The organism is Burkholderia sp. Bp9004 (assembly GCF_003858025.1).
Lineage (GTDB): Bacteria > Pseudomonadota > Gammaproteobacteria > Burkholderiales > Burkholderiaceae > Burkholderia > Burkholderia diffusa.
Genome location: NZ_QTQD01000046.1, coordinates 1 through 41,988, shown reverse-complemented (window position 1 = coordinate 41,988; position 41,988 = coordinate 1). Strand labels below are relative to the sequence as shown.

Annotated in this window: 40 protein-coding genes and 2 pseudogenes; 29 read left to right on the top strand and 13 right to left on the bottom strand. The window is 60.2% G+C overall.

Features of this window, described 5'->3' with window-relative positions; genetic code table 11:
- The 7 genes from DIE08_RS32850 to DIE08_RS32820 all read left to right on the top strand — a co-directional run.
- Positions 1–105: 4Fe-4S dicluster domain-containing protein (locus DIE08_RS32850; RefSeq protein ID WP_141667388.1), on the top strand; the 105-nt coding region annotated here is incomplete at its 5' end.
- 263 nt (positions 106–368) lie between these two features.
- Complete coding sequence (locus DIE08_RS32845) at positions 369–554, top strand: hypothetical protein (protein WP_124905935.1); 186 nt, start codon at positions 369–371, stop codon at positions 552–554.
- Positions 555–802: 248 nt separating this feature from the next.
- The gene (locus DIE08_RS32840) at positions 803–1,669 is read left to right on the top strand and encodes a branched-chain amino acid ABC transporter permease (RefSeq protein ID WP_124905933.1); all 867 of its coding nucleotides are present in this window, start codon (positions 803–805) and stop codon (positions 1,667–1,669) included.
- Positions 1,670–1,678: 9 nt separating this feature from the next.
- Positions 1,679–2,671, top strand: a complete 993-nt coding sequence (locus DIE08_RS32835; protein ID WP_170296449.1) for a branched-chain amino acid ABC transporter permease — start codon at positions 1,679–1,681, stop codon at positions 2,669–2,671.
- A complete protein-coding gene (locus DIE08_RS32830) occupies positions 2,668–3,435 on the top strand; it encodes an ABC transporter ATP-binding protein (RefSeq protein ID WP_124905929.1) in 768 nt (255 codons plus the stop codon). The genes DIE08_RS32835 and DIE08_RS32830 overlap by 4 nt, the downstream gene beginning before the upstream one ends.
- Before the next feature lie 2 nt (positions 3,436–3,437).
- Positions 3,438–4,130, top strand: a complete 693-nt coding sequence (locus DIE08_RS32825) for an ABC transporter ATP-binding protein (protein WP_124905927.1) — start codon at positions 3,438–3,440, stop codon at positions 4,128–4,130.
- Between the two features lie 31 nt (positions 4,131–4,161).
- The gene (locus tag DIE08_RS32820) at positions 4,162–5,184 is read left to right on the top strand and encodes an amidohydrolase (protein WP_239007394.1); all 1,023 of its coding nucleotides are present in this window, start codon (positions 4,162–4,164) and stop codon (positions 5,182–5,184) included.
- A 130-nt stretch (positions 5,185–5,314) separates the two neighbouring features.
- Here the strand turns inward: DIE08_RS32820 and DIE08_RS32815 are convergent, their stop codons facing one another.
- Both DIE08_RS32815 and DIE08_RS32810 read right to left on the bottom strand, forming a co-directional pair.
- Complete coding sequence (locus DIE08_RS32815; protein ID WP_124905923.1) at positions 5,315–6,079, bottom strand: SDR family NAD(P)-dependent oxidoreductase; 765 nt, start codon at positions 6,077–6,079, stop codon at positions 5,315–5,317.
- Positions 6,080–6,262: 183 nt separating this feature from the next.
- Entirely contained in the window at positions 6,263–7,462 is a 1,200-nt protein-coding gene (locus DIE08_RS32810) for an ABC transporter substrate-binding protein (protein WP_124905921.1), read from the bottom strand.
- A gap of 449 nt (positions 7,463–7,911) precedes the next feature.
- On the opposite strand from DIE08_RS32810, the gene DIE08_RS32805 reads away from it, so the two are divergent.
- The 8 genes from DIE08_RS32805 (at position 7,912) to DIE08_RS32770 (ending at position 20,058) form a co-directional block, all read left to right on the top strand.
- Positions 7,912–9,738, top strand: a complete 1,827-nt coding sequence (locus tag DIE08_RS32805) for an NAD(P)-dependent oxidoreductase (RefSeq protein ID WP_124905919.1) — start codon at positions 7,912–7,914, stop codon at positions 9,736–9,738.
- Positions 9,739–9,943: 205 nt separating this feature from the next.
- Entirely contained in the window at positions 9,944–11,131 is a 1,188-nt protein-coding gene (locus tag DIE08_RS32800) for an iron-containing alcohol dehydrogenase family protein (protein ID WP_170296450.1), read from the top strand.
- A 31-nt stretch (positions 11,132–11,162) separates the two neighbouring features.
- Complete coding sequence (locus tag DIE08_RS32795; protein WP_124905915.1) at positions 11,163–12,143, top strand: tripartite tricarboxylate transporter substrate binding protein; 981 nt, start codon at positions 11,163–11,165, stop codon at positions 12,141–12,143.
- A 98-nt stretch (positions 12,144–12,241) separates the two neighbouring features.
- Complete coding sequence (locus DIE08_RS32790) at positions 12,242–13,222, top strand: tripartite tricarboxylate transporter substrate binding protein (protein WP_124905913.1); 981 nt, start codon at positions 12,242–12,244, stop codon at positions 13,220–13,222.
- Between the two features lie 31 nt (positions 13,223–13,253).
- The gene (locus tag DIE08_RS32785; RefSeq protein ID WP_124905911.1) at positions 13,254–14,648 is read left to right on the top strand and encodes an MmgE/PrpD family protein; all 1,395 of its coding nucleotides are present in this window, start codon (positions 13,254–13,256) and stop codon (positions 14,646–14,648) included.
- Positions 14,649–14,934: 286 nt separating this feature from the next.
- A complete protein-coding gene (locus DIE08_RS32780) occupies positions 14,935–16,653 on the top strand; it encodes a sigma-54-dependent Fis family transcriptional regulator (RefSeq protein WP_124905909.1) in 1,719 nt (572 codons plus the stop codon).
- 797 nt (positions 16,654–17,450) lie between these two features.
- Positions 17,451–18,869 (top strand): aldehyde dehydrogenase family protein, encoded by a 1,419-nt coding sequence (locus DIE08_RS32775; protein ID WP_124905939.1) that lies wholly within the window; start codon positions 17,451–17,453, stop codon positions 18,867–18,869.
- A gap of 94 nt (positions 18,870–18,963) precedes the next feature.
- Complete coding sequence (locus DIE08_RS32770) at positions 18,964–20,058, top strand: alpha/beta hydrolase (RefSeq protein ID WP_244108031.1); 1,095 nt, start codon at positions 18,964–18,966, stop codon at positions 20,056–20,058.
- Positions 20,059–20,288: 230 nt separating this feature from the next.
- Here the strand turns inward: DIE08_RS32770 and DIE08_RS32765 are convergent, their stop codons facing one another.
- The 6 genes from DIE08_RS32765 to DIE08_RS32740 all read right to left on the bottom strand — a co-directional run bounded on the left by DIE08_RS32765 (position 20,289) and on the right by DIE08_RS32740 (position 24,316).
- Complete coding sequence (locus DIE08_RS32765; protein ID WP_124905907.1) at positions 20,289–20,993, bottom strand: YafY family protein; 705 nt, start codon at positions 20,991–20,993, stop codon at positions 20,289–20,291.
- 2 nt (positions 20,994–20,995) lie between these two features.
- Entirely contained in the window at positions 20,996–21,928 is a 933-nt protein-coding gene (locus tag DIE08_RS32760; RefSeq protein WP_124905905.1) for an NAD(P)-dependent alcohol dehydrogenase, read from the bottom strand.
- A 19-nt stretch (positions 21,929–21,947) separates the two neighbouring features.
- Positions 21,948–22,316 carry an antibiotic biosynthesis monooxygenase gene (locus DIE08_RS32755; RefSeq protein ID WP_124905903.1) on the bottom strand — a complete coding sequence of 123 codons (369 nt, stop codon included), beginning with the start codon at positions 22,314–22,316 and terminating at the stop codon, positions 21,948–21,950.
- Between the two features lie 165 nt (positions 22,317–22,481).
- Positions 22,482–22,892, bottom strand: a complete 411-nt coding sequence (locus tag DIE08_RS32750) for a DUF1330 domain-containing protein (RefSeq protein ID WP_124905901.1) — start codon at positions 22,890–22,892, stop codon at positions 22,482–22,484.
- A 25-nt stretch (positions 22,893–22,917) separates the two neighbouring features.
- Positions 22,918–23,340, bottom strand: coding sequence for a putative quinol monooxygenase (locus DIE08_RS32745; protein ID WP_124905899.1), 423 nt, complete (start codon positions 23,338–23,340; stop codon positions 22,918–22,920).
- Positions 23,341–23,410: 70 nt separating this feature from the next.
- Positions 23,411–24,316: a LysR family transcriptional regulator gene (locus DIE08_RS32740; RefSeq protein ID WP_124905897.1), complete on the bottom strand. Its 906-nt coding sequence runs from the start codon at positions 24,314–24,316 to the stop codon at positions 23,411–23,413.
- Between the two features lie 182 nt (positions 24,317–24,498).
- Here DIE08_RS32740 and DIE08_RS32735 point away from each other — a divergent pair, with 182 nt between their 5' ends.
- The 6 genes from DIE08_RS32735 to DIE08_RS32710 all read left to right on the top strand — a co-directional run bounded on the left by DIE08_RS32735 (position 24,499) and on the right by DIE08_RS32710 (position 29,605).
- Entirely contained in the window at positions 24,499–25,065 is a 567-nt protein-coding gene (locus DIE08_RS32735) for a flavodoxin family protein (RefSeq protein ID WP_124905895.1), read from the top strand.
- Between the two features lie 31 nt (positions 25,066–25,096).
- Positions 25,097–25,396 carry a superoxide dismutase gene (locus tag DIE08_RS32730; RefSeq protein WP_124905893.1) on the top strand — a complete coding sequence of 100 codons (300 nt, stop codon included), beginning with the start codon at positions 25,097–25,099 and terminating at the stop codon, positions 25,394–25,396.
- Between the two features lie 103 nt (positions 25,397–25,499).
- The gene (locus DIE08_RS32725; protein WP_124905891.1) at positions 25,500–26,564 is read left to right on the top strand and encodes an NAD(P)-dependent alcohol dehydrogenase; all 1,065 of its coding nucleotides are present in this window, start codon (positions 25,500–25,502) and stop codon (positions 26,562–26,564) included.
- Positions 26,561–27,259, top strand: a complete 699-nt coding sequence (locus DIE08_RS32720) for a type 1 glutamine amidotransferase domain-containing protein (protein WP_124905889.1) — start codon at positions 26,561–26,563, stop codon at positions 27,257–27,259. The genes DIE08_RS32725 and DIE08_RS32720 overlap by 4 nt, the downstream gene beginning before the upstream one ends.
- Before the next feature lie 220 nt (positions 27,260–27,479).
- Positions 27,480–28,463 (top strand): aldo/keto reductase, encoded by a 984-nt coding sequence (locus DIE08_RS32715; RefSeq protein ID WP_124905887.1) that lies wholly within the window; start codon positions 27,480–27,482, stop codon positions 28,461–28,463.
- Between the two features lie 149 nt (positions 28,464–28,612).
- Positions 28,613–29,605: an amidohydrolase family protein gene (locus DIE08_RS32710; RefSeq protein ID WP_124905885.1), complete on the top strand. Its 993-nt coding sequence runs from the start codon at positions 28,613–28,615 to the stop codon at positions 29,603–29,605.
- Between the two features lie 23 nt (positions 29,606–29,628).
- Here the strand turns inward: DIE08_RS32710 and DIE08_RS32705 are convergent, their stop codons facing one another.
- The 3 genes from DIE08_RS32705 to DIE08_RS32695 form a co-directional block, all read right to left on the bottom strand.
- Positions 29,629–30,396 carry a glucose 1-dehydrogenase gene (locus tag DIE08_RS32705; RefSeq protein WP_124905883.1) on the bottom strand — a complete coding sequence of 256 codons (768 nt, stop codon included), beginning with the start codon at positions 30,394–30,396 and terminating at the stop codon, positions 29,629–29,631.
- A 47-nt stretch (positions 30,397–30,443) separates the two neighbouring features.
- Positions 30,444–31,469 (bottom strand): aldo/keto reductase, encoded by a 1,026-nt coding sequence (locus DIE08_RS32700; protein ID WP_124905881.1) that lies wholly within the window; start codon positions 31,467–31,469, stop codon positions 30,444–30,446.
- A gap of 122 nt (positions 31,470–31,591) precedes the next feature.
- Complete coding sequence (locus tag DIE08_RS32695) at positions 31,592–32,803, bottom strand: arabinose transporter (RefSeq protein WP_124905879.1); 1,212 nt, start codon at positions 32,801–32,803, stop codon at positions 31,592–31,594.
- Between the two features lie 361 nt (positions 32,804–33,164).
- Here DIE08_RS32695 and DIE08_RS32690 point away from each other — a divergent pair, with 361 nt between their 5' ends.
- The 6 genes and pseudogenes from DIE08_RS32690 to DIE08_RS32665 all read left to right on the top strand — a co-directional run.
- Positions 33,165–34,151, top strand: coding sequence for an aldo/keto reductase (locus tag DIE08_RS32690; RefSeq protein WP_124905877.1), 987 nt, complete (start codon positions 33,165–33,167; stop codon positions 34,149–34,151).
- Positions 34,152–34,224: 73 nt separating this feature from the next.
- Positions 34,225–34,887, top strand: coding sequence for an aldehyde dehydrogenase iron-sulfur subunit PaoA (paoA, locus tag DIE08_RS32685; protein ID WP_124905875.1), 663 nt, complete (start codon positions 34,225–34,227; stop codon positions 34,885–34,887).
- Complete coding sequence (locus tag DIE08_RS32680) at positions 34,884–35,834, top strand: xanthine dehydrogenase family protein subunit M (RefSeq protein ID WP_124905873.1); 951 nt, start codon at positions 34,884–34,886, stop codon at positions 35,832–35,834. The genes paoA and DIE08_RS32680 overlap by 4 nt, the downstream gene beginning before the upstream one ends.
- Before the next feature lie 3 nt (positions 35,835–35,837).
- Positions 35,838–38,048: an aldehyde oxidoreductase molybdenum-binding subunit PaoC gene (paoC, locus tag DIE08_RS32675; protein WP_124905871.1), complete on the top strand. Its 2,211-nt coding sequence runs from the start codon at positions 35,838–35,840 to the stop codon at positions 38,046–38,048.
- 187 nt (positions 38,049–38,235) lie between these two features.
- Positions 38,236–38,910 (top strand): carboxymuconolactone decarboxylase family protein, encoded by a 675-nt coding sequence (locus DIE08_RS32670; RefSeq protein ID WP_124905869.1) that lies wholly within the window; start codon positions 38,236–38,238, stop codon positions 38,908–38,910.
- Between the two features lie 82 nt (positions 38,911–38,992).
- Positions 38,993–39,320: pseudogene (locus DIE08_RS32665) on the top strand (IS3 family transposase); the annotation flags it as partial.
- A gap of 118 nt (positions 39,321–39,438) precedes the next feature.
- On the opposite strand, the gene DIE08_RS32660 reads toward DIE08_RS32665, so the two are convergent.
- Together DIE08_RS32660 and DIE08_RS32655 are read right to left on the bottom strand one after the other, a co-directional pair.
- Positions 39,439–39,915 carry a DUF6640 family protein gene (locus DIE08_RS32660; protein WP_124905865.1) on the bottom strand — a complete coding sequence of 159 codons (477 nt, stop codon included), beginning with the start codon at positions 39,913–39,915 and terminating at the stop codon, positions 39,439–39,441.
- A gap of 150 nt (positions 39,916–40,065) precedes the next feature.
- Positions 40,066–41,169, bottom strand: coding sequence for an alkene reductase (locus tag DIE08_RS32655; protein WP_124905863.1), 1,104 nt, complete (start codon positions 41,167–41,169; stop codon positions 40,066–40,068).
- Between the two features lie 95 nt (positions 41,170–41,264).
- On the opposite strand from DIE08_RS32655, the gene DIE08_RS32650 reads away from it, so the two are divergent.
- Positions 41,265–41,648: a helix-turn-helix domain-containing protein gene (locus DIE08_RS32650; protein ID WP_124905861.1), complete on the top strand. Its 384-nt coding sequence runs from the start codon at positions 41,265–41,267 to the stop codon at positions 41,646–41,648.
- 149 nt (positions 41,649–41,797) lie between these two features.
- Positions 41,798–41,914: pseudogene (locus DIE08_RS32645) on the top strand (IS3 family transposase); the annotation flags it as partial.
- Between the last annotated feature and the right edge of the window lie 74 nt (positions 41,915–41,988).

The window sequence follows — 41,988 nt, the reverse complement described above, 5'->3', positions numbered from 1 at the left end:
CAGAACTGCGTGCACTGCAAGACGTGCGACATCAAGGACCCGACGCAGAACATCGTGTGGGTCACGCCGGAAGGCGGTGGCGGGCCGAATTACCCGAACATGTAGCGCACCAACGAAACGAGAGCGGCCGTGACGCGAAATCGGCGATCCATGCCAGTTCGATACGGCTTCCGATGTGGAAGACACAGGCTGCTTCCGAGGGTATTCCCGATGGCCGGAGCCTTGTCTGGCGGGAGTCGCCGGAATGGACACCTGTCTTTTTCAAGGACACAGCTGCCGCGTTGTGTGCACTCGTCCCTTTCGCATCTCCGTCGACTTCGATGATCAATGAAGTCGCGTCTTGCCAGGTGCCTTCCGATCGGAGCCGCATGGACAAGGGGCTCCGGTTCTTTCGCTTCAAGATCACGTTCGCCCGGCGTTGGAGCCGTGCGGGTCGCCTGGAACACCGGCCCGATGCTGGCATGGGCATTGCATTATCCGTGCTACTTGACGTGCCGCCGGAGGGCTGCGGATTCAAGCACAGGGCCGATGCCACCGAGGTCGCGGACGGTTAGTCGTTCGCGCAGACAGCCGGCGGCATTCGAGGTCGAGCGATAGCAGTAAAAAAACAGGAGACAATCGATGCACCACCTTCCATTTTTCGAAACCGCACACCGCGACGCGCGGCGCGGGACAGATGACGTTCCCCATGCGCGGCAATCGGTGATCCGCCTTTCGATTGACTGAACGCCGTCCCGAACGTTGACGGCCGTTCGTTCGGCGCGTCCTCTATCCCAACGATCGAAAGAGAGGTATCAAAGTCATGGAAGGCTTGATTTCGGCTGGCGTCATCGGCCTGAGCCTGGGCACCCAGTATGCGTTGATCAGCATCGGGTTCACGCTCATATTCGGCATCATGGGCGTGGTGAACTTCGCTCATGGCGGTTTCTACATCCTCGGTGGTTACATCGCCTATTCGCTGTCCCAGTCCCTGGGCGTTCCGTTTGCGGCAGCGGTGCTGATCGCTGCGTTGGCCACGGGCGTGATCGGCTATCTGGTGGAGGTCGTGGTTGTGGAGAGGAATGTCTCCGACCATTTGGCGACGATGCTGATGACATTGGGCATCTATCAGATCATCACGACCGGCATGACGGCCGCCTATGGGGCCGAGCCGATGAATTTCCCGTTCCCGGTGACCGGCTCGCTGCGCGGTCCGGGTTTCTATATCCCTTACGCAAACCTGATCGTCTTCGGCGTGTGCGCGCTCGCGATCGGCAGCGTCTATTACCTCGTCTTCAGGACCCGATATGGTATCGCGCTGCGTGCGATGGCGGACGACAGTCCGGTTGCGCGCGCGCAGGGGATCCGGCCCGCACGCATGTTCCCGCTGGCGTTTGCCATTGCAACGGCACTGGCCGGGCTCACCGGCGCACTCGTCACGCCGATTCTTGCGTTGGAGCCTTCCAGCGGAGATGCCGTGCTCGGCAGGGCGTTCATCGTCGTCGTCATGGGCGGACTGGGCAGTGTCGGCGGTGCCACGATCTCCGCATTCGTCGTCGGCCTCGTGGAGGCTTACGCGAGTGTCTATCTTGGTGGTTCCCAAGGCGCGCTCGTGCTGTTCGTGATCGTAATGCTGATCCTCTTGGTTCGCCCGCAGGGGCTGTTCGGTACCGTTACACGCAAGGCCTGAATTATGAAAATGACCCATCGTCGCCGTGACTTCATGCTCGACATATCGGGCGTGATCGTACTGCTACTGCTTCTCATCGTACCCTTTGCGTCAACGGACCCGTTCATGTATTCGCTGGCCGGTCAGTCCGCCATCGGCGTGTGTGCCGCGCTGGGCATCTACATCATGCTGCGGCTTGGACTCCTGTCGTTCTCCGCGCCGTCTTTCATGGCGCTCGGTGGCTATGCCGCCGCCATCGCGGCGAATGCCGGTACGACGAACCTCGTTCTGCTCATGCTGATCAGCGCGATCGTGCCGGCGCTCGTGGCGCTGCCGCTCGGGGCGTTGGTGCTCCGACTCAAAGGCGTGTACTTCATTTTCATTACGTTCGTCTTCAACGAAATACTTCAGATCGTCATCTTCCAAACGCCGACATTGACGGGCGGCGCGAACGGGATCACGGGTGTCCCGCCCGCATTGCTGTTCGGGATGGGGGCCACGTCGCCGGCGACGGTCGTCGTCGTCACAGTTGCCATTTGCATCGTCTCCGCGTTGTTTACGCTTGGCATGACGCACGTTCTCCGGCCCGAGTTCTCGTCGATCGAGGAGAACGAGACGCTCGCGGAGAGCCTTGGCGTTGCGCCGTGGAAATATCGCACCATCGGCTTCATTACCTCGGCCGCCGTGTCCGGACTGGCGGGTTTCGCACTCGTCAACATGCTCTCGACCGCCCATCCGAGCTCGTTCACCACTTGGTCCGTGAACAGCTACATCGCGTATGTCTTCGTCGGGGGCCGCGGATCGTTGCTGGGTGTCGTGGTGGGTAGCCTGCTGCTCATCACGATGAACGATGTTTTCAGCAGCTACGCTCAATTGTCGTCCGGATTGTTCGGGCTGCTGCTCGTCATCGTGATGATGATTGCGCCCGGCGGCATCGTGGGAACGCTGACGACCGTGTTTGACAAGATGAGGGTGCGCCATCGCGGCGTGCTGCAACCGCGTATCGAGGATCGTCGAGCATGAGTTCGCCTATTGATATTTCAAAACAAAGCAACCGAGCGCCAGTACCGGCGACATTGCAAGTCGAAGCGATCACCAAGCGATTCGGCGGCCTGCGCGTATTCGAAGGCATTTCATTCGAAGTGTCGGCGGGCGACGTGCTTGGCGTGATCGGCCCGAACGGCGCAGGCAAGACTACGCTGATCAATGTCATGAGCGGAATGCTGCCGCCGACGTCGGGGCGCATTTTGCTGGGTGGGCAGGTCATCTCCGGGATGCGGTTCTACAACGTGGCACGTCTTGGCGTCGCGCGCAGCTTCCAGCAGACCAACACGTTCAAGAGCGCGACGGTCGAAGAGAATCTGTTTCGTGCCCAGCGCTTCAGCACCTCCCATTCGAATGCGGATCTCGGCATCGAAGGTTTGCTGGACGAGTTCGGTCTTGCACAGCACCTTTACGACCCGAGCGACAAGTTGCCGTACGGACTCCAGAAAATGCTGGGCCTGGTGATGGTGCTCGCTTCGAGACCCCGATTTTTGCTTCTGGACGAGCCGGCCGCAGGGCTGGAGGCCCGGGAGCGGCCGCAGGTGGACCGCTTCATCGAGCATGCGCGCAGCGTGCTGGGCTGCGGCGTCCTGATCGTGGAGCACGACATGGATATGGTCAAGCGACTGTGCCCGCGCATTGTCGTGCTCGAGGCGGGGCGGCTTCTCGCCGAGGGAGCACCGGGCGATGTGCTTTCCCGCCGTGATGTAATCGAGGCCTATCTGGGCGTGAGTGAGGATTGAAAATGCTGAGCATCGAGAAGCTGGTCGTTCGTTATGGCGGCATCGTGGCCCTCCGGGAAGTGTCGATCGACGTGAACGAGGGCGAAACGGTCCTGTTGGTCGGCGCGAATGGCGCGGGCAAGTCGAGCCTGATCAATGCCGTAGTCGGTCTGGTTCCCGCGGTATCCGGTCAGATCCGTTTTGCAGGGAAGGACCTGGTTGGTGTCTCGTGCCCCGGTCGCGCCCGTCTCGGCATCGGCTATTCGCCGGAGGGGCGCCGGATATTCCGCTCGCTGAGCGTGAGGGAAAACGTCCTGGCGGGCACGCTCGGTATTTCGAAGATGCAGGCGCAAGCGAACCTCGAGTGGATGGAGCGGACTTTTCCGTTGCTCGCCGAGCGCGCAGACCAACCGGCCAACCAACTGAGCGGCGGGCAGCAGCAGGTCGTCGCGCTGGCCCGAGCGGCAAGCACGCTGCCCAAACTGCTGCTTCTGGACGAACCGTTCCTCGGACTGGCACCCGTATGGATCGAGCGCATCAGCGAGTCGATTCGGGAGCTGCAGCGTCGCGGCACCACGATTCTGATGACCGAACAAATGGCACGTCCCGCGCTCAAGCTTGTCGACCGCGCGTACGTAATGCGTGGCGGCGAGGTGCGGCGCAGCGGCACGGTCGACGAGATTCGGGATGTCGCGCTCGCGGAGGAATATCTTTGAATTCGAATTCACATCAAGACAAGGTGATGCAATGACGAACATGTTTCCGTACCCGCAACTGAAGGCCGGTCGCGATGAGCCTATCATCGATCCCGACCTGCCGATCATCGATTCAGCTCACCATCTCTTTGACAGACCGGCATTGCGCTACATGTTCGAGGATTACCTGGCGGACGTGAACGCGGGACATCGGATCGTCGCGTCCATCTATGTGGAAACGCTTGCCTTCGCACGCAAGGATGGCCCGGAAGTGCTGCGGCCGCTCGGCGAGGTCGAGTTCGCGAACGGGGTTGCGGCGATGAGCGCCAGCGGCGCCTATGGCGATTGCCGCGTCTGCGCGGCGATCGTGGGGAACGCGGACCTGCGATTCGGGTCGGCAGTGGCCGAATTGCTCGAACGGTCGCTTGAAGCCGCGCCGGAGCGATTCCGGGGCGTTCGGCAGATCACGATCGAGGATCCGAGCGATGCGCCTTTTCGCTATGTCACGAACCGGCCGGCGCCTGGAATCATGAAATCCCCGGGATTTCGCGCCGGCTTCCAGGAGGTGGCAGCACGCGGCCTGACGTTCGATGCGGCAGTGTTCCATCATCAGATGGCCGACGTTTGCGAGCTTGCCGATATGTTTCCCGATACGATCATCGTCCTCAATCACTTGGGCCAGGCGATGAGCATGGACATGGACGCCGACGGCCGTGCCGGCGTGTTCGCGCAGTGGCGATCGGCCGTACGCGAGGTGGCACGCCGCCAAAACGTGCTGTGCAAGATCGGCGGCCTGGGATTGCCGTTTTGGGGGTTCGGTTTCGAGAAACGCGCGGAGCCGGTCGGCTATCTGGAACTCGCCGATGCGTGGAGGCCCTATGTCGAGACCGTCATCGATGCTTTCGGCGTCGAGCGCTGCATGATGGAAAGCAATTATCCGCCCGATGGTCGATCCTGCGGATTCGTGCCGATGTGGAACGCGCTGAAGCATATCGTCCGGGGCGCATCGCCTCGAGAAAAGGCGGCGCTTTTTCACGATACCGCGGCCCGCGTTTACCGCGTCGACCTTTCCTGAACCGGGCGTCGTGCGCCGGGGGGGCGCGAGCAATTTGCTCGACGCGCCGCATGTCCCCGGCGAGAAGATCGGCGAGAAGATCCACAGTTCAGCCTGCCGTCCGCGCATCGTGGACGGCAGGCGCGATATCTCAGTGAGATGGAATGCCCGCCGTGGAGCCGCCGTCCACGGGCATGACGATACCCGTGACGAAGCTGGCGTCATCCGACAGCAGAAACGCGATGGCGGCGGCAACCTCTTCAGGCTCTCCCTCGCGGCCGATCGGATGCGCCGCGCGAATGCGCTTTTCGTTTTCCGGATCCTCGAACATCACGGCTGTCATCGGGGTGCGAATCATCCCCGGCGCTACGGCGTTCACGCGGATACCGTAAGAGGCAAGTTCGAGTGCCATGGTATGCGTGATGCCCGAGACGCCGAACTTCGACGCGGAGTATGCGAGGCGGTTCGGTACGCCGCGTATTCCCGCCCCCGACGAAACGTTGACGATTGCGGCGGGTGTTTTCGCTTCCGTTGCGACGCGTGCAAATGCCTGGCAGACGTTGAATGTTCCATCGAGATTCACTGACAGGACTCGACGCCACGCGTCCGGATCAAAATCCAGCACATTGCCCACGCCGCGGATGCCGGCGGAGTTCACGAGCCCGTGAAGCGGGCCGAATCGTCGAGCGGCGTCGGCCACGATGGCGTTGACGTCGTCGCGATTCGATACGTCCATCGCGACGGCGTGGATACGGCTAGTCGGGCCGAATTCCGAGGCGACCTTGTCGACATCGCCCTTGCGTACGTCTGCTGCGACAACCAATGCGCCCTCGTCGAACAGACGTCGGACACACGCCGCGCCAATCCCGCTGCCGGCTCCTGTTACAAGGATCGTCTTTCCTTCAAAACGCTTCATGTCACCTTTTCCTTTTCATATCGAAGCCACCATGTGCGGTCGGGCAACGCGGTCGAGGCGCACGGATTCCGGATGTGGTCTCGTTGCTCCGCGATGCCGTGGCGACCGAGAGATTCGCCGAAAGTCGCGCGGAAGCGTGGACTCCCCATACGACCTTCGGCGATGAACCGCGCTATCCGAGGTTCACGGCGTCGCAGGTTCCGACGCAATGGCGATGCGTCGATCCTTTTGCCTTTTACCGTTCGCGATCACGCCCATCCCAATCGGGAAGGCGAGCTGCTGATTGACACCGTATTGCGCCTTGCCGCGCCAGCCGCCTTTGCCGAGGTAGCGGGATTCCGGCGTCGTCTCTCGCAACGCGGCCGCGATCTTTTCGCCATCTTGATCGGTTCCGGCTCGCGAGATCGCGCGCAGAAGATGCTCCGCGGCGAGTGCGGACGGATAGAACAGCGTGTTGTCCGGCACCTTCGACTTCGTCACGCGTTCGTAGTCGGCATTCAGACGCTGTATGCCGGGGTCGTCCAGCGGAGCGAGTTCGAGCCAGTAGAACGCCTTTTGGGCTGAAATGTCTCCCACGGTGTTCAGCACCACCTCCGCGCCGCTACCGAGGTCACCGAACGCACCCGTGTATCCAGCGCCAAGCATTTGCTTGACGAGGATGCCGGCTTCACCCGGCGGCATCGGTCCGAATTCCACCGACTCGGGGCTCATGCTCATCAGGCGGGCCACGATAGGCGCGAAGTTCGTGGTGCCGCGTTGATAGAATTCGAGCGTCGCCTTGGCACCGGCCTTTTCGTACTCCTGGACCAGTGCTTTGCCTGCATCGGTGCCGCCCTGATCGTTCGGTGCAACAACGATCACCTTGTTGAATTTGAACTCGTCCCTTGCGGCTTTCACGACATAGGCACCCCAGACTTGCGGCGTGAGTGATACCGCGAAGGCGAGCGGATATTGCGTGTTGATGACATCCTTCGCGTACGAGTGCGCGAAATTCACGATGCCGTACCGCTTCGCGATGGGCTTGAATCCCGCCAGCTCGACCGACGGAACCGGGCCCACAGCCGCATGAACGCCCTGGCTCGCGAAATAGTTGGCTGCGGCCGCTCCACCGGCAGCGGTCGCTTGCGAGTCGTAACTCGTCGGCACCACCTTGCACTTGCGGTTGCCGACTTGCAGGCCACCATTGGCATTGGTATAAGCGGCCTCGAACTCGACGGCCGCTTTCTCGGCGAGGCCCTGCGACGATCCACCGCCGCTCATCGGGCCGAGCACGCCGATCTTGACTTCGCACGATTGTGCTGCCGCCGGCGTGCAAACCGCCCAGGATGCGGCGAGCGTCGCTACGCAGGCCGCCGCTTTGGCAGTGTTCCAATGTTTCGCCATCAAAGTCTCCTTCTGGTAGTTATCAATGGGTGCAAGTCCGTAAAGGGCGCTACCTCATCCGAACACCCGAATCGCCCCGAAATACCTAGCGCTGGGCGCGAAAAAGATTGGCTTCGTGATTCGACCGAAAACGGATAGCCGTTTTTCGGCCCGGCGATAACCGATCTGGCAGTGATGAAGCAATTGCGATGCCAACGGGCGCCGGATGTGCTGCCGATCTGAGGAGAAGCGTCGCATGAAGGCACGCCCGGAGTCATTCGACCGTCGCTGATGCGGACAACTGTGTTTTCCGACGACATGCGCGAGCGATAGCTATGTTCCGGCGATCGCGCTATCGCCGTGGGGGCGTATGGGGTGGCGCCCAACAAAGCTGGTACGGAACCTGCAATCGATTCGCGGCTGAGCGGAATGAAACCGCGACGCGGCATATTTTGGAAAAGGGGCTGTATATGAAAGTCGGGTATATCGGTTTGGGCGCGATGGGGGCGCCGTTGGCGCAAAGACTCATCGGCACGTACGACCTGTGCGTCTGGGATATCAATACTGCCGCTGTAGCCGAGTTCGAGAAGCTCGGTGCGGGCGTAGCATCATCCGCAGCCGAGCTGGCGCATCGCTGCGACGTCCTGATGCTGTGTCTGCCGCGCACGGAGAACGTGCGGCAGGTGATCTTCGGCGCACAAGGGCTGGCGCAAGGGTTGACGCCGGGAAAGATCATCATCGATCAGACGAGCGGTGTGCCGGAGCAAACCCGGGACATCGCACGCCAGTTGGAGGCAAAGGGTGTCGCGATGATCGACGCGCCGGTGGCGGGCGGTCTGGCCGCCGCTCGCGCGGGCAAGGTGACCATCATGGTCTCCGGTCCCGACAGTGCCTATCAGACAGTATCGCCGATCCTGCATGCAATCAGTTCGAACGTCTTCCGATGCGGGGAACGGGTCGGCGACGGGCAGGCAATCAAGCTGGTCAACAACGTGATGAACGCGGCATGCCGCCTGGCGACGCTGGAAATCGTCGCGATGGGAAGAAAGTCGGGACTGCCGCTCGCGACCTTGACTGACTTGCTCAACAAGAGCACTGCACGGAACCGCATCACGGAGACCATGTTGCCGGCCATTGTCGAAGGCAGGGCCGCGACCAACTTCGCGCTTCCCCTGATGGTGAAGGACGTTCGTCAAGCGATCGAACTCGGCATGGATGCCGGCGCGCCGATGCCTGTGTCGAGCATCGCGCTCGGCTTGCTGCAGACCGGCGTCAATACGCTGGGGCAGGATGCCCGGCTCGAGGATGTCGTCAAGCTGATCGAGTCGATGGCGGGCACGCGGCTGCGTGATGATGCGATGTCGCTGCCGGCAGCGACGGCAGCGACGGCAGCGATGGCGGGGCGGGACGAGCTGACGGTCGGCTATGTCGGACTTGGCGCCATGGGCGCGGCGCTGGTGCGGCGCCTGATGAAGTTTCGAAAGGTGCAGGTGTTCGATGTGCGGCCCGATATCGTCCGCGATCTCGAAGCCGACGGCGCAGTCGCGGCGTCGGATTTGCCCTCGCTGGCACGCGACTGCGACGTCATCATGATTTGCGTGCCCGACTCGACAGTCGTCCGAGAGGTTCTGTTCGGAAAGGGGGGGTTGAGGGAAGGCCTCGCCGCAGGCAAGATCGTCATCGATCAGACGACGGGTGATCCGTCCGCCACGCGCCTCATGGCAGAGGAACTCAAGGCGCTGGGCGTGGCGCTAGTGGACGCACCCGTTTCAGGCGGTCCGAGCGGCGCGCACGCAGGTACCGTGGCGATCATGTGCAGCGGGGCGCAGGACATGTGCGCACGCGTTCGGCCGCTTCTCGAATCCATCAGCCCGAACGTGGTGTATTGCGGTGACACCGGATATGGGCATATCGCCAAACTGGTCAAGAACGCATTGGGTGCGTGCAATCGGCTGATCGCGTATGAAGCCGTGGCGATGGGTATCAAAAACGGCCTGAAACTCCGGGACATGGAGAAAGTGATCAACAGCGGTTCAGGGTGGAGCGCTACGTTCGAGCGTGTCGTTCCTGTCCTCGCGGCGGGCGGCCGGTCGGCAACCCTGCGTCTGGAACTCATGGTGAAGGACCTTCGGCTTGCATGTGAGACCGCCATGAATTGCGGTGCGCCGATGTTGATTGCGAATGCGGTCCGTAATGCGGTCGAGGCCGGAGCGAACGAGCTCGGGGGAGACGCCAATATCGACGAACTGGCCAGGCTGTTCGAAGCGCGGGCGGGGATCACGTTTGCCGCTGCATGAGCGGGCCATTCTGCACGCACCGGTGCGGCAGCGATGAAGGCGCGGCGAGCGGCACGTGTCGCCGCGGTGGACACGAATTGGGCAGGCCGTCGCCGGCGTGGACAGTTTGTCGGCGCCCGTAGACTGCGACGTTGCTGCGGCAAGCATGGCACGTCAATTGCAAGTTGATGGGCAACCTCGTTCCACGCGTTTGCGCATACAGACAATGAACCAGACCTCTCGATCGATCTCCTTTCAACACATTGCCCCGGAATTGCGACTGTACTGCGGTGAGGAAAGTCTCGCTGCCTTGGCGAGGGAGATGAAGCGCAGTGGGTGTCAGCGTGCAGTGATCGTCAGCGGTCGGTCAGTCGGCTCGTCCAATGCGATGCAGCAGTTGCGCGATGTGCTCGGCCCCTTGCTGGTCGGCGAATCTCCGACGGTTCGGCCGAATAGTCCCGTGCACGCCGTGGAAGAAGCGGCGCGTGCGCTGAGCGCACTGGACGCAGACGCCGTGATCGCGGTGGGCGGTGGGTCGGCCGCCGTCACGGCGCGTGCGGCAAGCATCCTGCTCGCGGAGAAGCGGCCTGCGCACGAGCTTTGCACCCGTAGGCTCCCGGACGGAGCGTTCGATAGTCCTCGGCTTGCCGCTCCCAAGCTCGCGCAATTCGTTGTGCCGACCACACCCAGTACGGCGTTCGTCAAGGCGGGAAGCGCCGTGCACGACGACGAGACGGGACAGCGGCTTGCCTTGTTCGATCCGAAGACGCGGGCCAAGGCAATCTTCCTTCACCCAGGGTTTCTTGGCACCGCACCGGCGGCGCTCGTCGAGGGTGCGACGCTCAACACGCTTTCCACTGCAGTCGAGGCGCTGGAGTCGCCGCGCTGCGACCTCGTGTCGGAGGCGATGTTGACGCAAGCGCTACGACTTGTCGCGCGCAACATCGACCGCATGTCGCCCGAAGATGTCGCGGCTCGGGAACGTTTGGCGATCGCCGCCGTTCTTTGCGGCCGGGGTACCGAGCAGTCGGGCGGCGGGCTTTCGTCGGTACTCGCACATGCAATCGGTCATCGAAGCGACGTGTCGAACGGGATCATCAACGCAATCGTGCTGCCGCACACGATGGGTTTCAATAGCTCGGCAACGCACTATACGGTCGGGCGTATTGCCGAAAGCCTATGGATTCCGCTGGCTACCGATTCGGCACAGATGTACGCGATGTCGGCCGTCGAGACCCTTGAGCGCCTGCTTGCGAAAGTGGACATTCCCCGGAGACTTCGCGACATCGGCGTGGCCCGGGAGGCTCTCGATCCGATCGCGGAAGCGGCGATGCAGGACTGGTTCATCAAGCGTAGCCCCCGTGAGGTGACGAACGTCGCCGATGTGCGGGGGATCCTCGACGCAGCGTGGTAGGCAATAACAATCTCGGAGACGGAGGCTTCTCGTGAAGCACGCTTCTTTTGACTGTCGATTCGCGGCGTGCGCCTTCGTGGTGGTCAGTGCAACCACCGCTTCGGCAACCGACGCGTTTCCGGTCAAGCCGGTGCATATCGTGGTGGCGATGGCGCCTGGAGGCATGGTCGATACGGTCACGCGTTTGCTGGCGCCAAAGCTGGGGCAGAGCCTGGGGCAGCCGGTGATTATCGAGAATCGCGGCGGCGCAGGCGGCTTGGTCGGCATTCGCTATGTGAAGGACGCGCCACCGGATGGATACACGCTGCTGGCCACTTCGGCGGATACGCTCGGCCTCCAGTCAGCAGTCAAGCGTGATCCGGGCTTCGTTCTCCGCAGGGACTTTGCGGGAGTGGGGCCGATGGTCGAATCGCCGCTTTTGCTCAACGTCGGCACCGGCCAGCCCTTCAAGACGTTCGGTGAACTGACCGCTTACGCGAAGGCGAACCCGGACAAGCTGACCTACGGATCCGGCGGCGTGGGCAGTGCGACTCACTTTGCGACGGCCGCATTTCTGCAGCGGACCGCTCTGAAGATGATGCACGTTCCGTTCAAAGGTAACGGGGAAGCGCTGCCTGAAGTAATGAGTGGACGCATCTCCGTCATCTTCGACGCGCCAGTCAGCAGTTCCCCCTATCTGAAGGCAGGGAAGCTGAGAGCGCTGGCGGTGACATCCCCGAAGCGCCTCGCTGCCCTTCCGGACGTGCCGACGGTCGCCGAGGCCGGTTATCCCGACTACAGCTACGTTGTGTATCAAGGGCTGATGGCGCCGGCCGGAACGCCGCCGGCCGTCGTTCAACGCCTGTCGGCGGCGTTGCAGGCGGCGCTGTCGGACAAGGTGCTGGCGGACCGCCTTCGAAGCTACGGGCTCGAGCCGGTGGCCATGTCGCCCACGGCGTTCACGAATCTTCTTTTGAAAAACGAAGCTGGGAAAGCAAGGCTAGCCGCATATGTAGGTATGCCGAAGCAGTAGCCGGCGGATCGGCAAGTAGGTGACGAACGCCGTCGACGTGCGAGGGATCCTCGACGCGGCGTAGCAGGAAATCAAGGACTTGGAGAAAGGATCCTCTTATGAAAAAAGCATTGTTTTGCCGCAGACTGGCGGCGGGCGCATTCGTCCTGTTCAGCGCGGCGGCCGCTTCGGCGTCCGACCCGTTTCCCACCAAGCCGGTGCATATTGTGGTCGCGACGGCGCCGGGCGGCCTGGCAGACACCGTCACCCGCTTGCTGGCGCCAAAGCTGGGACAGAGCCTGGGACAGCCGGTGATTATCGAGAATCGTGGCGGCGGAGGCGGCTTGGTCGGCATCCGCTATGTGAAGGATGCGCCGCCGGATGGATACACGCTGCTGGCCACGTCGGCGGATACGCTCGGCCTCCAGTCAGCAGTCAAGCGTGATCCGGGCTTCGTTCTCCGCAAGGACTTCACGGGAGTGGGGCCGTCGGTCGCATCACCGCTTCTGATCGAAGTTGGCGCCAGCCAGCCCTTCAAGACGTTCGGCGAACTGACCGCTTACGCGAAGGCGAACCCGGACAAGCTGTCCTACGGATCCGCAGGTGTTGGCAGTACGACTCACCTTGCGACGGCTGCGTTCCTCCAGCAGAGCGCCTTGAAGATGATGCACGTTCCATTCAAAGGTAACGGGGAGGCGCTGCCTGAAGTAATGAGTGGACGCATTTCCGTCATCTTCGACGCGCTGATCAGCAGTTCTCCGTATCTGAAGGCAGGAAAGATGAGGGCGCTGGCGGTGACATCCCCGAAGCGCCTCGCTGCCCTTCCGGACGTGCCGACGGTCGCCGAGGCCGGTTATCCCAACTATAGCTACGTTCTGTATCAAGGGCTGATGGCGCCGGCCGGAACGCCGCCGGCCATCGTTCAACGCCTGTCGACGGCGTTGCAGGCGGCGCTGTCGGACAAGGCGTTGGCGGACCGCCTTCGGAGCTACGGGCTCGAGCCGGTGACGATGTCGCCACGAGAGTTCACGGATCTCCTGTTGAAAAATGAAGCCGAGAAAACAAAGCTGGCCGCCTATGTGGGCATGCCGAAGCAGTGATTTGCATAATGAAATTTGGAGGAGTTGATTCATGACGTCATATACGCGTCAATTGGCAGATTTTGCAGCAGGACTCAAACTGGCCGACGTTCCCGAGGATGTGCGCAATCGCGCGAAGCTGATCATGCTCGATGGTTTCGGATGCGGGTTGTTCGGCGCAAATCTCGAGTGGACCCGAATCCTGGCCGGCGTCGTCGGCAAGCTCGAACCCGATGGCGGCCGAGCCTCGGTGTGGGGGAGGGGAGAAACGGCATCTGCGGTGAATGCGGCGCTGCTCAACGGCACGATGATTCAAGGTTATGAGCTGGACGACGCGAATCCCGCTTCCATTCACAGCTGCGCCGCCGTGCTGCCGGCGGCGCTCGCGGCGGCCGAATTGGTCGGCACCGAAAACGTCGATGGCGAAACCCTCCTGACTGCCATCATCGCAGGCTTCGAAGTCGGCCCTCGCGTGGGCCTGTGCATGAACGGCAACAAGATGCTGGTGCGGGGCTGGCATACGCCCGGCATCTTCGGACCATTTCCGGCGGCGGTCGCGGCCGGCATCGTCCTCGGGCTCGACGGCGAGCAGATCTACCATGCGTTTGGCATTGCGGGTGCCCAGGCGTCCGGCATCATGGCCGCCCAGTTCGGCTCGATGGTGAAGCGGATGCTGTCGGCGAAGGCCGCGCAAAGTGGCCTGTATTCGGCATTACTCGCTGCGGACGGGTTTACCGGCATCGAGGACGTGTTCGAGGAAACCTATGGCGGATATTGCACCACCTTCACCCAGACCGCCGACCAATTCGACTTGTCGGCGCTGACCAGCGAGCTCGGCACGCGCTGGGAAACGATGCGAATTTCGATCAAGAGGCACGCTGCAGTCGGCACGAATCTGTCCGCATTGGACGCGATTGAGGAGCTCATGGAGGAAACGGGCGTAACCGCGACCGACGTCGAGCGAATTACCGTGCGAATGACCGAGGATGCGGTCCGCCATTCATTCTGGACCCCCTACATCCCCAACGGTCTGACGGCGGCCCAGATGCATCTCGGCTTCTGCGTCGGCATGAAGCTGATTGACGGTGAGGTGTTCGTCGATCAGATGATCGAGGAAAACGTTGACCGTCCGGATCTCGTCGAATTCGCGAAGCGTGTCGATGTGGTGCGAAGCGAAGCGCGCGAGCAAAAGGGCAGAGCGTTTGCGCGAGGTGCCGATGTCGAGATTCTGCTGACCAGCGGAAAGAAATTGAGCAAGACCGTCGACAACTTTCTCGGAAGTTACCAGCGTCCGATGAGTGATGAACAGATGGCGGCCAAGTTTCGCCGCCTCGCGTCGAAAGCGCTCCCGGCGGATCAGGTGGACCGCCTTGAGGCCGCTGTGCGGGTGCTCGAACATGCCGGCACGACGACAGATTTGATTCGTCTGCTGCAGTTGCCGCAATGACATATCGAGCGCGGCGCGTCCAGTGACAAGCGCCCAGGCAGAGGAAAGTGGACCGATACGTATGAGGATTAAGTGATTCTCCTCACGGGCGCGGTTCCGTGGGTGACGAAGCGGTAGTGTGGGCGCTTGCCACGGTGATGCCGAACGATTGATGAGTCGGATCGACAAGTGCTGTCGATTCGACCCACTAATCATTGACTCTCGTGGTGATAGGCTGTGTCCGCGGTGAGGACAGATCCAAAAAAAGGCGATTCAATAATCGCCACGGAGACATAGGGATAACACCATGGAGACACTCGATTTGGCCAGGCCTGGCGTTGCGGCGGCCTCGCTACGTGGCGTATTGATTCTGTCGGCAGCCGGAACAGAGCTGATAGCGACCGGCATCGTCGAGCAGCGCGAAATGGCGACGAGAATCATCGCAGGATGGCACGAAGCAAGGCGTCGCCAGCAACGCCTTTTCTCGGTTGAAGGTCCCGATTCTTCGCCGGTTGTGGTTATCGTTCTACCTGCCACGGACGCGACGATACTCGTTGCTTTGCTCCGAGATGGGCGCGATGCGCTATTCGAATTCGTCGGCTCAGTCGATTTCGCGAGCGACATCCTTAGTCATTTTCTGACGAATCCATTCGAAGCGCTGACCGTTGTAGATCGCGACGGGGTGCTGCGGTATATCAGCCCCGTCCATGAGCGCTTCTTTGGAATGAAGTCAGGGAGCTCGGTTGGCCGCCACGTATCCGAAGTAATCGAAAATACCAGGCTCGATCAGGTAGCATCGTCTGGTAAAGCGGAAATTGGTGCAATTCAGGAGATGAGAGGTGTGACGCGAGTCGTCACGCGGCATCCGATCAGGAATGCCCGCGGGGAGACGGTGGGCGCGATTGGTCAAGTGATGTTCAAGGGACCAGAGCAATTGCAGACGTTCTCGACCGAGTTGACGAAATTGAAGTCGGAAGTGGCGTACTACAAGCGGGAGCTGAAGGATCTCAAGAATCGTAGCTACGGCCTGGACCAGATTGTTGGGGAAAGTCAGGCGATGCAGCGCCTCAAGCAGCAAATCGTGAAGGTCGCGCCGCTCGACGTTCCGGTTCTGCTGACGGGAGAAAGTGGAACGGGCAAGGAGTTGGCGGCGCACGCGATTCACAAGCTGAGCGCCAGGCGCGACGGCAATCTAGTCATGGTGAACGCCGCGGCGTTACCGTCGACACTGGTCGAGAGTGAGCTGTTCGGTTACGAGGGCGGATCATTCACGGGCGCTGAACGCAAAGGCCGACGTGGCAAGATAGAGCAGGCAGATGCCGGGAGCCTGTTCTTCGACGAGGTCGGAGACATGCCGGCCGACGTGCAGGTGAAGCTGTTGCGTGTGTTGCAGGACGGATCGTTCCAGCGCGTCGGCGGAACCGAAGCACGAAACTCCAATTTTCGTTTGATCAGTGCGAGCAACCGCAACTTCGAAGCGATGATCGCCGACGGGACGTTCCGGCTCGATTTATTCTATCGAATCGGTGCGGTCGTCATTCGGCTACCGGCGCTTCGCGAGCGACTCGATGATATCCCGCTACTTGCGGATCTGGCGCTTAACCAGTTTGCGGAACGGCACGGGCAGCGGCCGAAGCGGCTGTCGGACCATGCGTTGGCCTATCTTCAGGCACATTCATGGCCGGGTAACGTGCGACAGCTGATGCATACGGTCGAACGGGCTGCCATTTTTAGCGATACAGACATCATTGACGCAATCGACTTCGGCGCGATCGATCTGTCAGATGCGGGTCCTCAAGTGACCGTGACGGCTCCGGTGTTCCCGGATCAGCCGTCGCATCCGCCTTCGCTGGGCCATTCGGACACGATGCGCGTGAGCAGCGCAGTGGAACAGGTCGAGGCGCAGCTAATTCGGAAGGCGATGACGCAATTCGGCGGAAACAAGAAGCGAGTGGCTTCGAGCCTTGGAATCTCGCGGTCCTATCTCTACAAACGTCTCGCTCAGATGGGGCTGACCACGTCTTGACAGGCCATATCAGGCCGGCTGGATAACGTAGCCGTTTGACTGGTGATGATGCGAAGCCTCTCTAGTTTGCTCGATGGCATATTGATTGCGAGACTGCCGACGGAGTGGCTTTCACGACCTTGGCAATCGCGGAAATATCGGGAGACGACATGCACATCGAGTCGAGAGGCGAAAAACTCGGCCTCGTCGGGCTAGAAACGATCGGCGCCCGGGGGCCTAGAAACTTCTGAAAAATAGGCATCCACTGGCGGTGTGTGACACCGATCGAGATACTCGCGCCCGGCGCGAAGGTCGGATCTTGATTCCAATCAAATGGCCGAGGTCATCAGTAATAGCGTCGGATTTCGGTATTCGAATCGGCGCATCGTTGCACGCGAATTAGACGGTACCCGTATGGATGTCACGTATAAGGCACCGTACTGCTGCCCACGTTTGGCCACGTCGGTCAAGACTCCGATTCCCACGGCAGATGCCGTATTGCGGGGCTATCGGAAGGCGGGGCCGCCGGAGTCGGAAACGAGCATGTCGTCGCTATTGTGAAGATCCGCGAGCACGTCACCGGTATGCCGGTTTTCTTGGGGTCTGATTTTGGTGGCGCAGCAGGCGACGTGATACGGACGCCGGTTGCGATCAATGATCGTCATGTTTTTGTTGAAGACAATCGTGCTTACCCTGCGGTCAATCGATCCGAGGTCATTGAATTTTCGACGCGGCGGAGCCGCGGAATGCCATGGGTCGGTCTGATGGCACATGTCTTGCATGGTGGTTTGCATACTTCAACCGTTAAACCCGAGACAATGCGAAAATTCGAGCAGTTCTACATTGATGGTGAGTGGGTCGATCCCGTCGAGTCGCGTCCGTTTGACCTCGTCAACCCGGCGACGGAGGAGACCTTCGGCGTCGTGGCGTTGGGAAGTGCCGCGGACGTGGATCGAGCGGTGCAGGCTGCCAAGCGTGCGCTACCGGCCTTTAGTACCGCGTCGAAGCAGGAGCGGATCGAACTCCTCGATAACATCGTCGCGGTCTACTTGCGTCGCGAAGACGACATCATGGCGGCCCTCACGGAGGAGATGGGTACACCATGTTCGTTGAAACAACATACGGCCTCCGGTCTTGCCGCGCTTCGGCAGGCAATCGAGACGCTCAAGGGTTACGAATTCGAGAGTTGGCTGGGCGTCAGCATCATTCGTCGTGAAGCGATTGGCGTGGCCGGACTCATTACCCCCTGGAACTGGCCAAACCAGCTCATTTGCAACAAGCTCGCGTCGGCCTTCGCAGCAGGCTGCCCGGTCGTGCTGAAACCGTCTGAATTCACGCCCGTGAGCGCGTTGATCCTGGCCGAAATTCTTCACGAGGCAGGAGTGCCCAACGGGGTATTCAATCTTGTGAACGGCGACGGCCCAACCGTCGGCAACGCGATCAGCGCGCACGAGGATATTGGCATCGTGTCGTTTACCGGCTCGACCCGTGCCGGGATTCTCGTGGCCGAGGCGGCTGCGCCGTCGGTAAAGCGTGTCGCGCAGGAACTCGGTGGAAAGTCGGCGAACATTGTGCTGCCGGATGCCGATTTGCGGGCGGCCGCGGTATATAACGCGACACGTGGCTTTTCGAACAGCGGGCAGTCTTGCCATTCTCCGACGCGCCTTCTCGTGCATCAGGATCAGCTCGAAGAAGTGCTCGGCTATCTTCGCGAAGCCGTCGCTGACATGTGTATCGGAGACCCGAAAAACCCCGCAACGACACACGGTCCGGTGGTCAATCGCGCACAGTTCGATCGGATTCAGCACTACATCAATGTGGGCCTCGAGGAAGGCGCGCGTCTGGTTTGCGGGGGCCCTGGCCGTCCGGACGGGTTGGACCGCGGATTCTTCGTTCGTCCTACGATTTTTGCCGATGTCGCTCCCGATATGACGATTGCTCGTGAGGAAATCTTCGGGATGGTCACTTCGGTCCTGACGTACAGAACGGTAGAACAAGCGGTCGAGATCGCAAACGATACCGAATATGGACTTGGTGCATACGTCTTCACCAAAGATCGCGAAAAAGGACTGAACGTCTGTCGCAAATTGAACGCTGGTCGCGTTTTCTTCAACGGCGCGCCCGCGAATACTGTCGCCCCGATGGGGGGGTATCGGAAATCGGGTAACGGTCGTGAAATGGGCATATTCGGGATGGAGGAATATCTCGAAACGAAGGCCATGATCGGTTTCGCCTGATTGTCCGTCGCGGCGCCTTAGCGGTGCAATGTGTTGCAAAAGCTGGGGCGCGAGTTGATGAAGCGCGGTTCTCGGATTCCAGGAGAATACGCCGGTGGCGAGCTTCAGTTCCCTGATTCAGCAGGTTGATAGGAGAAAACCCGTGGCGCTAGGTAGTCGCTTATTGTTCCTGTTTGCCCTGACCTTGTTGATGCCGGGTCCCGCGAGCGCCTACGAGAGTGGGCTGGATCGAGCTAATCGCGCGATCCCTGTTCCCATTACGGTCAGCCCTGAAATTCAAACGATAATCGCGGCGGGACCACCTCCATTTTGGGACGACCATCCGAAGACACGGGCGGAATGGAAACGCTGGGTTGGCAAGTTGGCAGGCGCAACCGACGAACGCTTGGCGGATCTAATCTTGAAGATGGATGTAACGGTTCAACCGGAAAAGATCGCAGGGGTCAACGTTTTTAAAGTCTCGCCAAACATTGTATCGGAACGCAATCAGAACAGACTTTTGCTCAACCTCCACGGAGGCGGATACGTATTGAATCCCGGTAGAGCAGGGCTATACGAGGCCATCCTGATGGCTGGCTTTGTACACGCCAAAGTGTTGGCTATTGATTACCGCATGCCACCCGACCATCCCTATCCGGCAGCCTTGGATGATGCGATTGCGGTCTATAAGGAGGTCATAAAAGGCACGGATCCCAAAAGAATTGCGGTATTTGGCGATTCAGCCGGCGGCGCCTTGACGCTGGCTTTGGTACTCCGCGCCAAAGCGGAAGGACTGCCTGTTCCCGGGGCCATCGCGCCGGGCACGCCGTGGTCCGATCTCACCGAGACTGGCGACACGTACTTTACCAATAGAGGTATTGACAATGTGCTCGTCCGTTACAGCGGATGGCTTGGCGATGCGGCGGCGCTGTATGCGAACGGGCACGATCCAAAGGATCCGATGCTTTCCCCCGTTTATGGTGATTTTCACGGTTTCCCTCCTGCGATACTCACGACTGGATCGCGGGATCTGTTTCTAAGCAACACCTTGAGAGTTCATCGCAAGATGCGAGATTCCGGCGTGACGGCAGATCTGATCGTTTTCGAAGGTTTGTCTCACTTTCAGTATCTCCTTTCTCCCGATGCACCGGAGACCAAGGCGCACTTTACGGATCTGAGTGTGTTCTTCGACAAGTATCTGCATCCCTAACGACATTGCAGGCGCGTCCAACCGGTTCGATACGTTCAGCTAACGCGGCCAATGAATCTCCACGCGTGCCATGTTGCCCGTTGCATGGGCGGTTTCCTGTGAGGCAAGGTTGTTTTTGGATCGAACAGATTTTGGCGATAGCAGCGAGGTGCCGGGTGAAGCGGATGGGACTGAATGAACCTGGGGTCCACTACACAAACGGCAGTCCGACTGGACACAACTCCAACTCGTTAGCAAACGGTTCCTTGACTATTGCATGGACGCATCTCCTGGGTGCGCCATTCCTTGACTAACTGCCGGCGGTCGCGAGTGTAGCGTTCAACTAGAACTTCCGCGGTAGCAATGTCATCCAGACCGATCACGCGGAATCGGCTGTCCAGCTCGCACCAGGCGGCGATAAACCGCTTGCCGTCTATCAAACCCACCATGATCGGCCAGACCACTTGTTCGTCAGTGGGTGCATGTTCGATCGACAGGGTGATGCGCAACTTGCGCTGTTCGCGAAGTGCCCGGCGGATGTCGCTCAAGTCGAGTGGCGCCTGGCTCTTCAGCGGGTGACCCACATAGACCGTATCGTCCTGGAGTGCGGCTCGCATGTCAGCGGGCAAAACAGCGTCGATCTTGGCCAATGCATTCGTCACAGCAAGGGCAAGCGCATCGTCCGTTTGGTGGCTGACCCACTGTGCTCCGATAACCAGCGCCTGGATTTCTTCCGCGGTGAACGAGAGTGGTGGCAGAAGGAATCCTGGTCGCAAGATGTAGCCGACACCCGGCTCTCCATCGATATCGGCGCCCATGTTCTGCAGCGTCGCGACGTCGCGACGGATGGTGCGTAGCGACACACCGAGTTCCAGCGCAAGCGCTTTTCCCGACACTGTTCTTCGGTGTCGTCGAAGCGCTTGCATCAGATCGAACAGTCGATGACTTCTGGCCATGCTTACTCCATCGCCACGACGCCCTTTCCGCCGAGCCTACGGCCTTTTTCCAGTTCGCTAATCAGCTGGATGGCACCGTTCAGGGAAACGATTTCTCCAATGGGAATTTTGAATCTGTTTTCCCGAGCGGCACTCGCCAGCTTTTCCAGAATCTCCGCTCGCGGCGAACCGATGATGAGCTTGAGCCGTCGATCGAAAATCGCCCGAATAAGCTTGGCCGAGCCTGGATCAAGATCCAGGAACACGCCGCCCCGGCGCAGCATGGCTAGGCCGTCCGATACCGTCATGGTGGCCGCGGTATCGTAAACTACATCGAAGCGTGTAGTGATTTTCGATAGATCGGTCGTCCGGTAATCGTAGACGTGCTGCACCCCCAGTGATGTCGCACGCTCCATGTCTCGGGCACTACAGCTGCCAGAGACGACGGCACCGAACAGTTGGGCGATCTGCACGGCCGCTTCACCGACCGCTCCCGCACAGCCATTGATGAAGACGTGCTGGCCGGTTCGCAGTTTCGCTTTGTCGATCAGCCCGTTCCATGCCGTGACACCGGGGGTGCCGAGGCACGCCGCGGCCTCGAACGAAATGTTCTCAGGCTTGGTCGCTAGAAAGTTTTCCTTCGTCACGACTGCTTCCCCATGCGCGCCGCTTTCCTTGAAGCGGGCGAGTCCAAATACCGCGTCGCCTGCTTTGTGGCGCGTCACACCGGGACCGACGTTGATGACCGTCCCCGAAAAATCCATGCCCATGGCGCGGGGAAAAGCCTTGCCAGTAACAATCTTCATCTGTCCATTGCGCAACTTCCAGTCGATCGGATTGATCGCGGCAAACTTTACCTGCACGGCCACTTCGCCTTTGCCGGGCGCAGCCAATTGGAAATCCTCCACGCGCATGAGTTCCGGACCGCCATAGCGACTATATTGGATGCGTTTCATATGTGTTGTCACCATAGCGTCAAGCCGTGCACCGGTCCGGAACCGCGACCTTGGCGAAGCGGGGTGGGCGGGCCACGACGGATGCCGGGCGTGCCGTGAGCCTTTGCTGGAACTCGGGCGTTCTGAAGGCATTGCGCGATGCGGCCACGCTATCAAAGACGGCACAGTTGAGGTAGGTCGGGTTCTCGCCGATCGCGTGATGCAACCGCGTCGAGATGCAGCTTGGGTGGCGCTTTATGGATGGCGAATCGGCGGCCCATGCCGCAAGAAACGCGGCCTCGTCTTTCGGAGCCATCGTCAGGAGATTGACCATGACGATGGCTCCGGAGTCGATATCTACTAGGCGGGCTACCGGATAAACGGGGTCGGGCGGTTCGAATCGAGGCATGGCGCAGATCCTTCTCGGTGATAGGGCAGCGCGGTTCGCTGCCCTGTGTTCGCGGAGCCATTCTATGCAGGGGAGGTGCCAGTTTCTGGCACCATTCGAACGCGCTTGTTGCATAGCATCGTTTCAAGGCATGATGAGCGAGCGAATGCTCGGCACGATCATCAGCTACTGCGGCAGTCCGTCAACAATGTACGCATTCGTGTGGCCGGAGTGCTGGCGGAACGGGCGGATTCGGGCGTACTCGGGCGAGTTGTACCACGCGCGGGCCAGGTCGATGCTGTCAAACTCGATGATGATCAGACGATGGTTCGGCGGATTGCCCTCCAGCCCATCCACATGGCCTGCACGCACGATGTAACGTCCGCTGTAGCGTTTGAACGTTGCATCCACCTGATCGCGGTACGGCTTGATGCCTTCCGGATCGGTGAGTTCGAAGTCGGCGATGTAGTACGCCGGCGTTTTGCCATGCGTGAGTGGGGATTGGGAAGTTGGCGTTTGAGCATGCGCGGCCAACGCACTCATGGTCAATGTAGCGGTCGCGCCGATTGCGGCAAGCAAGGCGTGTTTTCGTTTCATGCAGGGAACTCCATCGTGGGCAGGGTCAATCAACCGACTTCGGTTGCTGCGCTTTGGCGCTGAGCTGTACGGGCGTCGTTTCGATCAGCGTGCGCGACTGGATCATCCGCTGTGTGAGTGCGACATATTTCTTGAAGTGCGGAGATTCGATATGCGCCCGATAGGCTTCGTCGCTGGCATAGATCTCGAAGAAGCGCAGATGGTTCGGTTTGTCCTTGACGGCGACCGAGTAGATGGCGAGCACGCCGGGTTCGAGCCGGACGGAGTCGTCGATCTCTTCCTTGACGATCGCCTTGTAGTTCTCCAGTTGTGTGGGATCGATCACTAGTTCGGCGATGCGCACCACGGTCCTGTCCGGTTCCTGGGCATGCAGCACGTTCGTTTCGGGGCTGCAGAGCGTGGCTGCGGCAAGCAGCCATGTTCCCAGCCGAATGCGGCGTTCAGGCATGTGAGGTCTCGCTGGTTTGGTTGATGTAGGGCGATGTTTTCGGATGGCGTGTTCGAACGGGACTGTGCGATCACGCCTCGACGCATTTCGGCAGTTCCGAGGCGAGGACATCGATAGCCAGACGGCAGCGCAGAGGAAGATACTGCGCTGCCGGCCAAACGGCGTAGCCCTCGATGACGGCCGTCGGCCGATGTCCCCAGATCTCGATCAGTGCGCCATGTCGCATCCGGTCGCGAATCAGCCAGTAGGGCACCCACGCCAGGCCCATGCCGTCGACAGCGGCATCGGCGATTGCCTCGAGATCGTCGAAACGCAAGCGCGAAGTGGGTTGAAAATCGACAAGCGTATCGGTCGCGTCAGGAAGCCGCCAGAGCAAACCGTGCTCGTTGCGCCAGTAGGGGAGCAGGTCGTGTTTCACCAGATCGGCCAGCGTATGCGGTTCACCTCTCGTTGCGAGATAGGCGGGCGATGCACACAATACCTTGCGCTGGTTGACCAGCAGGCGCGCGCGCAGCGTGGTGCCGGTACCCGCCACGCCGTTGCGCACCGCGAGATCGAAACCCTCGGCGATCACGTCGACCTGACGATCGCTGAAGTTCAATTCCAGTTCTAGCTTCGGGTGCGCTCGCGCGTACGATCGCAGGATCGGGGCGACGCAGTAGCGGCCGAACAGCGTGGGGAGCGTGACGCGCAACTTCCCGACCACTTCCCGGCGGCCGTTTTCCAGCATGGTTTCCGCAGCGCGCATCTCTTCGATCGCTCGAAGGCAGCGCTCGTAATATTGCTGTCCGTCCTCGGTCAGACACTGATTCCTGGTTGTGCGCTGAAACAACTGCACCCCGAGCCGCTCCTCAAGACGCGCGATAGCCTTTCCGACCGCCGAGCGCGTCAGCGAAAGCCGTTCACCGGCTTTCGCAAAGCCGCCTGCGTCGACGACCTCCACAAACAATTGCACGCCATCGAATCGGTCACGCACAGATTTGCTCCGCGATTGTAGAAATTGAGGAAGCACAGATGAGAATTATTTCCACCCATGCTTCTTAAAATTCTACTTTAAAGTGTTTAACCAGCAGCGTGATTTTCGGGTGCGCCTGTGAAGCGCTACCCGTTCAACCGACTCTCGGGAAGGGCAAACCTTCAAGGAAAGGACAAACACAGGTGTTGATTTCAATCGTGCATGACAGTGGCTACGGCCACACCACGCGCGTGGCAGAGGCCGTCGCGGAAGGAGTTCGGCAGATCCATGGGGCCGAGGTGAAGCTGTTTGCAGTCGCTGATGGCGTCGATTGGGCAACGCTCGAAGCGAGCCACGCGATCATCTTCGGTTCGCCGACCTACAACGGCATGATCAGCGCCCGGCTCAAGCAGTTCTTCGAGGATTCCACGAAGGCTGCGTGGACCGCACTGAAATGGCGCAACAAGATCGCCGCAGGGTTCACGAACTCCGGTGCGCAGCACGGCGACAAGCTGAACTCGCTGGTATCGATGGCGCTGTTCGCTGCACAGCACGGGATGATCTGGGTTGGCCTCGATCTCATGCCCGGCAACAACAGCAGCACCGCCAGCGCTGACGATTTGAACCGGCTGGGCAGCTGGCTGGGTGTCATGACCCATGCGAACGTGGATCAGGCGCCCGATGTAGCGCCGCCGGCAAGCGACCTCATGACAGCCCAGTACCTCGGTCGCCGCGTGGCGACGATAGCCGGCCGCCTCCAACCCGTCTGAACCGCTCTGCACCGCTTAAGGAAAACCAACGATGAAACTGCTTTGCCTCGATGTCCCCCAGCCGGGCGCCAGCCTCGAGAAATACCGGCCACACATGCAGGACGAAGCCCGCCATGCGTGGCAGATGTACAAAGGGGGCATCATCCGCGACATCTATTTTCGACAGGACCGGCCCGGTGTCGCCATCATCGCGGAAGCCGAGTCTGTCGAGGCCGCAAGGAGTGCGCTTGCGGAGTTTCCGCTGGCCAAGGCCGGACTGATCGGCTGGGAAGTCATCCCCCTTGGCCCTTTCACCAACTGGGAGGCCCTATTCGCTCCCGGCAGTGCCTGAGTCTCGGGCGTCGGGTGTATCACGATTGGTTTGTCATCGCATATGGCCTGATCGAGCCATCTTTCTACCGTGGTCGCGCGACGCGCGACGAGGACTACACTCCATGAATGCAACGGGCTTCGCAGCTTATTCGGCCAACGATCCGCTCCAACATCTCGACTTCAAGCGGCGAGCTCCTCGGCCAGACGATGTGGTGATCGATATACTCTATTGCGGCGTCTGTCATACCGATCTGCACATGGCACGCAACCACGGCGGCTTCACCACCTATCCCATCGTGCCTGGCCACGAGATTACAGGACGCGTGCGCCAGGTCGGCGAGAATGTGAGTCGGTTCAAGGCCGGCGACATGGTCGGCGTCGGTTGCATGGTCGATTCCTGTCAGCACTGCAAACCTTGTCTGAAGGGATGGGAGCAAGACTGCGTCGAGGGTTCCACCTTCAGTTACAACAGCGTCGATCGGCAGGACGGCAGCATCACGTATGGCGGCTACTCGGACGTGATTGTCGTGCGCGACAAGTTCGTGCTGTCTCTCCCCGACGGCCTCGATCCAGCAGGCGCGGCACCGCTCCTTTGCGCCGGCATCACAACATGGTCGCCGCTGCTCCATTGGAATGTTGGGGCAGAGAGCAAGGTCGCGGTCATCGGGCTCGGCGGGCTAGGTCACATGGCCTTGAAACTGGCCAAGGCGCTCGGTGCCGATGTCACGCTGTTTACCCGTTCGGCGGGCAAGGAAGACGATGCGGTCCGCCTCGGTGCCGATCATGTGGTGCTGTCGAGTGACCCCGAACAAATGAAGGCCGTTACCGGCCGATTCGACGTGATCATTGACACGGTCCCTTATGATCACGACGTCAATCCCTACATGCCGACCATTGCATTGGAAGGCGTGCTGGTACTAGTCGGCTACATGGGGCCACTCAGCACCCCTGTGAATGCCGGATCGGTTGTGCGTGGCCGCAAGGCGATCTCGGGGTCGTTCATCGGCGGCCTGCGCGATACCCAGCAAATGCTCGACTTCTGCGGCGAGCATGGCATCGTCTCGGACGTCGAGATGATCCCTATCCAGAAAATCAACGAAGCCTATGAACGCATGCTGAGAAGCGACGTGAAATATCGTTTCGTCATTGACATGGCTTCACTCAAAACCCCAGGACCGCAAGCATGAACAGTACTCGCATCAAACCCATCCTGTGCGTGGTCACCAGCCACCCGATCCGCGGCGATTCGGGCGAGCCGACCGGTTTTGCGATGGTCGAGTTGACGCATCCGCTTGCCGTGTTCCAGGAAGCCGGCATCCCGGTGGAAATCGCCTCGATTCGTGGCGGTCATCCGCCTATCGACTTCTTCGATCTGACGGATCCCGTCAATGAGCGCTACTGGCAGGACAAGCATTTTCGCGACGAGCTCGCCCATTCACGCGTGCTCGGCGATCTCGAACCGTCACGCTATTCGGCCGTTTTCTTTGCCGGTGGTCACGGCACAATGTGGGACTTCGCCGACAGCCCTGCTGTGCAGAAAGTCGTTCGCGAGATCTGGGAAGCCGGCGGCATCGTGTCGGCGGTCTGTCACGGACCAGCTGCGCTGGTTAACGCGACGCTCTCCGACGGCAGCTACCTTGTAGCCGGCAAGAATCTTGCGTGTTTCACCGACGAGGAGGAAGCCGAGGTCAACTACACGAAGGTCGTGCCCTATCTGCTGGCGAGCACGCTAAAGCAGCGCGGTGCGATGCACCGTCCTGCGCTGAACTGGAGCGAGAATATCGTCATCGACGGCCGCCTCGTGACCGGCCAGAATCCGGCGTCCGCGCATGGCGTGGGGCAAGCAGTCGTCAACCAGCTCAACTTCGGCCAGATAGCCTGAAGTCGGAGCCAATCGTCGGGCTGGCGATTGCGGCGTCCTGGCCCAGGCTGTGGATCGCCGCATCGGTAGCGAAATCGGACGTGCCTGAGTGCCGGCATTGTCGGCGAGCATATTGCGGACCGGGCGCTTGGTCGTCCAGCCGCCTTGAGCCAATGCTCGACGAGCAGACATGTGCTGCAACGGTTTGCGTCACACCGCGCGACGAATCAGGAGGTGCAGCATGATCAAGCGCAAACTCGGCCAAGAGCTTGAAGTATCGGCCTTATCTCTCGGGGCGATGGGCTACGGCAAGGCGCGTGAATTGCCCGACCGTGCAGAGATGATCGCCCTCATTCGCACGGCCGTCGAGCGTGGCATGGACTTCTTCGACACCGCAGAAGTCTATGGCCCGTGGACCAATGAAGAGATGGTGGGCGAAGCCCTCGCACCTGTGCGTAACAAAGTCAGGATCGCGACCAAGTTCGGCTGGGACATCGATCAGGACACGGGCCAACACCGGGGCGGAGTCAACAGCAAGCCGGCTCAGATCCGCCGGTCCATCGAGGGCAGCTTGCGGCGCCTGCGTACTGACCATATCGACTTGTACTATCAGCACCGGGTTGACCCCGAAGTGCCTATGGAAGACGTCGCCGGCACGGTGAAAGATTTGATAGCCGAGGGCAAGGTGCTGTGGTTCGGCATGTCCGAGGCGAGTGCGCAATCGATTCGCCGCGCGCATGCGGTGCAGCCGCTCGCGGCGCTGCAGAGCGAGTATTCCCTGTGGACCCGCGAGCCCGAGGCGGAGATCATCCCGACGCTCGAAGAGCTGGGTATCGGGCTGGTGCCATATAGCCCGCTTGGCAAGGGTTTTCTGACAGGCCGGATCGACGTCGACACCACTTTCGACAACTCCGACATCCGTGCGAAAACGCCGCGGTTTGCCGAAGAGGCCCGCGCCGCTAACCAGAAGCTGGTGGATCTCATCCGCGGAATCGGACAGAAACACGGCGCGACACCCGCCCAGATAGCGCTCGCATGGTTGCTGTCACAGAAGCCGTGGATCGTGCCTCTGTTCGGCACGCGCAAGCTCGAACGCTTCGAGGAGAACATCGGTGCGCTGAACGTGAGGCTGGATCAGGACGACCTCGACGTGATCCGGCAGGCGAACATTGTCGTCAAGGGGGCTCGGTATCCGGAGGCCATGCTGCGCTTTTCCGGGCAATAGACCGGACGTGATCGCCAACACGACGTGTATTGGCGGACGATGTGCGATGCCGGCATGCGCTCTGGGATTGCAGCAGATCGGCCGTCTTGCATCGGTCGTGTGGGTCCAGCCCATGGCAAACATTTCAACTGCGGTAGAGGGGGGCGGCAATGAAGATCGTGGGAATCGAAGAACATGTCCTCCCGGCCGATATCAAGGACGCGTGGCTGACCATTCCCGGCGCAGATGACGGTAGCCTGGACCTCAACACGGCTGTCCTCGACGAGCGCCTCGCCGACCTAGGCGAGAAACGGCTGGCTCTGATGGACGAAACCGGCGTTGAGCAGCAGGTTCTGTCGTTGACCACACCCGGCTTGAACAATCTCGGGGACCACGGTACTGGCTTGGCTCGACGCGTGAATGATCTGCTGGCTGAAACCGTGCACCGCAATCCGGCGGGCTTCCAGGCACTCGCCGCGCTGCCGTTTGCCAGTCCGCATGCCGCGGCCGACGAACTGCGTCGAGCCGTGAAGGACCTGGGCGCCAAGGGCGCCATTCTCTATGGCCGGGTCGGCAACGAGCATCTCGATGATGCGCTGTTTGAACCCACTTATGCGTGTGCGGCCGAGCTCGGCGTCCCGTTGCTGATTCATCCGCAAATTCCGCAGGCCGTCGTGCGAGATGTTTACTACGGCGGCTTTTCGGCATCGATCGATCTGGCCTTTTCGACATTCGGCCTTGGGTGGCACTACGAGGCCGGCATTGAATTCTTGCGCATGGTTCTGGGGGGCGTTTTCGACCGCTATCCCGATTTGCAGGTGATACTCGGACACTGGGGTGAGGTCGTGATCTTCTATCTCGAGCGGCTTGCCATGCTGGATCGGGTGTCGAATTTGCAAAAGCCGCTTGTGGAATACGTGCGAGGCAACCTCTATCTGACGTCGAGCGGCATGTTCAGCGAAAACTATCTGCGGCGCGCGATTGAAGCAGTCGGTCCGGATCGCATTCTTTTCTCCACTGATTATCCATACCAGTACCGTGCGGGCGGCGACGCCAGGAATTTTGTAAACGGACTCGCTCTTGATGGCGGCGACAAGGTCAAATTTGCCCACGGGAACTGGGAACGGCTGTGCCGGAGAGCGACACCGCATAGCCCCGAATGATGATGCGAAGTCGGTGGATGTGCTTAGTGGGCTGTGAAGCCCCCATCGACCGGCAAGCCGACGCCGACGACGAAACTCGCGCCGGGACTGCACAGCCACAGTACGGCGGCGGCCACTTCATCTGCTCGTCCAAGGCGACCGATGGACTGGTCCTTCAGTATCACCTTCATGACATCGGCTTGTTCCTTCAGCATGTCCTGCACCATCGGCGTATCGATGGTGCCGGGACAAACGGCGTTGATGCGTATGCCGCGGGACGCGTATTCGACGCCGGCGCTCTTCGTCATCCCCAGCACGGCATGCTTCGTTCCGTGATAGGCGGCACGCTCGGGAAGGCCGATCAGGCCGCCGAGCGACGAGTTGTTGACGATCGCGCCGGATCCCTGGGCGCGCATCACGCGCAGTTCGTGTTTCATGCTTGCCCAGACGCCGAACTGGTTGACCGCAACCACTCGCTCGAAATGCTCGGCCGGCTCGTCTGCCGCATCGCTGGGCGGTACCTGGATGCCGGCATTGTTGAATGCCATGTCGAGCCGGCCATACTCCGCGACGGCGCGGTCGACGGCGGTAGCGACCTGGACTTCGTCGGTGACGTCGCACGCGACACCTGTTGCGATGCCGCCTTCGTCGACGATATTTTGCGCTTCCCGCAAGGCGAGGTCCCCGTCACGATCGGCCAGGACCACGGAGGCCCCGTTTTGCGCAAATGCACGGGCTGCAGCGAGACCCATGCCCATCGCTGCCCCGGTTACGAAGGCCACTTGGCCTTTGAAGTCATAGATCGGATTCATGTTTCATTTCCCTGGTGGAAGACCGTCAAAGTCGATGTATTTCCCTTTCAGTTACGTGGCGGAGTAAGGGTCGAAGGGCCATCAGGAAGCGGCGGAACGATTCCATCGACTGGATGGGGGATATAGGGCGCTTCCAGCGCGTTGATTTCATCGTCGGTCAACGAGAAGTCGAGCGCCCGGATCGCCGTTGCAAGATGCTCGGGCTTCGTCGCGCCGATGATCGGAGCGGTCACGCCGGGTTTCGCGAGCAGCCACGCGAGCGCGACGTGCGCCCGTGGAACGCCGTGATTGTCGGCGAGCCGGGCGACTACGTCGATTACCTTCCGGTCCTGTGCCTCCGTATTCAGATACATCTGGATGGCGAACGCATCGTTCTTCGTTCGATGAGTGCTTTCGCTCCAGTCGCGCGTCAGCCTGCCTCGCGCCATCGGGCTCCATGGAATGACGCCGACGCCCTGGTCCATGCAAAGCGGCAACATCTCGCGCTCCTCCTCGCGATAGAGCAGGTTGTACTGCGGTTGCATGGAGATGAAACGTGTCCAGCCATTGCGCTCCGCAACGTGCTGCATCTTGGCGAAACGCCATGCTTCCATTGACGAGGCGCCGAGGTAGCGCGCTTTTCCGGCTTTGACGATGTCGTGCAGCGCCTCCATCGTCTCTTCGACCGGCGTGCCAGGATCGAAGCGATGGATCTGATAGAGATCGACGTAGTCCATGCCAAGTCGCTTCAGGCTGTCGTCGATCGACTGGAACAGCGCCTTGCGCGACAGGAAACCGGTATTGGGCGAATTTCTCCACGGAAAGAATACCTTCGTCGCGACGACAATTTCTTCGCGTCGCGCCATGTCGCGAAGTGCGCGCCCGGCAATTTCCTCGGAACTGCCACCCGAATAGATGTTCGCCGTATCGAAGAAGTTGATTCCAGCCTCGAGTGCCTGACGAAAAAACGGGCGAGACGCCTCTTCATCCAACGACCAGGGCTGGGGCAGTCGGGCTGGTTCCCCGTAACTCATGCAGCCCAGACAAAGGCGTGAGACCTTGAGGCCGGCCCGGCCAAGATTGACGTATTGCATGTGCTTCTCCGAATGAGCGAGATTTTGAACTGCGACGATGCGTGATTACGAAACCGTGATCGCGACCCGGATAGGAAACAGGCCAGACCCACTTGTCGAGGAGGTAACGCGGCGCTCACCTGTCATGTGAGATGCGCGTCTCGAGCGCCTTCAGCAGACGAACGAAGTCTCATCGCGATGGGCAAGGCGAACAGGGCGAGAATCGCGCTGATCAGAAAGATGGCGCCGAGCCCCGTTACATTGGCAACAAGGCCGAGCAGAGGCGCAAAGACGCCGAGGGCGAGATCGATGAACGCAGTGTAGATGCCCATGGCCAGCCCTCTGGCGTCCGTTGGCGCTCGGGCTACAGCCTCCATGCCGAAGCCCGGATAGATGAGCGCGTAGCCGAATCCTGCGAGCGCCGTCCCAGTAAACGCGAGCCATGCAGCCGGGGCGGCCCAGATGAGCGTCATGCCGACGCTGTAGACGGTGACGAAGATGACCGCTGTACGTGCTCCACCGAGGCGATCGGGCAATGCACCAAAAAAAAACCGCGCGACCATCAGCGCCGCGGCGAATCCGGTGAAGGAGAGCCACGCGGGTTGCCAGCCGCGCTGAACGAACAGCAGCACGGAGAAGGCGGTCATGATGCCGTAGCCGAGGCCGGGAAATGCCATGCCCAGTCCTGGCAGCCAGACGGCTTTCAGTACTTTCCCGACGGCTTCTGCATTTCTGGACTGGGTTCTGGTATCTGAGACAGGGCCGATCAGCAGCATCGTCACGACCGCGCCGGCGGAAGTGGCGAGCCCGATCGAAGAAAAGCCGAATACGTCGAACAGAAAGCTGCCGAGCGGTGCGCCGGCCGCCAGTGCAACGAACATCGACGTTCCGATCCACGCGATCGTTTTGCCGACATTGCCCGGACCGGCGAGAGCGAGGCACCAACTTTGCGAGCCGGTCATGATGAAACTCTCAGCAGCACCGAGCAGCGCGCGGCCCATGAGCAGGATCGCGATGGACAGTGATGGGTTGCCGGAGAACGTCAGCGACAACAAGTACAGGAGTCCCGCCACCGTAGTCAATCCAAGACCGGTGGAAACCGCGAACTTCGGTCCACGCCGGTCTGCAATCGCACCGGACCACAGGCGGGAGACCAGCGATGATGCGAACTGGGCGCCGGAGACCAAACCGACGGTGAATGTTCCGAAGCCGAGATCGTGGTGGATGTGCAGCGGCAAAGCGGGCAGCGCCGCGCCCGTGACCAGGAACACGGTGAATACGCAGCTTATCAGCGGAAGCAAAGAGCGGTCTGCCGCTGCCGAATGGTATTGCGGTGGTGTCACGGGTATTTCCATCGAATAGTGAGCGGGTCAACGCAGATCTGGTCAGCGCCGCCTCGGCGTATCGTGCGTGCGACTGGCGTCGAATTTAGCGTAATGGTCCCGGTTTGTTTAGCCAGCGTTCGATTGACGGACCAATGAACTGCATTCACAAATCGGCAGCAATGGACGTGTCGTCGATGCGGGGGAGTCGCCGCCTGTTGTTGAGCGCCATTCACAGCGCCATCAAATGAAGGACGGCTTTCTAAAACCATCGTTCCCGCTAAAGTCCTGTTGAGGCGCATCGTCGTGCAGACCTGCAGGACCGAGAACGGCCGCAGATGCCGATGTGTCACCAACAAACCGGAATCCGACTACCAACATCGGCGACATCAGAATGCAATACGTACACCTCGGACGCTCGGGCCTAAAAGTCAGTCGTCTCTGTCTCGGAACCATGAATTTCGGTGATGTGTTGGACGAATCCACGAGCTTCGACATTCTCGACGCCGCGCTGGATTTGGGCATCAATTTCATCGACACGGCCGACGTGTATGGCGGCCCACAGTCGCCCGACCTTGAGAAGGGCTTCGGCATCTCCGAGGAGATCATCGGACGCTGGATCGCTCAAGGCGGCCGCCGCGATCGCATCGTCCTTGCGACGAAGGTCTATCAGCCGATGGGCACCGGTCCGAACGACAGGCGTCTGTCGGCCTACCATATCCGCCGTGCCTGCGAGGACAGCCTGAAGCGGCTGAAGGTCGATCATATCGACCTCTACCAGATGCACCACGTCGACCGGTCGACGCCCTGGGAGGAAATCTGGCAGGCGATGGAACTGCTGGTGCAGCAGGGCAAGGTGCTGTATGTCGGCAGCTGCAATTTCGCCGGCTGGGACGTCGCGACCGCGCAGGCCGCGGCGCGTTCGCGTCAGTTCATGGGACTGATAGCCGAACAGAGTCTGTTCAATCTGTCCGCGCGAACCGTCGAACTCGAACTGATTCCGGCGTGTCGTCACCATGGGTTGGGCTTGATTCCGTGGAGTCCGTTGGGCGGAGGGTTGCTGGGAGGCGTATTGCGCGGGACGCTCGAGGGGCGGCGGGCAAGGCCCGAGATGGCGGGCAAGATCGTGCGCTGCCGGCAGCAGCTCGGGGCTTGGGAGGCGCTGTGTGATGACCTCGGCGAACGCCCCGCGGACGTCGCACTGGCGTGGCTGCTCCATCACCCGGCGGTGACCGCGCCGATCGTGGGGCCGCGAACCGTGGAACAGCTGAGATCGGCATCGCGGGCTCTGGATATTGCACTCTCCGACGACACACTTCGCTGCCTCGACGAAATCTGGCCAGGGCCCGGGGGCGCCGCGCCAGAGGCTTATGCCTGGTGAGCGGCGAAATGGAAAGAAGGTTCGTGGCCGCTCGACCGGCACGCGATCATCGCAACGAGAGGAATGAAGACATATGGACGATTCTGAACGACTGAACGCGACGAGACGTCATCTGCTGATCGTCGGTGCCGTGTCTGCCGTGACGCCTTTCTTGCCCGATGCCGCAAATGGGCAGCCGCTGGTTACGAATGCGGAGCCGAGCGAGTCGCCGTCAACGGTGACGGACACGATGCGCGTTGTCTTCAACGTCAATGGAAGCGATCGACGGCTCGACATCGATCCCCGGACCACGTTACTCGATGCGTTGAGGGAACACCTGTGTCTGACCGGCACGAAGAAAGGCTGCGATCACGGGCAGTGTGGCGCATGCACGGTGCACGTGAACGGTGTTCGGATCAACGCGTGCCTCAGCCTCGCGGTGATGCACGACGGTGACACGATCACGACGATCGAGGGATTGGGCACGCCGTCCGAACTTCATCCGATGCAGGCCGCATTCATCAAGCACGACGGATATCAGTGCGGCTACTGCACGCCCGGTCAAATATGTTCGGCCGTTGCCGTGCTGGACGAAATCAGGGCCGAAGTGCCGAGTCATGTCACGGACGACCTAATGGCACCCGTCGGCGCGACGCGTGCCGAGTTGCGCGAACGGATGAGCGGCAACCTCTGCCGTTGCGGCGCATATTCGAACATCGCCGATGCCATGGCGGAGGTTGCAGGGAGCCGCTCATGAAGGCGTTTACCTACGAGAGGGCGAAAAGCGCTGCGGACGCGGCAAGCATCGTCGCACAGCGCCAGGGAGCAAAATTCATCGCCGGCGGCACGAACCTGCTGGACCTGATGAAACTGGAGATCGAGACGCCGACTCACCTCGTCGATATTCAGGACATCGGGCTCGACCATATCGACGACACACCGGAAGGCGGACTGCGGATCGGCACGCTTGTGACCAATACGGCGCTTACGTCGCATCCTCGAGTGCGACGCGATTACGGGGTACTGGTACGTGCGATCGTTGCGGGCGCATCCGGTCAGCTGCGAAACAAGGCCACGACGGGTGGAAACCTGCTCCAGCGCACGCGTTGCCCGTATTTCTACGATCCGAACCTGCCGTGCAACAAGCGTATGCCCGGCTCCGGCTGTGCGGCGATCGGCGGATACACGCGGCAACTTGCGGTAATCGGAGGCAGCGCCAGCTGCATTGCAACGTATCCGGGCGACATGGCCGTTGCATTGCGCGCGCTCGACGCATCGGTGGAAACCGTTCGCAGTGACGGACGGACGAGGACGATTCCGATCGCCGATTTCCATCGATTGCCGGACACGACGCCGCATGTCGAGACTGCGCTTGCGCCCGGCGAGCTCATCACCGCAGTGACGCTTCCGCGCCCGATCGGCGGCCGTCAGCTTTATCACAAAGTCCGCGATCGGGCCTCGTACGCGTTCGCGCTCGTGTCGGTCGCCGCGATCGTTCATCCGGATGGCAGCGGCCGCGTCGCGCTGGGTGGTGTCGCACCGAAACCGTGGCGCATTGCATCCGCAGACGCCGCGATGACGCGGGGGGCTGCCGCCGTCGCGAGCGAGTTGATGAAAGGCGCGCAGCCGACGCAGCACAACGCATTCAAGATACCGCTGGTCGAGCGCACGCTCGCCTATGTGATGGAACGAGCGAGGGGCTGATCCATGAAGTTCGACACGCGTGCAGGACAGAATCCCATCGACCGGTTGACGGTCGTCGGTCAGCCGCACGACCGCTACGAAGCCCGGTTGAAGACGACCGGGACGGCGACCTATGCGTACGAGTACCACGACATCGGGCCAAACGTCGCTTACGGCTACATCCTCGGCGCGAGCGTCGCGAAGGGGCGGATCTCGTCGATCGATACACGTCGGGCGCAGGCCGCGCCCGGCGTGCTTACCGTCGTCACGTATCGAAATGCCGGCGAACTCGGTGTCGGCCAGTTCTATGTGCAGCGCATGCTCGCGGCGCCGGACGTCGACCACTACCATCAACCGGTGGCCGTCGTCGTCGCGGAGACATTCGAGCAGGCGCGCGCGGCATCTGTGCTGATTCGCGTCCAGTACGAGCGACGCCACGGGCAGTTCGACCTCCAGGACCAGATCCACATAGCGCCAGTTGCGCGCCAGATGGCGTTCGGTGGTCCGACGGACACGCATGTAGGAGACTTCGAGCAGGCGTTCACCGATGCCGACGTCCGGGTCGACGAGACCTATACGGTTCCGGACCATGCACACGCAATGATGGAACCGCACGCGTCGATCGCGAAATGGGACGGCGATCGCGTCACGTGCTGGACGTCGATCCAGCAGATGAACTGGGGTACGCGCGATCTTGGCGCCATTCTCGGCATACCGCGAGAAAACGTGCGTCTGATCTCGTCGTTCGTCGGAGGCGGCTTCGGCGGCAAGGGGACCGTGCAGTCGGATCTCGTGCTCGCCGCAGTCGCGGCGCGAATCGTGCAGCGCCCGGTCAAGATCGCGCTCCAGCGTCCGATCATGTTCAACAACACGATTCATCGTCCGAAGACCATTCAGCGGATCCGGCTCGGCGCCACGCGCGACGGGATGCTGATCGCGATCGGTCACGAAAGCTGGTCCGGCAATCTCGCCGGCGGACGTACCGAACCCACGACGCTGTCGACACGGATGCTCTATGCGGGCACGAACCGGATGACGCGCGTCCGGCTCGCGACACTCGACCTGGCCGAGGGCAACGCGATGCGCGCGCCTGGCGAAGCGCCGGGGCTGATGGCGCTCGAAATCGCAATGGACGAGATGGCCGAGAAGCTCGGTATGGACCCTGTCGAGTTTCGTGTCCGGAACGACACACAATTCGATCCCGAACTTCCGCAACGTCCTTTCTCGTCGCGTCCTTTCGTCGAGTGTCTGCGCACCGGCGCAGAACGCTTCGGCTGGAGCGCACGACAAGCGCTGCCTGGACAGGTCCGCGACGGCCATTGGCTCGTAGGCCTCGGCATGGCAGCAGCGATCCGCGGTGCGCCCATTGCCAAAGCCGGTGCGCGAGTACTTCTCGACAGCCGCGGGATCGTCACGGTCGAAACCGACATGACCGACATCGGGACCGGAAGCTATACGATCGTTCAACAGACCGCGGCCGAAATGATGGGCGTACCGATCGATCGGGTCGTCGTCCGATTGGGCGATTCGAGCTTTCCGGAGACGCCCGGTTCAGGAGGGCAGCAGGGCGCGGCATCAGTTACCGCAGGCGTCTACGCTGCATGCACGAAACTGCGTGAGAGGGTTGCCCGCCGCCTCGGTTTCGATATTGCCGAGGCCGAGTTCGCTGCGGGCGAAATCCGCTCCGGCAGCAGAAGCGTTCCGCTCGAGCGTGCGGCAGACAACGGACCGATCGTCGTCGAGGAAAGCATGGAGTTCGGCGACTTGTCGAAGCGGTTCGCAATCCAGACATTCGGCGGCCACTTTGCCGAAGTCGGCGTGAACGCGTTCACCGGCGAAATCCGCGTGCGCCGCATGCTTGCCGTCTGTGCGGCCGGCCGCATACTGAACCCCAAGACAGCGCGCAGCCAGGTGATCGGCGGAATGACGATGGGAATCGGCGCCGCACTGATGGAGGAGATGACGGTCGACAAGCGATTCGGTCTGTTCATCAACCATGATCTGGCCGGCTACGAGGTGCCGGTTCATGCCGACATACCGCATCTCGACGTCGCGTTCATCGACGAAGTCGATCCGGTCATCTCACCGGTAAAGGCAAAGGGCGTCGGCGAACTTGGCCTCACGGGCGTTGCGCCCGCGGTTGCGAATGCTGTCTACAACGCGACTGGCGTGCGTGTGCGTCAATATCCCATCACGCTCGAGAAGTTTCTCGATCGATTGCCGGCACTGGCCTGATATCCCGGACACGGAGCCAATGCGATCTCTATCGACCGACATGGATACGACGGCTGTCTCGCGGGGCAGACTTGCCGTCCGGCGCGGCGTGCCCGTTCCGAGACTTCTGCGGACCACAGTTCTCGTTTTAGCCCTTAGCTTGGCGGCAACGCCGACGCAGGCAACTTCACATGAGGAACCCGAAGGCATGAATACGAAAACGTCTCTTCCAGACGCTGCTGAAGCGCTAACCCCCCGTCAAAAGGCGATCGTGCCCATCGCGGCATTCGCTGCGGCGGGGGACATCGACAAACTCACTGCTGCATTGAACGAGGGACTGGACATCGGTCTGACGATCAGCGAGGTCCGGGAAATCCTGGTGCAGCTCTATGCTTACGCGGGCTTTCCGCGCAGCCTCAATGCGCTCGGCGCGCTGATGAAGGTGGTGGACACGCGCAAGCAGGCGAGGCTGCGAGATGCGGACGGTTCGGCGCCCGGTCGACAGGTTCCGACTGGCGACGCATTGCTTGTGGCCGGCACGGCGAACCAGACGAAGCTGTCCGGGGGGCCGGTGAAAGGCGCATTGTTCGATTTCGCACCGGCGATCGACCGATTTCTGAAGACTCATCTGTTCGGCGACATCTTCGAGCGCGACAATCTCGATTGGCAGAGCCGTGAGCTGGCGACGGTAAGCATGCTCGCCGCGCTGACCGGGGTCGATTCACAGCTGCAAGCGCATATGCGAATCAGCATGAACGTCGGACTTTCCGCTGGTCAATTGAAACAGCTCTGCGAGGTATTGGTCGATCGCGTAGACCGACAGGCCGCACGACGCGCGGACGAAGCGTTGGAGCGACAACTTGTGGCAGCGACGGGTCACTAAGGTCGCTGTGCTACACCACGCACCGCTTCGATCGGCTCGGATCGGGTCAATCTTCGCGGTCCATTTGTAGACATCTTCGCATCGCAAGTTGGCACCGGGTATCGTGACTCATGCGAATCAAGGTAGCCGGTTCGCCAGCGATGACTGGCAATCGTTTTTGAAGGCTCAGCAGATGGTGCCACGCATGAGCCGTCGTGGAAACTGCCCCGATAATGCCTTGGCGGAAGGCTTCTTCAGCGCGCTGAAAAAGGACCGGACCGAACTGAGAAACTATCCGATGCGGGCGATGACGTCCACTGACATGTTCAATTATGTGGAGATGTTCTATGAACTTCGTTCGTCAGCACGGTTTCGCTGTCGACCTGCCACGCGTTGAGCTTGAACGGCGCTACGTGCTAAACGACTCGTGAGTGTCTATGGAGCACTGTTCGGTCCATTTCGTAATTAATTGTGATGAATCTATTACTGGCTGTATCCTCTTAAGTCGGTTCTATATAATAGTCACAAGGTTGTTATAAGAGACGATCCTTATATGAAGCTACTTTCATTGGCTTGAAGTCTTTTGGAGCGCTGCTTCGTGAGAACCATGGATAATGCAATTACTCCCAGGATCACCGTCGCAAACCAAATTTGGGGATGAAGCCCGGCCACATAAGCCGCAAGCTTATCGAATTCCGAATCAAACATTGCTGTCCCGGGAAATAGAAGAGCCGCATACATGCCCAAGTACGGCGAAGCAAGTATGAGTCCGGCAATAATATGATCTTCCAACTGTGGAAGGTTTCTACGCCATATGAAGCCAAGGGCGACCAAAGAAAGAAGCATCGACATGCATATGTATTGAGAATCGTGAAATTTTGCGTGTGGCGGCCATTTGGGGTTGAAGATGTGCTCCTGAGAAAAAGGGCCGAGCACATCAGCCCAGAATGCCGCAAAAAATGTTATTAGGGCGCACAGCGAGAGTAGTATTTTTTCAATGTTCAAAGTCGCTTCTTGTCTTTCCATCGTACCCTCGTGGGCTTGTGAAATACTGCATTCTAGATGCGCAATCAGCCAGACCGGATAGCGCCTGGGGAACATTATATTGCGATGATTTAATTAGACGCGGTGAGTTTTTTAGGCTCCCGTCAGAAAATCCAATCAACTTATTACGAACTATTTCCGCTTGATAGCAGGGTAGTCCGTGTAACCCACTGCATCATCCTCGCCGGGAACATAGAAGCTCTCATAGTCCGGCATGTTAAGAGGATCACCGTTGCGGAAGCGTTCTGGCAAGTCGGGATTTGCAAGAAATGGGACCCCATATGAGATCAAATCCGCCTCTCCCTGAGAGATAGCAACTTCCCCGCTCTTTGCGTCGTACCCCCCATTGAGAATGAAGGTGCGTGAGAAAACCCGGCGCAGGTAAGGGGCAATCCGGATGGCACCTTGTGGAGGTGCGTCTGGCCCGGAGATACCTTCGGTCACGTGCAGATAAGCAAGGCCTATCTGATCAAGGTGGGCAGCGAGATAGCTAAACGTATCCACCGGCGCTGAATCATGCATCCCGTGAAGCGTCATATTTGGGCCGACGCGATAGCCAACACGATCTGCTCCCAGCACATCAGATACTGCTGCCGCGACTTCAAGAGGAAAGCGGGCACGGTTTGCGATGGAACCGCCGTAGCGATCGTTTCGGCAATTTGATGCGTCCCGCAAAAACTGATCCAGTAGGTAACCGGAGCTACCATGTAGCTCAACCCCATCAAATCCGGCCGCAGCAGCATTTTCTGCTGCCTTACGAAATTGCCCGATAACATCAGCAATCTCGATCGTACTCAGTGCGCGGGGAGTCGGAGTCCTGACTACGCCAGTTGAAATGAACACTTCGGCTTCAGCGTTCAATGCCGAGGGCCCGATCGGGAGAGCGCCATTTTGAAACTCGAAGTGAGAGACGCGGCCGACATGCCATAATTGAGCAAAAATAACCCCACCAGCGTCATGAACGGCATCAGTAACGCGACGCCAAGCTTGGACTTGCTCGGACGAATAGATACCGGGAGTTCGAATATAGCCGGTCCCCTGCCTGCTGACTTGCGTCGCCTCGGAAACAATAAGTCCAGCGCCGGCGCGCTGCGCATAATAGGTCGGTGCTAGGGGATGAGCCACGGCATCTTTGACCGCTCGGCTACGGGTCATTGGCGCCATCACCATACGATTCCTGATTGTTAAAGGCCCTAAACGGTAGGGTTCAAGAAGAACAGCGGGTGCATGGTCCATGGAGCTAAGCCTCTTGTAGGAGCAAAATAAGTGCTTCGACTTGGTTGCCAAGGCTATGATACACACTGCCAAATTCGCCACAAGAAGGCACATTCATGATACCGACCCCTGACCGCGCAATTCCTGAGTGCTCGAATTTCACACGTGAACTACTTAGTCGCGTTGGTGATAAATGGAGCATTCTGATCGTCGCGCATCTCGCAGAGGGGCCGTTGCGATTCAATGCACTTAGGCGAACAATTGGCCAAGTGTCTCAGCGAATGCTAACCCTGACGTTGAAAAGCTTGGAGAAAGACGGGCTCGTATCGCGTACGGTTTTTCCTACGGTTCCGCCTCGTGTAGAATACGAACTGACACCACTTGGTCGCACTTTAATGGAACCAATTATGGCGCTGATTAATTGGTCGCTAGCTCACCAGGGTGATGTTGAGAAGGCGAGAGACCTGTTCGAAATACGATCCGCCGGCCATATTGGATAGATAAAATAAAAGGCGGATTTTCTTATTGACAGCATTTCTGCGGTGAAAATCGTATCATTAAGGTGACCTGACCCTAGCCCACAAAACTGTCCCATTTGGAAGTGGAAAATTCCGGCATGACGATGTCATCGAGACTTGGAGGTCATGCCGTGAAGAAGAGCAAGTTCACCGAAGAGCAGATCGCATACGCGTTGAAGCAGGCCGAGTTGGGCACGCCGGTCGCGGAGGTCTGCCGCAAGATGGGGATCAGCGACGCGACGTTTTACATATATGGACTGCTCCCAATAGCAAACGGAAGTTGACGGACACGGAAGTCGATTGCGTACATATATCCGGCGTC

Coding starts and splice junctions, on each gene's coding strand:
- DIE08_RS32845 (WP_124905935.1), top strand. CDS start 369: ATGGACAAGGGGCTCCGGTTCTTTCGCTTCAAGATCACGTTCGCCCGG.
- DIE08_RS32840 (WP_124905933.1), top strand. CDS start 803: ATGGAAGGCTTGATTTCGGCTGGCGTCATCGGCCTGAGCCTGGGCACC.
- DIE08_RS32835 (WP_170296449.1), top strand. CDS start 1,679: ATGACCCATCGTCGCCGTGACTTCATGCTCGACATATCGGGCGTGATC.
- DIE08_RS32830 (WP_124905929.1), top strand. CDS start 2,668: ATGAGTTCGCCTATTGATATTTCAAAACAAAGCAACCGAGCGCCAGTA.
- DIE08_RS32825 (WP_124905927.1), top strand. CDS start 3,438: ATGCTGAGCATCGAGAAGCTGGTCGTTCGTTATGGCGGCATCGTGGCC.
- DIE08_RS32820 (WP_239007394.1), top strand. CDS start 4,162: ATGACGAACATGTTTCCGTACCCGCAACTGAAGGCCGGTCGCGATGAG.
- DIE08_RS32815 (WP_124905923.1), bottom strand. CDS start 6,079: ATGAAGCGTTTTGAAGGAAAGACGATCCTTGTAACAGGAGCCGGCAGC.
- DIE08_RS32810 (WP_124905921.1), bottom strand. CDS start 7,462: ATGGCGAAACATTGGAACACTGCCAAAGCGGCGGCCTGCGTAGCGACG.
- DIE08_RS32805 (WP_124905919.1), top strand. CDS start 7,912: ATGAAAGTCGGGTATATCGGTTTGGGCGCGATGGGGGCGCCGTTGGCG.
- DIE08_RS32800 (WP_170296450.1), top strand. CDS start 9,944: ATGAACCAGACCTCTCGATCGATCTCCTTTCAACACATTGCCCCGGAA.
- DIE08_RS32790 (WP_124905913.1), top strand. CDS start 12,242: ATGAAAAAAGCATTGTTTTGCCGCAGACTGGCGGCGGGCGCATTCGTC.
- DIE08_RS32785 (WP_124905911.1), top strand. CDS start 13,254: ATGACGTCATATACGCGTCAATTGGCAGATTTTGCAGCAGGACTCAAA.
- DIE08_RS32780 (WP_124905909.1), top strand. CDS start 14,935: ATGGAGACACTCGATTTGGCCAGGCCTGGCGTTGCGGCGGCCTCGCTA.
- DIE08_RS32775 (WP_124905939.1), top strand. CDS start 17,451: ATGCGAAAATTCGAGCAGTTCTACATTGATGGTGAGTGGGTCGATCCC.
- DIE08_RS32765 (WP_124905907.1), bottom strand. CDS start 20,993: ATGGCCAGAAGTCATCGACTGTTCGATCTGATGCAAGCGCTTCGACGA.
- DIE08_RS32760 (WP_124905905.1), bottom strand. CDS start 21,928: ATGAAACGCATCCAATATAGTCGCTATGGCGGTCCGGAACTCATGCGC.
- DIE08_RS32755 (WP_124905903.1), bottom strand. CDS start 22,316: ATGCCTCGATTCGAACCGCCCGACCCCGTTTATCCGGTAGCCCGCCTA.
- DIE08_RS32750 (WP_124905901.1), bottom strand. CDS start 22,892: ATGAAACGAAAACACGCCTTGCTTGCCGCAATCGGCGCGACCGCTACA.
- DIE08_RS32745 (WP_124905899.1), bottom strand. CDS start 23,340: ATGCCTGAACGCCGCATTCGGCTGGGAACATGGCTGCTTGCCGCAGCC.
- DIE08_RS32730 (WP_124905893.1), top strand. CDS start 25,097: ATGAAACTGCTTTGCCTCGATGTCCCCCAGCCGGGCGCCAGCCTCGAG.
- DIE08_RS32725 (WP_124905891.1), top strand. CDS start 25,500: ATGAATGCAACGGGCTTCGCAGCTTATTCGGCCAACGATCCGCTCCAA.
- DIE08_RS32720 (WP_124905889.1), top strand. CDS start 26,561: ATGAACAGTACTCGCATCAAACCCATCCTGTGCGTGGTCACCAGCCAC.
- DIE08_RS32715 (WP_124905887.1), top strand. CDS start 27,480: ATGATCAAGCGCAAACTCGGCCAAGAGCTTGAAGTATCGGCCTTATCT.
- DIE08_RS32710 (WP_124905885.1), top strand. CDS start 28,613: ATGAAGATCGTGGGAATCGAAGAACATGTCCTCCCGGCCGATATCAAG.
- DIE08_RS32705 (WP_124905883.1), bottom strand. CDS start 30,396: ATGAATCCGATCTATGACTTCAAAGGCCAAGTGGCCTTCGTAACCGGG.
- DIE08_RS32700 (WP_124905881.1), bottom strand. CDS start 31,469: ATGCAATACGTCAATCTTGGCCGGGCCGGCCTCAAGGTCTCACGCCTT.
- DIE08_RS32695 (WP_124905879.1), bottom strand. CDS start 32,803: ATGGAAATACCCGTGACACCACCGCAATACCATTCGGCAGCGGCAGAC.
- DIE08_RS32690 (WP_124905877.1), top strand. CDS start 33,165: ATGCAATACGTACACCTCGGACGCTCGGGCCTAAAAGTCAGTCGTCTC.
- paoA (WP_124905875.1), top strand. CDS start 34,225: ATGGACGATTCTGAACGACTGAACGCGACGAGACGTCATCTGCTGATC.
- DIE08_RS32680 (WP_124905873.1), top strand. CDS start 34,884: ATGAAGGCGTTTACCTACGAGAGGGCGAAAAGCGCTGCGGACGCGGCA.
- paoC (WP_124905871.1), top strand. CDS start 35,838: ATGAAGTTCGACACGCGTGCAGGACAGAATCCCATCGACCGGTTGACG.
- DIE08_RS32670 (WP_124905869.1), top strand. CDS start 38,236: ATGAATACGAAAACGTCTCTTCCAGACGCTGCTGAAGCGCTAACCCCC.
- DIE08_RS32660 (WP_124905865.1), bottom strand. CDS start 39,915: ATGGAAAGACAAGAAGCGACTTTGAACATTGAAAAAATACTACTCTCG.
- DIE08_RS32655 (WP_124905863.1), bottom strand. CDS start 41,169: ATGGACCATGCACCCGCTGTTCTTCTTGAACCCTACCGTTTAGGGCCT.
- DIE08_RS32650 (WP_124905861.1), top strand. CDS start 41,265: ATGATACCGACCCCTGACCGCGCAATTCCTGAGTGCTCGAATTTCACA.